The following is a 57671-nucleotide window of genomic DNA, read 5'->3' on the forward strand; positions in this document are numbered from 1 at the left end:
CGCTTCATGCGCGCCGGGGCCTTCTCTTTTTCACACGAACAGGAGGTGCGAACCAACGTTCAGCGACCCCGGCCTTGGGGCCGAGGACCCGGGGCCGCCCACTTTAGGGGGACACGCGATCAGGCGCTGACCGGATGACACAGATGACTCTACCCCTCCACTCGACCTATCCGCAAAGGTCCGTCACAAGTCATTGCCTAATCATTCGTGACAGGTATCCGAATGACGTTAGAATGGACTCGTACATCAGTCGAATATGACAGGAGAGGCCAGAGATGACCGTCGTCGACGAGCCGAAGGCCGCGCCTCCCGCTGCGCATGCTGCGAGTAGGTCCGGTGGACCGAGCACCGACCAGAACGGCAGCGACCGCAGGGAGCGGGTCTTTACCCGCCTGTCCTCGGACGAAAAGCAGCGGGCTGAGTACTGGGCACAGCGGCGCGGCTATCCCTCCGCCAACGAGTATTACGCCGAGGCGATCGCCGAGAAGATCCGGCGCGAGAATCTCGACTTCGACATCCCTGATCTGCTCACCGCGCGCATCAACCAGGTCGTTGATGAGCTCAAGGCGCTTTCGACGAACAATGCCAACCTCGAGCGGGTTGTGACCATGGGCTTCGATTCCTTGCTGGGGCTGACCAGGGGCGACAACTATCTGCTGGACGAAGAGAACGGGGAGTTGACGTGAGCCAGGGGCTGAACGAGATCATGCCGTCCACCGACGAGCTGATGGACGTCGACACGTCCTTCCTCGACGCGTATCGGACCGGTGGGAACGAGGGTTTGAAGCGGGCCCAGGAACGGGCACAGCAGCCTGAGCCGGAGCAGGACACGCCGGAGAAAGCTGAGGCCCCGCAGCAGAGCACCGAAGACCTCGACCGGGACTCCAGTGCCGGCCAACGGGGAGGCTCGGGAGCAGGCAGCGCCACTCCCCCGGCCCAGAGCGACGCCGTCGCCGTGGACCCAGCGGTGACGCCGCACGCGCACGACGACGCAGACGATGAAGCACACCAAGCAGTCCTGCCGGTGTCGCGGCCTGAAGATGCCACCCTCCTCCCGCCCGTCCCGCTCCAGCACACCGACCATCAGGAGGCCGTGCAGTCTGCGGCGGCCAGGGGCGGCTCCGGCGGAGGGGACGAGGGCAACGAGTCGTTGCCGCAGACCGGCTTCCGGCTCGACGGCGTGAAGAGCCAGCCTGCCGTCCGGGCCCTGCCCGAGGCCATCGTCGGCGCGCTTCGCGAGCAGCTGCGCTCAGCGGCCGTCCGTGAGCTCGGTGTCGGCGACACGGCAGCCCGCGAGTTCGCCGAGCGGTTGAGCCAGGCAAGCCTGGTCACGTCCTTCCTGCTGTCTCAGCTCGACCTCGGACTGGCGACCGATGCCGCCACCCGGCGCGCGGCGCAGCTGTTCCGCTCCCGCGATCCGCTGCTGGGCAGCATCGCGGCGCGCATGGAGGCCCTGGAGCGGCGGGGCCGTGAGCAGTCCCAGGGCCTGGCTGGCCTGCGCGAGCAGCTGGGCGAGGTGAAGGAGACCAGCGCGGCGATCGAGCAGGCCGTCGCGTACTCGATCGCGGACCGCACGAGCAACTTCCTGCGCGGCTCGCACGACGTCCACGAGGCTCCGATCACGCACAAGGACGCGGTCTTCGTGCGGGACCGGGTGCGGGAGGCGACGAAGAAGCAGGCGAAGCTCGAGGGCGAGCGGGAAGGGCGGCCGATCCGGTGAGCACGACCAGGAATCGTGACCGCGGATCAGTTCCACGGCGCACGGCGTTCAGAGCTGGTTGACGAGCCGGCCTTCCTTCATGTCGTCGCGCAGCTGCGACAGCATGTACCAGTGCGGGCCCTTGGGCTTGAGCGAGATGTAGTGCTGGTGCTGTTTGCCGTCCTGCTCCCAGTCCAGGACCATCTCCGGGCGGCGCAGCAGGCCCTGGTACTCGTCGACGTCAGCGCGGATCTCTACGCGCACGCGCTCATCCCCCGGCGGCACCAGCAGCACTGCGACGTCACCTTCGTAGCTCAGTGCGACCTCCCGGGCAAGGAGCCGGCGCACTTCGGCAGTGCAGATCTCCCCGCGAGCGACGTCGAAGACGTTCTTGCCGTGCGTGGCACTCTCCCAGGCATCGAGGCACTCGATCAGCATCGAGCACCCCTGGGCGATACGGATGACGTCAGCCTCGTCCGGCGGCCAACTGCCCTCCTGCATGTCGATGAGCATGCTGCTGAAGTCCTGTGGTGTGCGCAGAAATGCGTGGTCGAGGGCCATGGGATTCGTGCTCCTGGGTCGGGCGTGAGCGGGTGACGACTCAATAGACGTTACCCCTATCCGGGGTCGCCGTGAATGATCCTGGGGCTCTCTGATCGGCATGCCGGCGCGGGTCATGGTGCTTATCATCGACTCGCAATTTGACTCGCCCAGACTCGCCATTCGACTCATTCAGTCGATAGACTTGTGACTGATTTATGAGTCGACTGGTTTATGAGTCATCGACGAAAGGGAGTCATGATGGTTGTCGGGATCCTCACCGAGAAGCCGAGCGCGGCGCGGCACTTCGCCGCAGCCCTCGGCGGTATGAACGGTACGTACAACGGGGAGCAGTTCGTCATCGCCCACGCCCGGGGGCACCTGTACGAGTTCGCCGATCCGCACCGGATGGTCGCGGACCCGGACGTGGCTGAGAAGTACCGGACCTGGGACCTGGGCAACCTGCCGTGGGACCCGCAGCAGCTCGACTGGAGCCTGGAGGTGATCAAGGACGCGGGGTCGGTCGCCCAGGACGTGAAGCGCACGCTGGGCAAGTGCGACGAGATCGTGATCGCCACCGACGTCGACCCCACGGGCGAGGGCGGCATGATCGCGGTCAACGCCTTCCTCGAGCTGGGGCTCAAGCCGGGCAAGTGGTCGCGCATGTACTTCACCGACGAGGCCCCGGCGTCGCTGCAGAAGGCGTTCGCCAGCCGCCGGGCGATCCCCTCGCTGCTGGACTTCGACGAGTACAAGAAGGCGCGCTACCGCTCGCAGTTCGACCTGCTCTCGATGCAGTTCACGCGCATCGCCACGAACATGGCGCGCCAGTCCGGGCAGGACACGGTGCTGCGCCAGGGCCGGCTGAAGTCGGCGATGGTCAAGCTCGTCGGCGACCAGCTCAAGGCGTACAACGACTACGTCAAGAAGCCGTTCTTCCAGAACCGGTTCCGCGACGAGAACGATGTGATGTACACGAACCCGGAGGAGCTGCGGTTCGACCGGAAGGACCAGGTGCCGAACCAGTACGGCCCCTCCCCCGTCGTGCTCGACGGCAAGGCGACGAAGCAGACTGCGCCGCCGAAGCTGCTGGACCTGGCCGCGCTGTCCTCGCTTCTGGTCGGCAAGGGGATCAAGGCCCAGCTGGTGCTCTCGACCTATCAGAAGATGTACGAGGCCCAGGTCGTCAGCTACCCGCGCACTGAGGACAAGACGATCACCCCCGAGCAGTTCAACGGGCTCGCGCCGCTGGTGGACAAGATCGCCGGGGTCGTGGGCGTGGACGTGAAGCTCCTGACGCACCGCCAGCCGCGGACGACGCACGTGAAGCCGCAGGGCGCGCACGGTGCGAACCGGCCGGGCCCGAAGGTGCCCGTCTCTCTCGACGACGTCGAACAGCGCTTCGGCAAGGCTGGCCGCCTGATCTACGAGACGCTGGGCAAGAACTACCTGGCGATGATCGCCGAGGACTACGTCTACGAGCAGCAGAAGGGCCACGTCAAGGACTACCCGGACTTCGTGGGCATCGCCAACGTCCCGCTGTCGGCGGGCTGGAAGGCGGTATTCGACCCGGATGCCGGCGACGACACGGCCGAGGGCGACGAGAACGAGTCTGCCAAGGGCCTGGGCACCAATGCCGAGCCGTTCGTCTTCGAAGGTGCGAACAAGCGCCCGGAGCACCCGAGCATGAAGTGGCTGATGAAGCAGCTGGAGAAGCGCGACGTGGGCACCGGTGCCACCCGGACTTCGACGTATTCCGAGGTGACGTCGACGAAGACCAAGTATCCGCTGCTGCTGGAAAAGGGCCGCAAGCTCACCCTCGCCGAAGCCGGGGACATGAGCTGGCGACTGCTGCCGGACACCCGGATCGGCGAACTGGCGCTGACCGAGAAGGTCTATGCCGACATGAAGGAGATTGCCGCAGGCACGGGCCCCAGCGCAGAGGAGCGCCTGGCGGTCGTGGCCGACTGGGTGCGCGAGGACATCGCGACCATGCAGAAGAACGCTGCGACGATGCGCTCCGAACTGGGGCTCAAGGAAGAGGCGGTCACCCGGAAGGAACGGGTGCAGGGCACCTGGTCCACGACAGGCAAGGATGTTGTGTTCGCGCGTGAGTGGGGCGGCCACCGCTTCACCGACGACGAGGTCGCCCGGCTGCTGGCCGGGGAGACGATCGAGTTTTCGGCGACGAGCACCACGGGCAAGGCCTACGAGGTCTTCGGCGAGCTTGGCGAGGGTACTTTCAAGGGCCGGAAGTTCGTTGGGTTCCAGAAGCTCGGTTTCGGCCGGCGCGACGCCAGCGGCAACGCGCTGCCGCCGGCCTCCTGGTGCCACTACACCTTTACGCCCGAGGAGATCGACCGCCTCATGGCCGGCGAGGGCGTCGAGTCCAGCGACTTCGTCTCGAAGAAGGGCAACCGCTTCCAGTGCAAGGTCTTCTTCCGTGAGGAGAAGAAGGGTGAGGGCAAGAAGATCGTGCCCGACTTCGAGGCCTCCCTGGATGCCCCGCCGAAGAGCTGGTGCGGGGTCGCTTTTACTGACGACCAGCTCGCGGCGCTGGCCGCGGGCAAGACGATCAAGGGTACGGGCTTCACCTCGAGCAAGGGAAAGAAGTTTGACGCCGAGCTTCAGTGGAAGAACGAGGGCGGCAAGAAGAAGCTTGTCCCCTCCTTCGGTTGAGGTAGCGCGGACTCGCTCCTGAATGATCATTCGAATGTCATTTCGATAGGCTGCGAGTCCACGTACATCAGCACGCCACGGCATCGCCCGACGGCTTCGGATCACACGTCCAAGTCGCCGGGCGGTGCCATTCTTTCGTCAGTCGCGCTCGATCCGATAGGTCTATCTAATGTAGAGTAGTCATGTATCCCTCATCTATGAGGGAATTCGGACAGACGCAGACTAATCAGTGGTGGCAGCAGGGAGAGATTCATGGCGAAGATGTCGTACAAGGTGCCGACGAGCCTCAACAGGTCGTTCCTCGACCACGAGATCACGCTCAGCAAGGGCGGCTGGGCGGCCAAGCCCTCCCCGATCAAGCAGCTGTTCTTCTTCGGCGGGGGTGCGCTGGCGCTGCTGTGGGCGGTAACGCAGACCTTCGTGGCGAGCTCGGGTCCGGTGTTCATCACGCTCTTCGTCATCTGGGGCCTGGCATTGGTCGTCTACTTCGGCGGCATGACCAAGACCAAGGAGCTGCGGGCGATGAATGTCCCCGCCCTGCTGGCTTACGTCCCGTCGCGGGCGCGCAACGTCTTCACCCGCCGCAGCTCGGACCCGAGCGACTTCTACTCGATTGTCGGCATCGACGGCATCGAGGATGACGGACGGATCCGCTTCTCCGACGGCGGCGAGGGTCAGGTCTACCTGGTCGTCGGCTCAGCGTCGTACCTGCTCTTCGACGAGGACCGCATCGGCATCCTGGATCGGGTCGATGCCTTCTGGCGCAAGATCGACACGAACTGCGAGTGGGCCTTCATCACGACGAAGGAACCGCAGCGGATCTACCACCAGGTGGCCTCGCTCGAGCACCGCAACCACGCCCTCGAAGTCCGCGACCCCGACCTGATCGAGCTGCAGAACGAGCAGTACGACATCCTCACGCAGCACGTCGGCGGCAAGTTCACCTCGATCCACCAGTACCTGTTGCTCAAGGGTAAGAGCGCTGACGCTCTGCGCCGTGGACACATGGTGCTGCAGGCCGAGGTCGAGGGGTCCTCGCTGATGATCAAGGAGGCTACGGTCCTCGACCGCGAGGAGACCGAACCGATGCTGCGGGTCTTCTACCAGGGCATCGACGACGAACTGCACTCTCTCAAGGCCTCACTGAACTGATCGGGCCGAGCTGGACGAACAAAGGAAGGACGAAGGGTGACATGGCGCTGATGACGAAGGCCCGCGCACAGCTGGGCATCCCGGGGAAGAAGCCCCGGAGCGGGGACTCGACGGCTGTGCCGGGCGTGGACGAAGTGGAGGCCGCTATCGACGGCGATCCTGCCACTGGCGGGACGGCGGAGCCGGCGGTGGACGCCGACCCTGCCGAGGCGGTCGAGGCGAAGAAGAACTGGTGGCAGCGCCGCCAGGAGATGAAGAAGCTGGAGGGGCGGTTCGACTCGTATCCGCACCTGCTGGCGCTCAAGCCTCGGGAGAAGTACGTTTTCCGCTCCGACTACTTCGAGGTCGACGGTTCCGTGGCGTGCGTGCTCGCGTTCTTCCACGACGACGCCGCGCACGACAACTTCGCCGCGTTCTGGGGCATCGACCGGATCCCGGACGGGCTCGACGAGCGCGTCACCGCGGTGGTCCTGGAACAGGTGCGCCGGATGGACGAGAAGTGGGTGGATTCGTTCACCAAACAGTCCGAGAAGCTCGACAACCTCGACAAGAACGAGCAGGAGGAGACGGGCACGACTTCCTCCAAGCGCAAGGCCGCGAAGATCTCCTCTGACCTGGAGGTCACCATCGGCGAGATCCAGGACGGCGCGAGCTACCTGTCGGTGCACAACCGGCTGTTCCTCAAGGCTCCGGACCTGAAGACGCTGGACGACTCGGTCGACCGCGTTACGCGCCTGTACATCGACCGCTTCGGCACGCTGAAGGCCGCGGCCTACGCCGGCGAGCAGCGCCAGGAGCTCGCCGGCCTGTTCAAGAACAACGAGAAGAAGCGCGGCAAGGGCGTCCATTTCACCTCGACCGAACTCGCGGGCTCTTACTCGCTGGTGACCAACGGCCTGAACGACCGGGGCGGGGAGTACGTCGGTTACATGGTCGGCGACGTCAACAACTCGGCCGTACTTATGGACGTCAACCGGTATGAGCACCACGTCGTCGTGGCCGACGCGACCCTGAGCGAGTATCTGGACCGCCAGCGTGTGTCGAACATGTGGTGCTCGAAGATCTCGCAGGCCTGCATGCTCGGCAACGGCTCGGTGGTCCACCTCGTGCTGGACGGGGCGGACCTGGACAAGCTCGGCCCGGACTTCGAGCGGCTGACCTCACGCGTGGACCTGAACCGCGGTGACGTCAACCCCTTCGAGCTGTTCGGGGACGAGGACGACGAACTGACGGTCTTCGCCGCTCAGATGGAGAAGCTCAAGTTGATGTTCGAGCAGCTCTACGAGACCACGGACGGGGCAATCGGCTCGATCATCCGCTCCGCGCTGGAGGACACGGCGACAGACTTCTATGTCGAGCAGGGCATGTGGCGGCACAACGCCAAGGATCAGCGGCACCGCCTGCGCGTGGTCAACATCCCGCACCAGCAGGTGCCGCGGCTGCAGATGTTCGTCTCGTACCTCGCCACCGCGCACAAGGCCCTGCTGAACTCGAGCAAGACCGACCCCGACCAGCTGCGCGCATACAACGTACTGCGCGGCATCGCGAACACGATGCTCAGCACGAACGGGGACCTGTTCAACAACCACACGGCATCGGCCGTGGACGGGGTTCGGGATGCCCGGCGCGTGGTCTACGACTTCTCGCGGCTCATGCGCCGTGGCAAGGGCGTGGCCATGGCCCAGCTGGTCAACATCGTTGGCTTCGCGGTCGGCAAGCTCGGGCTCGGGGACACCGTGGTGATCCATGGCACCGAGCAGATCGATGACCGCGTCAAAAAGTACCTGCGCGACCAGTTCGACCACATGCACGAGCGCGGCGGCCGCGTGGTCTACAGCTACAACGACGTCGACAAGATGCTCGTGGACTCGGACTTCAATAAGTTCGACGCCGCGGACTATACGCTCTTCGGGCCGATGCGCGACCGCACGGTGGCGGAGTACCAGAAGCAGCTGCACCAGCAGATCCCGCCGGACCTCGCCCAGCTCATCACGACCAAGGGCGAGAACCTCACGTACCTGCGCCGGGACGTATCGAATGTCGTCTTCCACCTCGACCTCGCGCTGGGGATCAACCCCTTCCGCGAGGCCCAGCGCAGGCAGGTTCGCCTGGAGGCCGCCAAGGCCGACGAGGCGGCCCGGATGAACCAGCTGATGAAGGACAAGCCGGCCCCCGGCGCGAGGCTCACCAGCGCCCGCCAGAGCGTCGAATCCGAGGAGGACCGCCCGGAGGCCCAGGTGGGGCGGGCCGAGCGCAGGAAGGCCATGAAGAAGGCCGGGACGGCCCCGCGGAAGCTGGGCAAGTCATGACGGCCATCACAGAGACCACAGACAGGAAGGGAAAGATGAACGGGACCATCACGCTCGCGGCGCGGGCCCGGGCCGCGGCGACTGCCCGGGGCGGGCTGGTGCGCGTCCTGGCCCTGTCGCTGCTCGTGGCACTGGTTGTGCCGCTGCTGATGACGGTGTTCGCCCCGTCGGCGCACGCTGCCGACGACGAGGACCGCGACAATTACTCGCTGTACCAGCTGGCGTCGAACGCCTCGACGTACTTCAGCCAGGAGAACTCCCCCGAGGGCAAGGACAAGCCCGAAGAGCGGATGAACGAGGACTGGCGGGCGATCACCGCCGCCCCGGCGACGGGCGGCGACATGCTCGGCTACGCCGACTCCGAGTTCAGCCTCTTCAACGTGGTCGGCTGGCTCTTCGCCGAGGCGACGGGCTCCACGCAGACCATCGGGTACGACACGCTGAATGCGACGGCCACTGGCAGCGGCAAGAACGTGTACTCCGGCATGGTGGACTACGCCCACTTCGGTGCGGCGAATGCCGACCTTGGCCTGGACACGATGTCCTCGGGCATCGGTGGACAGATTCTGTCGCTCATCGGCGGCGGCGCGATCTGGCTCCTTTACGCGATGGCCCTGGCCGTGGGCACGCTGTTCTATCTCATCATCCAGCTGCTGAAGGTGCTGAACCCGTTCATGTGGTTCTACCAGGCGGTTGCCGGCGTCGCGGACTCCGGCGGCAATACCAACAGCGCGCACCAGCAGGACCTCGCTGACGGGATGACCGGTGGCGACGCCGGCGGTGGTGCCCTGGCCGGCCTGCAGCACTGGATCGCCAGCTGGTACGGCCTGCTGCAGTCCATCGCCTGGGAGGCGCTGGTCCCGCTCTTCATTGGGTTCCTGATCATCGGCCTTGTCCTTTTCAAGAAGATGGACCGCGGCTCGGCGATCAAGAAGCTCGTCGTGCGCGTCGTCTTCATCGGCGTGGGCCTTCCGCTGCTGGGTTCGATGTACACCGGCGTCATGGACAAGTTCGATGACTCGCTGCTGGGCCAGCACGCCGGCCCGACCCGCGTGGTGCTCTCCACGTACGTGGACTTCGAGGCCTGGATGATGAACGACCGCCTCGGCGTTCCCGATGAGGCCGTTATCGCCTGGGACAACGGCCAGGCCAGCAACAACGCGATGATGTCGGTGCGCACGACGGCATTGGCCATCAACAAGCAGGCGCACGGTTCGACCTTCCGCGACATCAGCGTGGGTCCCGGTGCGACCAATGCCGAGACGGCCTGGAAGAACAGCCTGGTCGGCATGGAGGGCAGCCCGGCGGGTGACTTTAATGCCGTGGGTGAGACCTTTGGCATGCTCAACAACTACATCTCGGGCCAGATCACGTCGGCGTCGGACTTCGAGTCGGGCATCAAGAGCGCGATCACCAACCTGCCGGTCAGCAGCGACGTGAAGAAGGAGTGGTTCATCGACAAGAAGTCCTACGGTGACAGCGATAACTTCGGCGGGCACGGCGAGTCGGACTACACCCCGACCAACCATCCGGTGCTGGCGGTCAGCGGCAAGGGCCTGACCTCCTCGACCCCGGGCGGGAACACGACGAGCTTCTCGACCCAGGGCACCAAGCACGGCTGCGGATTCTCGGTCTGGGCGGATGACGCCCCGGTCTCCTGCAACATGTCGGCGCTGTCGGCGTACAACTACCTGAACACCGGCTTCGGCCCCGACTCGATGACGATGTACAGCTCGAACAACGTCACCAGCGGCCTGACCCGCGAGGACCACATGGCGGTCAGCCAGGTCGGCACGGGCCCGGCGAAGTTCATGTACTGGCAGAACGCGGGGGTCGTCCTGGGCAGCATGGTCCTGCTCGGCTTCTGGTACGCCATCGGCATGCTGGTGGGCGCGGTCAAGCGCACCTTCAGCCTCGTGGCCGCGGTGCCGTTCGCCACGCTGGGTGCGATCGCCGCGATCAGCAAGGTGATCGTCTACTCGGTCGCGCTGATCCTCGAGGTGCTGGTGACGCTGTTCATCTACCAGTTCGTCTCGGAGCTGCTGATCTCCATCCCGGACATCATCTCCGGACCGGTGTCGTCCTGGATGTCCCAGGACGGCCTGTGGGGATCCGGCATGCTCGGCGGGATCATCGTGGTCATTCTGACCCTGATTTCCTCCCTGCTGATCATCGGCATCACCTTCGCGCTCCTGCGGGTGCGCAAGGTCGTGCTGCAGGCGATGGACGAGGTGTTCACCAAGCTGGTGGACAAGTTCCTCGAGACCAACACCGCGCCGAAGCCGGACAAGAGCGGCATGCTCCCCGCGCTGGCTGCGGGAGCCGGGGCCGGAGCGGGCATGGCCATGGGCAACAAGCTCGCCTCCGGCGTCGGCGGCAAGCTCGGCGGCAGCGGGGCTATGAAGCCCGGCGGCACCCCCGGTGGCGGCAAGGGCTCGTCGACCAACGCCGGCGGCCTGAACGGCGACCAGAAGTCGCTTGCTGGCGGGAAGGGCGCACTGGCGCTGGCCGCTGGTCCGAACGAGGGTCCGGAGGCCGGCCCCGACGGCGGCAGCCCCGCCGGTCCCGGTCCGATTCCCGGCGGTGGTGGCGACAGCGGCGGTCGCGGCCCGTCCGCCGGTGGCCCCGAGGGCCCCGGCGACAAGGGCGGTCCTCTTCAGCTCACGGGCGGCAAGGCGGGGAGCTCCCGCTCCGACAAGGAGACTGCTCAAACCTTGGGCAGCAAGGGTGGCCTGTCGAACCTCGGCTACAGCACCGGCCCGGGTGCCTCCTCGCGGGGCGGCCAGACCACCGGCGGCCAGACGAGCTTCGGGGTCGGCGGCGCGCAGGATGCGCCTCGTACCGGGCAGCCGGGCCAGGGGCAGGGGCAGGGCCAGAAGCAGAACAGGCTCGCGGGCGGCACCGAGAACGGTGCGCCCACCAGCGGTGGCCGCAAGGCGGTCGCCGGCCAGTCGGCACCGACGCAGTTCGGCACCAGACAGCAGGCGGCTCCGGCCTCCTCGGGCCAGGGCCCGCGCTTCACCGCTGGTACCGGCGGGCCCGCGCAGGTGAACTCCGTCGTCGCAGCGGTCCCGGACATTCCGGGTACCCGGGCGACGCGGGCCGCCGAAGGCCAGCAGCCGCAGGCCAACGCGGGTTCCGGTTCCCGCGCTGTGCAGGCAGGACCGGGGATGCCGCAGGCCAACGGCAGCCAGCGTCGCAGCCCGCAGGCTCCGGTCCAGGCTCCGACCGGCCAGGGCAGTGCACACCGGGCTCCGGCCCAGCCCCGCACCGGCGTTCCGGCGCAGGTGCAGGGCCAGACCGGTCAGCGCCCCCAGGCTCCGGCTTCTGCACCGGCCCAGCCCCGTGTGGGTGGCCGGGTCAGTGGCGGCGCTCAGGGCAGCCAGGGTGTCCAGCCGACTCCGCGCAGCGGACGTCGTTCAGCACCGACGGCTCCGGCTCAGGCTCCGAAGGTTTCGGCTCCCACCCCGGCTCCGAAGGCCCCGGCCCCGACGCCGTCGCAGCCGGCTCCGACCCAGCCGCGGCGGACGGCGGATCCGGCTTCGAAGCGCACGGACGGTCCCGTGTCGCAGAGGAAGCCGGCTGAGGACCAGACGAACTGATCGATGGTGATGAGGGCGGCGCACTCCGATAAGGGGTGCGCCGCCCTTTGCCTGTCATGGAGGAAGGATGGAACGGATGAATCTGCGAGGCAAGGCGCGCGATGAGTTCCCGCGGGGCTGGTGGCACTCGCGGCGCTGGTGGCTCGAGGGAGCGCGCGAGCTTGCGGTGAACTGTGTGGTCGCGTTGGCTGCTGTGTTCTTCGTGGGCGAGGTGCTGCGGCTGGTCCGCGATCGCGACAGCCCCGCAGATCTGGCGCGCCGGCGCATACCGACGGAGGGATGGGTGGCCGGCCTCCTGCTGGGGTGCATGGCTTTGGGCAGTTCAACGGCCCTGGTGACCGTGGCAGTACAGACGGGCTCCTCTGAACGGGGACTGGTCCAGATGGCGGTCCTCATCGCCATCGTGTGGTAGCTGGCCAACGTGGTCGTGTCAGTAACCGCGCTTGCGGTGCTGGCCAGGTCGCGGGTCCGGCACAGTGACACTTGGGCCGAGATCGATTTCATCGAGACACACGCGCCGAAGTACGGGCGGCCCCCGGAGACGATCGAGGAGCACCGGGCGCTGCACCTGAAGGGCGGACCGCTGTAGGGCCCACACGGGATTGCCGGCCAGTCAGACACAGGAAGACCCCGTGGACGCGATGTCCACGGGGTCTTCTTTTCCTGTCGGGCGGCAGTCGTACTGCAGCACCGGCCTCAGTCCCTCCTGGGACCCTTGTCGAAGATCCGCGAGATGCGGTCGATTCCCTCAGCGCCGAAGATGTCCGAGACAGTGCCGGAGGTCCCGCTGCGGGGCAGCTCCGAGCGGAGGGTGAGCTTGGCGTACCCTCTGGTCGGCCGGGACTCGATGACGTAGACGATCTCGTGCGAGACGAAGGTCGCAGTGTCCGAGTCCGGTTTCTTGTGGTGTGTGAGCACCCGGAAGCCGGCCCGGGTGCCGATGTAGTCGAAGAAGCGTGTGAGTTTCTCCTCCTCCAGCTGCCGCCGCTCCCCCGCGTTGCGGCCGGAGACTTCGATCAGCTGGACGTGCGTGCAGTCCACATCGTCCGTCGGCCGGCGGATATCGTCGAAGTCCCAGGTGGCTCGCGCCGCGCGCAGCTGATCGTCGCTGGGGTACGCCACCCGCTCCTTGTAGTACCTGATCGGTCCGATGCGCGTCATGCCCGACCTCCTGCATCCTGTCCGGCACGCGGGTTCATCCCGGCAGAGAAAAGGCAGAGCCCCGCGGACGCGTGGTCCACGGAGCTCCGGTGCTGCAGGTCGATCAGGGCAGTCAAGAGGTCAGCCTCCTCAGCCGCAGTACTTGGTCTTGACGGCTTTGCCCTGCTCGCTGTCAACGGGGACGAGCACGACGTCGTTGACGCCGTTGGAGAAGACGAACTCCATGGTCGACTTGTCCTTGCCGAAGCTGATCGTGCCGGTCTCGGTGGTGCTGCGGCCAGCCTCCGTCCAGTCCACGGAGGACTTGGACTCGTTGATCTTGCCGGTGCCACGGACGGTGTAGGCGTCCTTGAGCTCGCCCTTGGCGGCGGCCGCCTTCGGGTCGTCGAGGACGGAATTGATGGAGCGGCAGGCGAGGTCCTGGCGGCTGGCGGTGTCGAAGTAGGTGATCTGGTCACCGTCCACAACGACGATGTCGCCGTTCTGCCCTTCCGAGGTGGCGAAGTATCGTCCGTCGCCGCCGGAGCTGCTGCAGCCGCTGAGCACGAGCGCGCCGCAGGCCAGGGCCACAGCGGTCGCGGCCAGCTTCGTCCGCGTCACGTGTGCGGTCCTGGTGATGTTCATGGTCTTCTCGTCCTTCTGGTCGGTCCTGTCGTCCTGGCTCTGTGTCCAGGCAATGAGTATTCGGAAGGTTCAGCGTCTCGGCTCCACAGTTCAGAACTGTTTCCCCGAGCCCCCGTTCCGAGGCCGCGCCCGGGAGCCGAAGCTGGACCATCCACGCCCGTTTGGACGGACGATCTGCTCAGCCGGGGCTGAGCAGGATTTCCACTCGTATACCTGTTTTCTCTACCAGTATGGCAGACCACGTACCACGTGTACCACCTTGCACATGTCAGTCAGGAGATGACAGGGACAACTCCAGACACAGAGCGCAGCACGCCGATCCCTGCGCGGAGAACGCCTGCAGGACCCCGGCGTCGTGTCCGGTGTGCCACTCGGGCCCATCAGGTCCGGGGGTCACACCGCACGCCGGAAGGAGGTGCCCGGAAGCGGAGTAGAGGTGATGGACAGTACGGGAAGCAGAGGCAGCTGGCATGTCCCCATTGTCTGACACTGCCCCGTTTTGTGCCGAGCCGGCAGCGGACGGGATCAGTCCGTTCCGGGCGTTGTCGGAGCCTTTCGTAGCTTGGTGTGCAGGGGATCTGTGCAGGGGATCGAAAACGGGACCAAACGATTCCCGGGAGTGATGGTGGCGACCGAAGCCGCCATCTTCATAGGGCGTCTATTCGAATATATGTTCTAAGGTTGTGTTATGCCCCCCGAAGAGTTCGCCGCTGCACTGCAGACGCAGTATGCGCGGCGGGCCGGCCCGATCGGACTGACAGTGGAAGAGCTCGACTTCGAACACTTTCCGGTCAGGAACGGGTATCCCGGAATCCCCGTCAAGGCATGGATCCGATTCCCGAACTGCGCCGAACTGGTGGACGGCGAGGTCTTCGCCTGGACGGCGAAAGCGATCGAAGTGACGCGGAAGGACGGGCCGGTGACGTACCGGACCTGGGTGTGGAGTTCGGCGGTGACCCGCCGGGAAGAAATGATGAACAGGAACCTTGGAGAGCGGACCCGTGGCAGCAACAGCAGCAAATAACAAACCTCTGGATGCTCCGGTGGAGGTCCGCTTCACCGCGAAGGGCGTTCCCCTGGCTGTCAGATATGACGGCAGGATCTGGGCCGTGGCCGCCGAACCGGTGCACTGGTTCACCCGCGCCGACTGGTGGAACACCGCCAAGCGGGCACCGGTTGGCTGCGGTGACCTGATCAGCGTCGAACAGTGGCAGGTCCAGGTCCGGCTGACGTCCACTTCGGCGCTGCGAACCTTCGAGCTGCGCCGCGATCCCCTGTCCGAGCAGTGGCTGCTGGCCGGGATCAGCGACACCGGGGCTGCCGCAGCCTGAGCCTGCTCCATCTCGTCGACTCATCCCCGAGTGTGACGATTCGACTCCTATCCCATTCCATTTGATTGATCCTCTGACTCATTAGTTGATAGATTGCCGATAGGCATTCAAGGCACAGCTATCTGAGGCAGGCAGACATGGCAGGACAGGTCACCACCGCTGAACGCGGTGTGGCTTCGTCTGCATCTGCCTCCCCGCGCAGGCCGGTGCAGATCTCGGCGGCAGCTGCAGCCGCGATCGCCGTCCGCCCGATCCCGGTGGAGGCCATCCAGGCCGGAGCCGCCGTGGCCGCCTCGGTCGCCATCCGGCGGGCGGAAGCAGCTGGGGCCGTCAAGCCCGCACGCTTGGGTCGCCGTCGGGCCGCCTAGGGTGTGCCGCCTAAGGCGGTCAGCCAGATGTAAATCACTCCGAGCACTGCTGCGCGGCGGGATGGAACATGTACAGCCCGTGCCAACACTGTGGGTTCCAAAGTCAGAAAGACCATAATGAATTCGTGAATTCAGTACATGTGGTCGAAGACTTCTTTGGGCTGGCGCTTGACTCTGCACAGTTTTCGATACCACCAAAGATGCCCTTGGATCACCTGGTGGAATTGGCGGAGCGTCTGGTAGCGGAAGTGCGGGCGCTGGAACCACAGATAGAAGGTGATGCCCCGCACGTGCTGGCAGGCACCTACGCAAACGACAACGTAATTCTCGGTGGTGGTCGCGATTTGCCAAGTACGTCGATTGTGGACCTTAAGGTTCAGATGCTGCTATGTGATCAGTCAGTAGTTCCAGACCTCTTACTTGATTGGGGACTCGATTTGATCCAGGCGTACGAGCACTGGAATATCTTGGGCGCTGACCTGTTGACAGCTCAGAGCGACCTTCAGGCCGCGGTTGACCTAATCCGTCCTATTGCGTCCGCGATTCGCAAAGGCTTCGTACTCACGGTCCCAACTGCTCGGCACCAGACCGTCATCCGCACCCGCCTAGGTCCTGAGGGCCCTATGCGAGAACACTATCCGTCAGCGGTTGCTGATTTCGGAGATGCGACTTATCTCGCTCTCGATCCTGTCACCCGCCACCTGCTAACGACTGAGCTTGGGGTAAGTGAGTTCCAGCTGAAAGGGGTATATACCAACAGTGACCTACTGAAATCAGTTGAGGACGGTACGTACCTCTGGGTGGACCCTCTCTGGGTCAAGCCTTTGATGGCCGCCTACGGAACCGACTCGCAGAAACAACTGGCCGAGTCATGTCACTTCCTTGCCTTCTGCTCACTGTTCGGGACGCAACCGATGACAAGCCGTGCTGCGACAGCGCGTCATTTCCGTATGGCGACGTCATTGGCGGCCCGGGACGAAACAGGGTCAACGGACAACGCCCAGAGCGAGGCTGCGGGACACGTGGCACGGCCCGACCCAGCTCTCGCGCTTGTTCTTCCTGCTCTGGGAAATCTGACATTTCAACAGTTGATCAAGCTGAGGGAAGATGACGACGTTTGGGCGGATATGCGGACGGCGCTTACCCACGCTTCTGCGGTCGCCGGAGAACTACATGCGGGCGGAATGGGCTACCTCCGCTTCCTGCAGTCAGTCAAAGAGCGCGTCGACGACGTTGTCCGCCCCGTTTCAGACAGACTTCAGCAGGATTTGAAGCACGAAAAGTGGAAGTCAGTGGTTACCAGCTGGTACGGTGCCGGGCTCGTCCAGCTGGCAATTCACGGTATCGCCATGGTCCTTCCACCGGTTGCTCTGACAGGTGGGTTCGCAGGCAGAGCAGCTAAGGACGCCATCTCACATTCACGCGCCGGCCACATCGAGAACCTCGAAACGGCCTCGACTCTTATGCTCAGCCTATTACCGGACAATGACGACTAGAACCGAGCCCTCAGTAGCTGGTTCATGGCATTAGAGACACGCTCCAGTCCGCGGGAGTCAGCTCCAGGACTGGCGTGAGCCCTTGACCCCGTGTTTGTTGCGGCGGTGGCTGGGCAGCCCGGGCAAAGGGAATTCTTCGCCGCATTCAGGACACGGCACCGGCTGCGGGTGCGCGTAGTTCATGTGGTGGCGAAGGTTGTTACGGTAGCGGAACGTCCGGGGTTCCTCGCACTTGGGGCACTGATAGCTGCCGTTCGAGGGCATGAGCGAGTACCCGCCCCCGCGGCGCGGCTCCTGGTCGTCCGCTTCGCCGAGATACCAGAAGCTGATCCGGCTCAGGTTCGTGCCCTGGGAACCGAACATCCCCTTGACCGACCCGCGCTTTCCGTCGTCGGCGTGGACCACGACTTTGCGGAGGAAGGCCCTGATGATGGATTTCTGCTCTGTCTCCGGGAGCCCGAGGAACTCGGCCCCGCTGATGTCGGGGATCGCCCTCGGCCGCCCCTCGGTCTTCTCTGAGATCCGCATCTCGATCTGACCTTTGAGGGCTTCCTCCTCACCGATGCGGTTCAGCAGTGCCGACATCGCACTGGCCGGCGCGGTGTTGATCTGGGCCCGCAGGATGAAAATGGAGTCCCCCAGGGCGTCAGCCTGTTCGTGGAGCTCGGACAACTCCGAGCTCATGGTCCCCGCCGCGGCCTGGTTCAGCCTCTCGGCCTGCAGCTCCATCACCTCGGGGCTGTCGAGCGATCCGGCGACGACGTCGCGGATGAAGCGCTCCAGGGCTTCCCTGTTGATTGCAACGCCGGGGCAGTCAGCGCCGCGCATCCGTCCGTTGCACACGTACGTCCCCGACTCGCCCATCGACCTGTTGCTGGTCATCTTGGTGCCGCAGCCGGCGCAGTAGACGAGGCCGACCAGGGGAAGGCCTCCGGCGCGGGCCCGGGTCCGTTTGAGTGGCTGGGGCTTCATCAGCAGGCGCAGGGTTTCCCACTCGGTCTCCGTGCAGACCGCCTCATGACTTTTGACCGGACGCCCGTCCTTGTCGATGACGATCTTGCGCGTGTCGCGAAAGTCCGGGCCTTGGCCGGCGCTGCGTCCATCGGCCTTGGCCGTGAGGGAGTTGTACCCGGCCAGGAGAGGATGGCGCAGCAGTGAGGCGACGGCACGGTATTGGAACGGCCGGCCCTCGCGGTTGGTCAGGCCCTGCTGGTTGAGCTCCCGGACGATCTCGGCGACGGAGAGTCCGTCGAGCCGCCATTCGACGATGCGGCGGACGGTCTTGCTCTCCTCCGGGTGCAGCTTCAGCGTCTTCACGCCGTCGGCGTTGCGCTGCTCGGGCCGCATCCAGCCGTACGGCGCAGGGCCGTTCCATCCGCCTTTCTGGCGGATGTTCTCGGCGGTGCGCTTCAGCCGCTTGCTTGTGGTCGCCGCCTCGGTCTCGGCCAGGCCGCCGAGGACGGAGATCAGCAGGATGGTGTCGGGCGATCGCGGGGCGAACACGCGATCATGGGTGTAGATCGTGACGTTGTGACGGTTGCAGGTGTCGACGATGCGGGCGGTGTCCATCAACCGCCGTGCCAGGCGGTCAAGGTCCCGGACGTATAGCGCCTTGACGTCGCCTTCGGCGAGGACCCCTTCGAGGCGGTCGCGCTCGGGGCGATGCCGGTCGCGGTAGGCACTGACGACTTCTTCGAAGATGTCCTGCTTGGCGACTGTGTGGTGATGCTTTCGGCTTTCCGCCATGATCCAGGCGCGCTGGTCGACGAGCGACGCGTTGCCCTCGGTGGGGTCTTTGGATCTGCGGATATAGGCAACGGCTCGCACCCGTCAAGCATACATTTTTAAGGGTGGTGACCCCTTTGGTCTATGTATCGCCGTCATGATGGGCTCTTGCCAGTGCTCCATGTGGGTTGGACTCGTCCGCTGGCCAAAATATCGCGAGGCGTAGAACCTGCGCCACGGAACATGGATGGCATCCTTGCCACTAACTATCAGCAAGTTTCATCGTTCCTTTGCAAGTCGGGTACCCGGTGCAGCCGAAGAACCGGCCGTAGCGACCTTTGCGTTCCCTCATCGTGTGTTTCCTGCATTTCGGGCAGACCACCGGGGTAATGTCATCGCCTGTCGCGGATCGGATCTTGACGACACGATCCCTGACCAGCTCGAGGAGGAACGCTGATTCCCTACCAGCGCGCGTGACCAGGAGCGCTGAGCGCTTGGCACGGGTCAGTGCGACATAGAACAGGCGTCGTTCTTCTGCGTGCGGGTAGGAGTCGGGGGCGGCCATGGCCAGTTGCAGGAGAGCATCATCCTCGACAATGCTGGGGAATCCGTTCCTCTCAAGGCCGAGCACAACGACGTAGTCTGCCTCCTTTCCTTTCGAGGCGTGCACGGTGTTGAATTCGATGGTCAGGTTGGCGTATCTGGCTTCCAGCGCCGAGGTGACATCCTCCCGGGACCGGGAGTACCGGCCGAGCAGCAGCACAGTGGCTGGCTCAGAGAGCTCTGAGTCAAGGGTTGTCAGGTGCTGCCGAACGGCCGATCCATAGTGGCTGCGCTCACGTACACTGACGGCGCATACTGTCTCGTCAGTCTCCGGCGCTGAAGATCGGACGTCCTTGGAAATTTGATTGGGGTTTTTCATCACGAACCCACCGGCGACATCGCACAGGGACTGCGGAGACCGGAAGGTGCGGTCCAGCCAGATAGTGGACGCTGTCCCGAACCAATTGTCGAAGCGGGTCATCACACTGAGGTCTGAGCCCGCGAACCTGTTGATCGACTGCCAGTCGTCGCCGACCGCGTACAGGTAGTTTCCAGGAGCCCTCATCAGCGCCCTCACCAGCGCCGCACGGGCAGCGCTGGTGTCCTGCATCTCGTCGACCATGACGAGGCGGTAAGGGCTCACCCACCGGCCCGACTCTACGTGATCGGTGGCGAGATTCAGCATGTCCTCGAAATCGATCTGGCCCGCAGCGCGGAGCTGGCTGTCCCATTCGGCGAGGATGACGGCGTACAGGCGAGTGAAGAGTCTGGCCCGCAAAGTCCGGCCGGCCCGCTCCGCCAGCAGGTCAGGGGTGAGTCGGTTGCCCTTCGCGTGTGACATGAAGGACCGTATCAGCGCCAGCATCGCCTGGTCGCTGATCGGTGGCTCCCCTGCTGCTTCCCGGTAAGGGTCTTCCTTTAGCTGGATTCCGTGCCGGCGCAGTTCCTGCTCGAGGTGCTCGAACCCGGACCCGTCCCGGATGGTCGCCGACGTTGTCTCGATCAGTCGAGTGCCGTAGCGGACGTGAGTGTGACGCCGCCACTGCAAACTCTCGGCATACCCATCAAAGTGTGGCGGCGGGGTGCCGTCGGGACCGAGTGCCCAGTGCTCATGCCACACGTCGACGTCCGGGTAGTAGAAATCAGGCTGGTACTGCCGGTGGTGTGCGTCCGCGACGTCGTACGCGTAGGGACGTTCGTATTGGTAGCGGACGCCGTTCAGGAAGAGCCAGTTTGCGATCATCACCTCTTCCTGGCTCTTGACGATCTCCCCTGCGAGAGTACCGAAGCCGCTGGTACCTGTGTTCCTGTCCGACTTCTCAGGATCGGCTTCATCTCCGAGATCCGGAAGCTGCCGGCCGAAAACGAGCCGGAAGAGGTCCCAGTCCCGCCGGAAGGCCTGGTCCTGGTCGCGGAGGACATCCACGATCCTCGCGAGCCGCCCGATCCCGTTGTCCGTGGTCAGGTCGTCGGGAAGGGACGGCTTGCGGTCCGTGGCCTCGCCGATGATACGCAGCCCGAAGGCATGGAATGTGCTCGACGCCACGCCGGCCCCATCATTGCCGAGGCGGGAGACGAGACGGCCCGAGAGTTCGCCGGCTGCCTTTTTGTTGAAAGCAAGGGCAAGAATCTCGGTCGGCTCTGCGATGCCGCGCTGGATCGCGTAACCGGCGCGCGCCACCATCGTCGAGGTCTTCCCTGAGCCCGCGGCCGCGATAACGCGGACCCGGTTGTCGAAGCAGACCGTCGCCCTCGTCTGCTCGTCTGTCAGCGGGGACTTCTCAACCGTGCGGAAGAAGTCCGCCAACTCGTTCTTCTCCGACTCGAGGAACTCCTCGTTCCGCTGGACAGCCCACCCGGGTAAGTAAGTGGTGCGGCAAGCGTCGACGGCGGCACGCTGCTCCTCGCGCTGGCCTGCGGGAAACCCCCGAAGTCGCGGATCAGTGTCGGCAGCAAGCCAGACAGCGACGTCCGGTCGGGAGTGCTCGAGCGCACCGATGGTGTCATGGTCCGCCCATCGGGGTCGTTCCATCACTTCCCGGACCTGGGACCACCAAAGGCGGGCTGCCTCGCCCTGTTCCTCAGCCTTTGAGAGCATTGCGGCGAGATGCCGTCGCTCGTCGAGTTCGGAGTGATACGCAGCGGCGACCTCCCGCAATGCACGACGAGATAGCCCGTTGAGCACTGTTTCTGTCCGATGAACGAGAGTGATGACGAGCCGCCTTGAGCCCACATCAGCCTGGAGATCGAGGATGTCGAGAACTTCGGCATCAATCTCTCGGGGGATTCCGCGAACCTGTAGACGGCCCTCGCCTATCGACAGCCCCCAAGACCCCGCATCCCTGAACGCTCGGGCCCACCAGCCTGGCTTCCATTCCGTCATGCTCCCCCTGAACATGTTCAATAACCTGCTACTTGCCCTTTTTCTACGGTATCAGCGCGGAATTCTGTGTCGTCGGGTGCGTTTACCGGGTTCGTCCGGCGTTCGCAGCCTACCGGTAACACGACCAAATCGATGGACTGGAGTGGGCTGTGCTCGATGAGATGTATCGCCGGCTCCCTCGACATGTCATCAGTCCGCGTTCGCCTTTCCCAAACAGCTGGCCGGAAGCGACTGCCCGGTGTTTATGGATGCCGAGCCTCATAACCTGGTATGAGCCGTGCTGTCAGGCGAAAGTGACCACGTCGCCGGGCCACTGGCGTAAGTCCGCGGGCCAAGGGCTTGGGACCAAGTAGTTTGGAACCGTGAATGAGACAGATGCGGCAGAAATGACTCCACCCGCTGCCGAGACCGTGACGGCGATCTATGAGCTACCCGTTCCGATTTGGGTCTCCTGTGCAGCCCTGGGCGGGACATACCCCTCCGGGTACGGCACTGTTCAGTTTGACGTGGCTATGCCGCAGGACCGGGCCCCTGTAGGCGGTCCCCCTGTGATCGACGGCGTTGCGGTCCCTGAGTCCTTCGATGGGGATCTGGTCGCGTGGACGACAGAGTACGCAGCGTGGATTCCTAAAGAGTTTCAGCCAGCGACTGCCTTGCGCCGAATAGTCATCACCGCTGTCAAGGCTCCCACCGATACAGCCAGATCGTGGCGGGGTCCTGACCAGCAGCTGGGAGAGTGCATCAAATTCTGGTTTGATCATGTGCGCTCTTGGGCCGAGATTTTCACCGGACAGGATCTCGACCCCGATCATAGGGTCTACGATGCCGAAACGCTCGGGACCGGGCTGACCTTTATTGCGCCACTGCACGAAGGTGACCTCGGGGTTCGACTCACCACGCGTCACATACAGCCGGTCACGGCGGCTCAATGGCAAGGGATCCTCGCCGCTGTCCGTGCCGGTAAGGAGCCGCCCCTGGAGAACCTCCTTATTCGTGACGCGAATGCGGCGTTCGCACGCGGATCGTATCGGCGCGCAATCATCGACGCCGCTACGGCACTTGAGCTTACTCTTGTCCGGATTTTGGACGAGAGGGTTGGGGAGCTTCCAGAGAGACAGCGGGCCCGCCTGGAAGGTGCAACACTGGGCCGTTACATCAACATCGCAGAAGTTTCCGGGTTTGAGTTCGACGTGACTTTCGAAAACCTGAGACGCCTTAATGTCGCCCGTAATGACGCTGTCCACCGGGCACAGGCACCTGACTACTTCGAGACCGTCAGCTTGCTTGAAGTGGCCGGAGATTTCCTTGGAACCTCCGTCCGCATCAAGGCCGGATGAGGCCCATACAGAGCGTGGACTTTATCGTTGGCTCTGGATCGGTGGCCTCGCGTCGTTTTCGCGCTGGTGACCGCAGCGGGCGCGTCGACTGTGCGGCAACTTCATGCTTGCCGCACATGAAGCTTCCCGGCAGGACGATCAGGGTTGCAGGTTGAGCGCACCTGGTCCAAACCCCCGCGCAGGAACGAACTGTTTTGGGAATTCTTCCCGTGTCCTGTACGTTGCAGGATCGGTTATCCCCATCAACAGAGAAGAGATGCACTTTCGTGGCAACCGATTACGATGAACTGCGCACCGACGTCAAGGAATCCCAGGAAAACTCCCTGGAGGCCCTGAAGTCTGCCAAAGCCCCGGATGCGAAATCCGTGGTTCAGGAGCTCGACGAGGCGGACGCGCTTGACGGGCTGACTCCCGGCGGGGAGTTCATTGCCGAGGAGCTCGTCGTCCAGGTCATTCCGCAGGCGGATGACGAGTTCACCTGCTGGTCCTGTTTCCTGGTCCGGCACCGCTCGCAGAAGGCGAGCCAGAAGGACGGCCATGCCTACTGCGTCGAATGTGAAGGCTGAGCGGTTTTGGCCAGCTGTCCCGGAGCATATCTGGGACAGCATCCGCGAAGAATTCACCCTGCCTACAGCGGCAGACCTGGAGAAGCATTTCCAATCCCTCGGCGACTCGGACGCCATGCGCCGTGCAGTCCGGGTGTTTATCGACGAAGACACATTCTGCCCGGGCTTCCAACTCACAGCCGGCTCTTTGACGAACGGGTGCTTCACCTCTTTGACCAGGCGATGAGCCTGAAGATTCCTCACAACGTGTTCGCCGCCTGGATGGTCAGCCCACTGCCGGCAGAATCCCGTTCCCGGCCGGTGGACGTACTGGGCAGCATGACGCTGCTTCAGAGCTCCTTGGTCGCCTTTGGCGACAGGTACGGCCAGCCGAGAGGCGCAACTAACGGCTTGGCTCTGCCGTGTCCGAAGTCAGATGGCTTCGTGGAGGGGCATGGCTAAATGGCTGTGACTTGTACCCGACCTAGCGGCCATCCTGTCCGCCGTTCAGAATCTGATGGACCTCGCGAAAAGCTTCGAAACGGCGGTTGGAACGGGCTTCCCGAACTGTCGGATCAGAGTCTCTGCGACCTGGAATGTTGGCACTGATCTCAAGCAGGCTTGAATCGCGAGGCTAACGACTCACGCACCGCCGCTACATCAGCGTCGCCCGCTGGCTCTTCTACAAGTAGTTTTGCTAGCCGTTTCGGCCACAGTACATGAACGCCATGGGTCGAGAATGCGCCTCCTATCAAGGGCCAGTCTGCTTCAATGAAGCACAGCGCGCCCGTGACGGGAACATTGCCGACGAGGTCTCGCACGACGTCGACCTGTTTGAGCACCCCATCGACCAGTTTCGTGCAATCCCGTCGGCCGACGAGGAGTTTCTCGACGCGGGGGCGAAGGATGCCGCCCTCGATCTTCAGTTCAGGCCGTCCCTTGTACCGTTTGGCGTCAATGACCCAGATTCCACCGCGAGTGATGGCGATGTGGTCGATGTTGGCTTTCGAGCCGGGAATGCGTCGGTCGTGAAGGACGGCCAGGCCATCGGCGGCCAGGGCATCCAGCCGAGCGCCGAGGCGTTCCTCGCCAATCGCGCCTCGATCCCAGGACCTGGTGCTTTGGCGTTCGTCAGAGAGGACGACGGCGATGGCGCCGAATGGCCCCCACTTCTCGCGGAGCTTTTCCTCGTCTTTCGCTTTGCGACGCTCATACTCGCGTCGGGCTGACGAGCCAGCGATTCCGGACTCAGTGGACAACGAGTTATCACCAACTCGTTCCAGGCGGGGGGTTGTTTCCGGGGTCTCGGTGGCACACTCCAAGCATCGGACGGTCTTCGTGTCGCCTTCATAGATCGCTTCTGTCCCGGCCGGAAGAGATGCACCGCACAGCCGACACGCTCCGGCGTAACGGAGCCTCATCTTCTTCATGGGGACACAGGGTGGAGCATCGACAGGGACCCAATCTGCTTGTAGATCACGGCGGTTAGACCGTAGATGTGCTTGGCATGGCTCAATCCTCGCCGACGGCATGTCAATTCCCTGCAAGCCGTCCCAGGAGTTGAGTGAAAATCTCGACCGCCGGCCTTCCGGCGAGCTGTGATGACCTCGGGCCAACGCCGGACGGTCACTATGTCGTCTGCTGGCTGTCTGTAGCCGGGAATTCACGGAGTGTGGCTGCTATGGCTCTGACTGCCGCCGGGTCTTCCGTCCAGTGCCGGGCCGTACGTGTACAGGCGTGGAAGCTTTTCACTTTCGATGCTTTGGCGGCCTCAGTTAGTTCTGCCCACGCTGCCCGCAGTTCCGCTTGGAGCTCGAGTGACATGGGCGCGCTCGGGACAGGTGCCGCCGCCACGACTGGACTTATCGGTGCCGCGGTTGCACCTTTTCGCCGAAAAAGACTTCTGAGACCCATTTCCGTGTTCCCCCATTTCCCCTCTGCCCAGAGTATCAATGTCCCCTCAATGTGTCCCGGACTCCGAACCCGGCCGGCCAACCTGCTCGGCTGAAGCAGCTCCCCTAATTCAGGGTGCTGGAGGTCGTCAAGGATACTGAATGAGTGACTGACCGGCCTGCAATCTACCTGTTCCCGTATCTTCGTCTGCGCGAGGAAGTGAATGTCGGGCCATGGGTGCTGCAACCGCTTGACCCAAAAAAACTTGCTAAGCCCTTTGACGGCTTTGGTCGGACACTGAAGGCACTTCTTTCCCGGTTTCGCGATGATGCCGGCCAGCGATTGACGACTGCAACGCTCGTTCAACGTACAGAACCAGAACTTGATCCTGGTGAGGCACGCGAATACGAACGAAACGCACTGCAAGCCGCAGTGTTGTTCGCGGTGACGGACGCCAACACCGGCCACGGAAACGAAATCCTCTGGGAAGCACCCGCATTAAACCTTGCCACTGCTGAAGTGGCGACGTTCTTTGTGGGTGAACGCACCGCGCTCGAGAACGGAACCTTTGGGCGCACCCGGGGCGGCACTTTGAATCGAAGAACCACTGGCGGCGGCACCGTGCATGATGACTTTGTCGTTGTGCCAGCCCCGGAGGGGCTGGTGACGATTCCGGATCTCACACTCGACAGCCGACTTCTGGACGCCGTGTACCGCGTCTCGATGGAAGCCCTGTCAGATGACTCTGCCAAGACCAAGCGCGAGGTCTGGGCGGCACTCCATTGGCACGGTCGCGCGTGGGAGAACTCGCCGCTTCACAGCATGCCGGATATCCTCGTGCAGCTGAAGACGGCCATTGAGGCCCTCTCAGGTAAAACCGGAACGGCGAGCGGCATCAGCGCTCTTGAAGAGATCTACCGTTCAGTCACTGGAACGATCGGTGCCGATGAGTTCCTATGGCGGGAGTCATCCCCGTGTTTTTCGCGTGAATACAATGGGAAAACCAGCATGTATAGTTCTTTCGGCCACTGGTATTGGTGCCTGGCAGATACCCGCAACGCCATCGTTCACGACACAGAATCACCTGTCATGGAGCACGAGGCTGCTGGATCACCATTCCAGGGAAACCTTTTTCGTGTCGCCGAACGGGTAGCGCGCGAACTCATCAAGATCCGCCTCGCTCAGTTTGGCTATCCGGAAGCAGCCCTTAGCCCGTCGAGTCGAAAGCATCTTCGCATCGCACAGAGCCTCGGCCTTCAAATAGGCACGATCTCTCCAGCCCAGAAGTAGGGGTGGAAAGTGACCGCAGTATCCTCAATAGGGTGCCTCAATGCTCACCTGCAGTCTGCGTCTCGGGGCCGAATGCCAGAGCCTCGTCCCGCAGACCATCCAAGATTTCGATGTTGCGCAAAACGATGTCGGCCTCGTAGTTGAAGGCAGCTCCCAGCCGCCCCATCCGCTCCATTACCTCCTCGTCGGTCAACTGTTCCAGCCACGCCACAAGCTGTCCCCTATCCGGTGAACCGTCGTTCCTGCTGATCAAGTCAGCCAGATCTATCCGTGCTGACGCCGCTCCGAGACGCAGTTGATAGCGATCCACGGCGGTTGTCCTTGACCCCATGGACATCGCTTCACGCTCATCTTCGTGACCGACAGTGATCTCGTAGCGGGCCGGAAGCGGGGGCTCGGGCGGTTCCGTACCGGTGATGAGGCGTGGCACCGCCTGCGTGCGGACCCACCCGGAGATCTCATCAAGCTCCTTGATCAGCACTGGCCACCGGTCCGTGCCCGGGCGGTTGATCCCCACGGTCGGGAACAGGGTGACAGGGACTTTGCTGCCCATGGGAGTCTCTGCGATGATGTCGCCAATGCGCAGCGGCTCCTCCGGCAGCGGGGAGTAATCACGCAGCGAGCGAGGCTTCTGGTCATCCCTGATCATGACCGCCAGCCTGACAGCCGTGATCGCCGGTGTCCTGTGCTTCGCATGGTTCGTGTGAAGCACGAGCCGCGCCAACGGGTGGAGGTCCGCCTGTACATGCCGGTGGAAGGGCTGCAAGGCTTCAATCCGACGAGCCAGCTCGCCGCCGGCGCGTAGCGATGGGGGACCGTTCCGGGCGCGTTTTTTCGTCCACTCGGCAAATTTTTCATGAGTATCCGAGGCCGGCATCTCGACAAGTTTGGCGGCTTTCTCATCGAGGGGTGCACCATCCAGGAATTCAACTTCGGCGAACAATGTGTGCTCGAGTGCGGCCCGGAAAGCCACCAAAGCGTCAGCCACGAGCAGAGGCACCTTGCGCGGGATCGGGGCCACCTTTTCCACAATGGTTTGGCTGATCCGGTCCCTGGGTACCTCCGCCAGTTGGATTACACCGTTTGGTTGGGTCTGGTAGTCGAAAAGCAGATCTGCGACTTGTCCGATGAGCTCGTCGGCGTGCGCGAGAGTCGCGGCGACCCCGAGGTGGCGCTCAGGGAGCCAGGAATACATGTGACCGGTCATGAAGACACTCTAAGAGTGAACCCGGACGGACAACGCAACACGCCGCAGGGTCGCTCGAGGTCTCGCCCATTGGGTGCAATGACGGATCCTCCCTCTGCCGGGTTCGCCTACTCGTTCGTTTGACCCCTTATTCCAGTCGATGTTCCATGGACGCTGCTGTAGCGTGGCGTGCTGAAGGCCTGCCGGTCCCCCATCGGTGGGCCTTCTTTCCCTCGCTGCGGGGCACGATGGGCAAATTCTTGGCCGAAGTCGCTAGGAGTTTGACGCGGCAACCGCTGGATATCAGTCCGCAAGAGTACGCAGCTTGGCGGCGCTGAATTCCTCGTCAGAGAGTGCACCCTTCGCATGGAGTTCTGCAAGGAGAGCCAGTTCTGCCGCCAAGGACCTTCTGCCCCGCATGTTGCCAAGCAACATCCGATGCCCGCCCGTACGGGCCTGGGCTGCCGCTGGTTCCCGTGTCTGCCGTCGTGATGAACCTTTGATGGCAAATGCGATGAGTAGGGTTATCGCGAGGACGCCTAGCGCGATTCCCAAGGGGGCTCGGAACGGCTCCGTTGCGTTTGCCACGACGGCAATAACCACCGCAGCAACCGCACACGTCCCAGCTATCCGGAGCCACCCACGACTGAGGCTGAACGCGAATATGTATTGGCCTGGTTCGGCCGGTACTGCATGTTGGTTCATCTGCCGAGGATAGCCCTACGAATACTCATAGAACATCCCCTGATGTGAACGCGATGAACTGTCGATCGCTGAACTCGGCATGGCGTCCTTGGTCCGTTTCCCGTTCCCATCGGGGGTGTAGTCCTTGCGACCCTTCCCAAAATACGAAGTCAAGATCGCGTCGTTGTGGATTCAAGCGTTATCGGGGTTGTCGAGTTGCTTGCGCAGCCGCCGGACTTCAGCCTCGGCCGCGGCGAGTCGAGCCTCGATCTTCTCCCGATCGAGGTTCGTCGACGGGCGCGGTGCCGACCTCGTCCTCGTTACGAGCCAGCCGATCCGCTGATAGCCAGTGATCCGCCGCACCTGCGTACACGTGAAGCAGTCCCTCTCGGGCTCGGGGCGCGGCCAGCGCAGATCGATCATCTTCCGGATGTGGTCTCGCTCGAAACCCTTTTCAGGCCATCCGGGGTTATCCGCTGCCGCCCAGCTTTCCTCGAAATCACGGCGGATTTCCACGATGCGCTCCTCGGACACCAGCTTAGGCCCGTCCTCGGGCTTCCAATCCACATCAGTGCAGACTTGCTCATAGTGCCCGCAGGAGAGCTTGACCCGCCAGAACGCCGACGGGTGTGGCTTGGGTTTCCGGATCTTCGCCCAGTCCTCGGCGTCCATCCAGTCGTATTCCGGCTCCACAGGGTCCGCCGGGAACTCCGTGACCTTGCGATCGACCCACTCGACGATGTCCCGATACGGCTTCTGAGCAGGTTCGTGTTTGGTCGAGCACCAGTACTCGCCGGCGGGAAACCGGCCTCGGGTGAAACGGTCGAGGTAGCGGCGATCGTCCGGATACCTATCCTCGCCGTGCGTGTAGACCTCGTGCGTACATCCGCACTCCAACTGGACGCGCCAGCGAAACATGTTCTTGGCTTCCGGGACGAAGAGCGGCCAGAATACCGGATCGTACTGCTGCCGCAACTGGGCGACACCCTCCTCGAACTCCCGGAGGGCCTGCTTCTGGGGCCGTGCCCGCCCCGGTACCCGCGTCAGCAGTCTCCCAGGCTCAGGAGTATGGTCATCGGGAACAGTGTCAGTCTCGGCCGCGCTCATTCTTTGATCCTCGCCCAGAGCACCGGACAAATCGAGGGAACGCGCGGGGCACCACTGCGAAAACGTAGCTTTGAACAAAAGCAAGGTTCTGCGCAGTTCCAGCTGATGATTTCTCGTTCGGTTAACTTGTTGGCACCAATCTGCTTAGGAGACAGCAGCCGGGGGTGGACGGATAATGAGCGGCTATGGAACCAAAAGCTGATGTTTCACGTAGTCCCAGCCCAGGTCAAGAGTGGGCCTACAGGCTACGTGACGATGCACCGTCTGAGCGGGTGCATATCGTGGCGGTGCACCGGGAGGGTCGAAGATTCCGGGTCGTCATCCGTCACACGCACGGCCATCCACCGGGCAGGGAAGAGAACGTCCCTCGCTCGCGGCTCAAGGTGCCGTGGGAAGACGTAGTCCCGTACGACGCTTCGATGGATGGCTGGAGGCGGCTCAAGGCCGAGTCCATCGACGAACATGAGGCGTCGGCCCTGTGGGCGGCCCTTGAGCTGCTTGTACCTTCTGAGGTCGCCGAGCTGTCCGTCGCTTCAAGCGACGACTCGTTGACGGTCCACGACCACGTTGCCCTCGAAACGCTCACCGGACAGACCGTGGCTGCATTCCAGTCCCGATTTTCCTGGCTGGTTCAGGACGGCGAGGTGTTCCTGTCGCCGCGTGCGGCGCTGGCTGTCTTGGAGCTGGCCTGTCGCAGAAACCCGGCCCCGGTCCTGGACCTGGTCATGGCCGAGGAAGCAGTGGCTCGAGAAAAATCCAAGCGGGGCGGAACAATTGAAAACTGGGAAACCCGGGAACCGGTAAGCACTTCAGCCGAGTTTGAATACGACCATTACCTGCGCTGCCAAAGACCCGTTCATGAGATCCTCCGCCAATGGTGCGGTTATGGCTCGGTGACGGCCCATGAACGGCTCCTGGCTGCAGAAGCGGAAGTCAATCGCCTCGACGTGCTCCTGACCTGGGCGGTGGACCACATCCGCAGGACGGACAAGAGTGCCGCAGAAATGATCGAGAGGGAGCACGAGGAGGACCGCATCACCCCTTACTCCATCCGCCCGGTTCCCCAACGTCCGCTGAAACCGCACGAAATGCCGCGGATAGAAGTACCCACCCGCCGCGGCTGGTACCGCTGACACCTACCCACCGGCTCAAGACCTCAGGTCCAACGCCTCCAGCCTGACGATCAGCCCATCGGGACCTCCATCACTTGACTAGCTCTGACACACCTCCCCGGAGGTCCTACAACATCGGACATGCAGCCGTGCTACGCGGAGGAGCATGACGCTGATCGTCGCCTAGCTCGACGGCAGGCCGAGCCTATCGAAGAACGCCCTGTTCCGCTCTGTGGCCGCATTGACGAGACCGTCGAAGCTGATGACTTCGACGTAGGCCTTGTAGGGCTCGATGTAGCCGAAGTACCCGAGCCCGTCATGTGTTTTGGTCAGGGTCGACAGCTTGCACATGCGCTCCATCGTCGGCGTCAGGTCGGCGATGACATAGCAGAAAGCCGGCGGCTCCTGCGGGCTCGACGGGATCGGTCGCCCAGTTGCAGTCGCCGCCTTGCCCTCACGGACGCGCGCGACGTAGTCGAGGCACTGTGCGATGGGGTTCTTATCCTCCGCCGTCGCATCATTGCGCATGGGACGCTTGAGCTCGACGACGACGATCGACTGCAGCGGCAGCTTCTGCCCTTCGGACGCCAGCACGGGCAAGTCCGGCTCGAGCACGCGGGTTGCCAGAATGTCTGGTCTGTTCGTCGAGGCATCGTCCGTGACGGGCATATTCTTGAACGTCTTGTCGGACGCGAGGTAGTCGTGGAAGACGAGCCGCTCGTCGAGGATCCACAGGTTTGACGCGTCGACCCCGACCTCGTTCGACTCCTGCCGCATCGGGAAGAGCAGCTCATGGATACGGTCCTCGCGGGCGTACTTGCCGTTGCCGTCCGACTCGATGAGTTTCGCGAGGATGTCGAGGGTGGTTCGTCGTCGGGCGACGTAGTTCGCCAGGTCAGACTGGTTGAAATCCTTCACTGTCACGAGGTACTTGGCGAGGCGCTCGTCGTAATCTTCGGGCTTGTCGCCGCTCGAATCCGCGAATACGGCCTGGCCCTCTGCCAGTAAATCGGTTTCGATCCTCTGGGCATGCTTGTGCAGCTCCATTTCGAGGTCGGTGTCCTTCATCGACGGGTCCACGACGATCCCGGCTGATTCGATGCGCTTCATGAGCGGGCGGTACTTCGGCCCCTTGGTGCTCACGTATTGGTGGATCCGTTCCTTGCTCGCGACCCGCGCAGATGCCAGCGGCTCGGTCAGCGCCCTCGAGACCTCCTGCAGGACGCCTGTGCGGATGTCGTCGAGCGTCGGCTCGTCGATCAGGGCGTCGCCCGCCATGCGCTCCGGCAGGTCGAAGTCCGTGCGGTCGGCCCTGACGTGGTCGTTGAGGTAGGTCGAGGACAGGTAGCAGACGTAGGTGAACTCGGTTGAGGTGCCGTCTTTCATGCGCGCGTAGAGGCCCGGCAGCTTCCCCGCGATGCTCTCGTCTTTGACGACCCGGTTCGCGGCGCACCAGTGCAGGCGCGGCGTGGCGTTGCGGGCCGAGGTCTTGAGGCGCAGGTTGAGCATCTCGAACGTCTGGCCCTTGACCTCGAACGACGCTGAAGTCTCGGAGTGCCCGAGCTCTTCGACAAAGTCCTTGAGCGAGAACGTCTCATCGTCGTCAGACACGAACACGTCGGGAGCGCCGCCGTCGCGGAGGAAGTACCAGATACAGTGCTCGAAGATTTCGCGCGCGATGGCCTCAACCGTCTTCGCCGCGCTCTGCTGGTACGGCTTCTTGAAGCCTTCCAGACACACAGAGCTGCCGGCATCGGTCAGTCCGTCGGGCGCGTCGTCGCGCACGACGTCCTGACTGACCGAGAACCTGAACTGACGTCCCGCAAGGGTCCCACCCTCGTAGTAGGCGCTGCGCACCTCGACGCGATCGAACGCCACCAGCCAGAGCAGCCGGCCCACGCCGCGGCAACCCATACCGGCCTTGTAGTCGCTGTCGAGCGTCTCGAAGGACGTCATGTTGTCGGGCGTGAACCCGATGCCGTTGTCCTCGACGCTGAAGCCGGTGATGATCTTGAGCGGTGCGCGGCCAGGAGAACCCGCGCTAAGGTCAAACGCCCCCTGCCGCTCCCGGTGAATCCGGACGGTGAGACGCCCTCGGCCAGCGGCATCGTCGGGGAACCGCGCGTCGATCGCCTGGATGCCGTTGACGACCGCCTCGTGCAGCGGGAGCAGCGCATGGGTTTTCGGCAGTGTCGTGTTCCGCACCCGCCCTGCCAGCGACGTCTTCAGCGCCATGGTACCTCCTCCATTCGTTCGATGTTAGGGACATTAGCCGCGACCACTGACGTTGAAACTGATCATGCCCCGGTCTAGTCTGACTCAACCACTCGGCCGGCAAAACATGAATGTCAATGGGAAGAGCAGTCGAGCACGGCCGTGTCCGGATCCCCAACGTGACGGTCGCGCGCCCTTGGATCACCATATGCTCATCGGCCTCCGCTTACGCTCAAGCTAGCGATTTTGCTGGCAAACCGGGCAAAAGTGGCTGGAGCGGTTCATGAACTTTTCGCGTACGATCGGCGTTTCGCGCATCGCTTGCAGGGGTGCCCAGCGAGCCCATAGACACTTAGACTTCGGGAAAACCAAACCCAACTTCCCACCGAAATTCCTGTCATTACAGGGAACACATCACGCGACTACTTAAGGACCCGAAGAATGCGAAAAACACTGCGATCTGCAGTGCTGCAATCCTTGCATTTTCAGGCAAAACAGTGCGACCACCACATGAACAACGGTTAGGACTTTCCGTCTGTGTAGGGGCACGTACCTGCCAGCCCCACCAGTACGTCCCATGCTTTCCCAGCAGTGGAGCGTCCTCGGTGAGAAGCACGGCACGCTCTATGAACTTGTGCGGTAGTTGGGCTTCCCCTCATCCCAACGCTGGATGCCTACGTTCGCACTACTGCATATTTACTCCGAAGGAACTGCCGCGCTGACGCACCTACCTCTGGATGGTCCCCAAAACAGCCTGCCCCGACGCCCGCACCGCCGCGCTTCAGCGACTCACGGGCGTCAACGACTAACGTCGGCCGCCGGACCCTGGACCCAGCGGGTCCCTTCGGCGGCAGCGCATTGTTTGAGATCGGTATTCTTTTCTTGCACCGCCGCCCCCTGAAGGCAGCTCCACCCACTGTCCCCCAACACCAGCCCCGAGGAAACGGATAATGCCGGCAGTTACTTTTCGCAGCTTCATGACCGAAGACGAGGATTCCGTGGTGGAGCTCTGGAGTATTTGTGGCCTTGTCCGCCCCTGGAACGACCCTCGAAAAGATATAGAGCGGAAGCTCCGGGTACAGCCCGAGCTTTTCGTAGTGGCACATGACGGCCACCGTGTGGTTGGGACGGCCATGTCAGGCTACGACGGCCATCGAGGCTGGATCCACTACTTTGCTGTCCACCCCGAAGAGCAAGGGCGCGGGCTGGGCCGCGGCCTTGTCCAGGATGTCGAACGGCGGCTCGGTGCCTTGGGTTGTCCCAAGATCCATCTCAACGTCCGCAGTACGAATGCAGCCGCGGCCGATTTTTGGCGCGCCGTCGGGTTCGAAACCAGCGACTCGCTAACGTTCGCAAGGCGCCTCATCACAGACTGATCCTCTCAGGATGCCTGGCGCGCTGTTCCCGTTACCCTCGGCTGAGTGAGCCGCGAACGATGCCTCCATATGTATCCATAGGCGGATGAGGCTGGGCCTGCGCTTTGAACCTTGAGTGACTCCCCATCGTCCGGCCTCAAATGACAGGCCCGCCCGCCTACGTACCGGGGCGGGCGGGCTGTATTTTCGGAAACCGGTGCGGATGTGCAGCCTAATGCACCGCAGCCGCGGCGGGGGCATCGGCTTCGACAGCGGTTCGGGAGGGCAGCGTAGCTGCGGCAAGTATTCCTGCAGCCACCAGCACCCCAGCCGCGACGACAAGCGCGCTGCCGTATCCGGTGACCAGTTGGGCTTCCCCGCTCAGGGCCGCATGCCTGTTGCTTACGGTTGCAGCGATCCCTGCCAGAACTGCCAGTCCGAGGGCGACCCCGATCTGTTGTGCGGAGTTCAGCAGGGCGGAGGCAATTCCGGCCTCCTGTTCCTTGGTCTGGTAGACCGCAGCCTGGGTCAGTGCGATGATGCTGAGGCCGGACCCCAGCGCGAGGACCAACATGGCCGGAGCCAGGTGCAGCCAGTAGTTGGTGTCTGCCTCGATGAAGGAGAACCAGAAGGCTGCCCCGGCGCTGAGGAGTGCTCCGGCCGCTGCGATGATGCGCGGGGCAATCTTCAAAAGCAGCTTGGGCGCGAGGCCTGCCCCGAGCACCAGGCCGGCCGCGAACGGCAGCCAGCTGGCACCGGTCTGAAGGGGGCTGTAGTGCTGAACCTGCTGGAGATAAAGGGTGACCACGTAAAAGCCCCCCATGGGGCCGATGGCCATCAGCAGCATGGACGCATAAGCGCCGGCGCGGCCGCGGTCCCGGAACAGGCCCAGAGGGAGCAAAGGTGTCCGGCTGCGCGCCTGCGTAGCGACAAAGGACACGAGCAGCAGCGCAGCGGCGCAGAGAAGTCCAAGCCCGATGGTGTCGGCGAAGCCGTCCTCACTGAACCGTGTAATGGCGTACGCCAGGGCGACCATGCCGCCGGTTCCCAGCACCGCGCCCCTGACGTCGAGGCTCCCCACGTGCCGCCCTGCGCTCACAAGGGTCCGGCTGCCCAGCAGCACGAGAATGCCAATGGGTACATTGATGAAAAAGACCCACCGCCAGCCGAGGGTATCGGTCAGGACACCGCCAAGGAGCAGCCCCACGACGATGCCAAGAGCGGACATGGCGCCGTACAGCGAAAGAGCCGCATCACGGGTCTTACGTTCTGAGAACGTAGTGGCGATCAGGGCCAACGCGTTGGGAGAAACCAGCGCTGCTCCCAGTCCCTGAATCGCGCGGGCAGCGATGAGTGGCGCGCTGTTGGGGCTGAGGCCACCCGCCAAGGATCCCACAACAAAGAGAGCGAGGCCCGCCTGCAGGGCGCGTCGGCGGCCATAGAGGTCACCAAGCCGACCACCCAGGAGCAGCAGAGCGCCAAATGCAAGAATATAGGCGTTCACAATCCAGGGCAGATGCACGGCGCTCACCCCGAGTACCTGCTGGATGCTTGGCAGTGCGATGTTCACGATGGAGTCGTCGAGCACGAGCATCAGTTGCGCTGTCGCGATCACCAGCAGCGGCACCAATCCGCGCTGCTGACTTTCTTTTTCGGTCATAACATTTTCCTCTACAAATTGGCGGGCAGCGGGTGCCCGCAGAAAGCAGGAATACCCAGGGAGGGGTATTGGGTCCTTGACTGGCGGCACCGCCTGAAAGGCCGCCGAAGCGCCAGCATCCCCCCATTGCTGGATCAGTCCTTGGTTAATGGCCTGCCAGCCGTTCAGGCGTCTGAGGATCGCGTGAAGTTCACGGTTTAGCTGCCGACGACCGTGTAGCCGGCGGAAACGACCGCCTGACGGACAGCAGCCCGGGCTGGTTTGCCGGCTATAAGCAAGCGGGAGCGGCCGCCGGGAACGAGCTCAACGGCCGCAGACTCCACGCCCTCAAGGGCTGAGGCAGCCTTCTCGACAGTCTGGGCACAGTGCCCGCATGTCAGGCCCTCGAGGGTGAACGCGGTGGCACCCGCCAAGTGAGGTGACGACAAGGATTTCGGAGAGCAGCAGCTGCGTCCGACGCTTGACACGGCGAGAGGCAGCTGAGCGCGGTTTTCAGATTCAAACATGCCAGTTTCCATTCGTCGACGAAGCATCAATGGGCGCTGGGGTTGACGGCTGTGGGGGCTGATGCGAGGCATTCGCCGGGACATACCATGTCACTGACAACATGAACAATATACCCCCTAGGGGTATATAGGTGAAAAGTGAATGCTGGCCGGTGCCGGCGCCGGTCCGAGCTAAAGCAAGCAGGTGCGCGGTCAACGTCCACCGCGATCGGCAGCTGCACCTTGCCATCGTCCTCCGCATACACAAAGGAAAACCTCGGCTGGCTCGGCATTTTAGTTACTCCGGTGGCGCGTTAGACCTGGGCTCAATGGCGCAGGCACGTTTTCCCAGCGCGCCGGGATGACGAAGCGCCCGGCTGGATTTGCCAGCCGGGCGCTTACCCATTCTTTAGTCACCGAAACCAACTCCCCCTGCTTCGGGCCGCAGGGCCCGTTACCGGTCCAGTCGGATGTCAGTGTCAGCGCACTTTCTTGACGGGGAGGATCGTTAGCGCCCCCAGCAGGGCAGTCCCGGCCGCTACGGCGAGCAGGAGGTCATAACGGCCACCACCCATCGTCACCAGGGCTGCTGAGACTGCCGGAGCGAGTGTCTGCGGACCCGTCATGGCGATATTGAATACGCCGAGGTCCTTCGCCGTGTCCTCAGGATTCGGGAGGACATCGATGACGAGGGCGAGGTCAACGGCGATATAGATGCCGAACCCGATGCCGATGACCAGTTCAGCCCAGTAGAACGCGCTCGTTGAGTTGGCCAGAGTCAACATCCAGGTACCGATGCCGAAGATTATGGCCGAAGTCCAGATGAAGACTTTTCGCCGCCCGATCCGGTCGGAGATCCATCCGGCAATCTGGCCGGCGGTGACGAGGGCAACGGTGTAGATGAGGACACCCATAGCCAGCGCGCCGGCCGCATCTTGCTTGGAGAGACCCAGATTCTGCTGAAGGTACAGCAACCGGAACGTGACGAACATGAACATTGCCAGGACGACGAGGAAGCGGGACATCCAGGCGAAGGCGAAGTCGGGGTTCTGGCGAGGGTTGACCCAGAAGGTCTTAAGTGCGGTCCGCACCCCGCCTTCAGGGGCTGGGCGGCGCTGTATGGGCTGGTCCGGCAGCACGAAAGCAAAGACAAGCACCAGCACCAGTGAGAGGACACCGGGGACCAGGAAGAGTAGAAGCATGTTCTGCCCGAAAAGGCTTGCCGAGTAGGCTGCGCCGAGTGAGGCCGCCTGGGAGGCAATGCCGATCATGCCGCTGACTTTGCCGCGCTGCCACTGGGGTACCTGATCTGCCAGGGTCGCCGTATGTGCGGCAACCGCCGCATTGCCAAGGGCCTGCGCGAAGAACCAGCCGATGCCCAGAATTACAGCATTCGGGGCCAGGGCAATAATGGCCAGGCACGCCAGGAGTCCCAGCGCACCGGCAACCAACCACGGCCGGCGGCGGCCGAATCGACCGACTGTACGGTCACTGAGCCGGCCAAAAATGGGGTCGAAGAGAAGGGCGGCGAACGCGCCCATCGAGATCACGGTGCCGAGTGTGGCGGCAACCTCCGGCGCGGGAACCAAGGACTGCACCTTGAGTGTCATGCCCGCGACGATGGGCATAAAGAGGGCAATCATTAGTCCCAGCCGAGCGAGCACCATCGTTGCGATAACACTAGCTTTTGCCTTCTCGACGGGAAGGGGGGCGGCGGACCAGGCCTTAGGCGCTTCGGGTCCTGCAGCAGAATCAGACACAACCATGGGTCTCAATGCTTTCTGTGGAAAGGGGCAGCCGGGCCAGAGCGGCCCGATGTGATAGGAACCACAATAGCGCACACCGACCGAGTACACGGTCGGGTTATCGAATCGTTACACTCCGTACTTGGAAGCCTGTTTTTGGTTGGGTCCAGCGACCGACCGAGTACACGGTCCGTTGTGGTAGGCTGTGATTCAACGCACAGGCAGAAACGCGCTGCCCTTCCCCGAGCAGCTACTCTGACGAAGGAGTCCTCCTATGACCGTTCATGCCGCTGAATTCCCGCACCGGGCCGTGCCCGGCCTGGGGAAGATTCACACGGCCCTGATAGACGACGCGATCCGGTCCCTTGACCTGGCAGGCAAAGTCCGGCTTTTGTCGGGGGCAAAGATGTTCAGCTTGTGGGGCGAAGAATCCATTGGCCTGAGCGAGATTGTTATGTCCGATGGCCCGACCGGTGTGCGCGGGGAAGAAGTCGTCGGTGGCCGCGAGAGCTGCCTGCTGCCCAACGCCACGCTGCTGGCGCAAACTTGGAGCTCTGCGGTGCTTGAAGAAGTAGGGGCGCTCCTGGCAGAGGAAGCCGCGGATCAGCAGACCCATATCGTCCTGGGTCCAACGATCAACCTCCACCGCACTCCCTTGGGCGGACGCCTCTTCGAATGTTTCAGCGAGGACCCGTACCTGACGGGAGTTCTCGCAGCCGCCTATGTCCGCTCGCTGCAGAGCAGGGGAATCGGTGCGTCCCCGAAGCATTTCCTTGCCAATGAATCCGAAACACAGCGCACTACCGTTGACTGTGTTGTTGACGAACAGACCTTGCGCGAGCTGTACCTGCTGCCGTTTGAAATTGTGGAGCAGGATGCGCAGCCGTGGACCGTCATGGCCTCTTACAACAGCGTCAACGGCGTCACCGCAACGGAGCACGCGGAGCTGCTCAATGGCATCCTGAAGCAGGAGTGGGGTTTTGACGGGCTCGTCATGTCGGACTGGTTTGCCACGAAGCGGGCAGCGGAGAGCGCAGACGCCGGTCTCGACCTGGTGATGCCCGGCCCCGACACGGTCTGGAGCACGTCCCTGGAGAAAGCCGTGCGTTCCGGAGAGGTACTGGAAGAGACCGTTGATGAGCATGTCCGCCGGCTGCTGACCCTTGCTGCCCGCGTGGGAGCTTTCGGGGAACAGCGCACCTGGCCCACTGACGTCCCGCGCCCGGACAGTAACGTGCGCCGTGAACAGCTGCTTAGGATCTCGGCCCAGGGCATGACCGTGCTCAAGAACGACAACGCCACGCTCCCGCTCACCAAGGGAGCCGGAACCGTGGCCGTCATCGGGCGCCACGCCACTGACACTGTCGCCCAGGGCGGCGGCTCCGCCCGGGTCCGCCCGCCGCACATTGTCAGCATCGCAGAAGGCCTCGCCTCCGCGCTCGGACCCGGGGTGACGAACGTGGACGGAGTGGAAACCCGGACAAGGATGGTGGCAGCGCCGGCCTCGATTGTGCGCGATCCCGAAACAGGCACCCCGGGCATGCGGGTCCGGGCCCTCGACGCGCAGGGCAACGTTACGGAGTCCCGGCACTTCGACGTGGCTGAACTCGAGGTGGCCGAGGATGGCTGGCTGGCCAGTGCAGCCCGGATCGAGCTGTCGGCCGACGTAACGTTGCCCTCGCCGGCCCGGATGCGCGTCGGCGTCATCGGCCCCGGACAGTGGACCGTAACTGCACCCGGCCACCACGAGTCATTTACCGTCACTCCTCACGATGGCCCGGGCGGCGGCCTTCACCGGCCCAAGAGCCACGTCTCAGTGGTTCCCCTGGAATCCGGGGCACGGATTACCGCCACCACGGGGCCGCACTTCGAGATGAGGATCATCGGGCTCGTAGTCACGGCCGCCGCCCGTCCGGCCGCAGCCGCAATCCGCGAGGCTGTCGAAGCGGCAGCAGCTACTGACACCGCCATCGTCGTCGTCGGCAACACCCAGGAACAGGAGACTGAGGGGCAGGACAAAAAGACGCTGGCCCTTCCCGGTGAGCAGGACGCCCTGGTCGCGGCCGTCGCCGCCGTCGCTCCCCGCACCGTCGTTGTCGTTAACGCTGCCACACCGGTGCTGATGCCCTGGCTCAACAATGTCGACGCCGTGCTCTTCGCCGGGCTTCCGGGCCAGGAAGCCGGAGACGCCGTCGCTGCAGCACTGACGGGTGAGATCGAACCGGCGGGGCGCCTCGTCACGACCTTCCCGGCCCGCGACGGAGAAGGGCCGGCCTGGGTGACGGCACCCGATGCGGGGCGTCTTGAGTATGCGGAAGGGCCGCGCGTTGGCTATCGGGGCTGGCACCAGTCAGGAGCCGAACCGTTGTTCTGGTTCGGCCACGGCCTCGGCTACACCACCTGGGATTACACCTCCGCCCAGATCACCGAGCGCGACAGGGCAGGAGTCAAGGCGGTAACTGTCGCCCTGACCAACACTGGTCTGCACTCCGGCAATGAGACTGTGCAGGTCTACCATCTGCCCACCGACGACGGCCAGCCTGCACGCCTCATCGGATGGGCGCAGGTTTCCCTCGACGCCGGACAGAGCGGTACCGTTCAAGTTCAGTGTGATCTGCGAACCCAGCGGATTTGGAATGTGAAAGAACGCAGGTGGCTGCCGCTCTCCGGCGGTTCACTGGTCATTGCACGCGGCCTCGGCGATCCCCGAATCACGGTTCCGCTCGAGAACGGACAGGAGTCCTAAAGGCATGTCTTACCCACCCGGCTACCGCATCGAACGCGAACGAAACCGTACAGAAAAGGCCGGTGACGTCGCCCGCGCCAAGGCCATACAGGCGGCAATCGAGCTGTTCTCCACCAGCGGTTACAACAAGTCCTCCATCGCCGAGGTTGCCGTGCGGACCGGACTGTCCCAGTCGGGCCTGCTCCACCACTTCCCCAACAAGACAGCCTTGCTTGCTGCCGTACTCGAGCAGCGGGAAAAGGAAGACAGCGAATTCCTCTTCGGAGAAGGAGCTGCGCCCATGGGATGGGCCGCATTCGACTCGCTCGTGGCCCTGGTCGCACGAAACTCCACGCGTCCGGAGTGGATCGGTCTGTTCGTACGGATCTCGGCAGAAGCCACGGAAGCCAATCACCCCGCCAACCAATGGATCCTTGATCACTACCGCAGCACCCGGGAATGGCTCAGCCAGGCAATCGAGGTCGGCAAGAAATCAGGCGAAATCCTCCCGGATGCCCCCGCGGAGGCAATCGTCCGCAACACTATCGCCGTGCTTGACGGACTCCAGCAGCAATGGGTGGCTGAGCCGCACACCATGTCCATGGTCGCAGAGCTCCGCATTTACCTCGACCAGCTCCGCTCAACCTGGGGAACCGCCCGGCGATAACCCCGAAACACCTTCCAGATCCATTGCCCAGCCGGCAGCCCGCCAGTACGCCCGGCTGACTTTGGTCCCTTCTTGACCATCCCGAAAGGCGTGCTCCCTTGCCCGCTCTCCCCCAGCACCTGTACGACTTCGTCTCCCGGCCCAACCCGGCAGTCATGGCAACTGTCGCCCCCGATGGACGCCCAGTCACCGTCCAGATCGTTTACCTGACCGAAGACGCCGGGCATATCCTCCTGAGCATTGCCTCGGGCAATTCCCGCGGCGGCCGGCTCCAGCACCTCCGCGAGGACCCCCGAGTGTCACTCACCGTCCTGAAGAACGACGACTGGACAGAGGCTGTCAGCGTTCTTGGAACTGCCGTTGAATTCTTCGATGATACGAACCTGGAGATCATCGATGCCATGACCGTGCACTATTTTGGCGCGCCCTACGCGATCCGCAACCCCCGCACGGCAGTGAGGGTCCGCATCGACGAATGGACCGAACACTCCAACGCGATGTTTCAGGTAAACAAAGCCGGCGAAGGCGAAGCCGTTGGCTGAGCTCCAGCGCTTCCCCAAAGCGGTTTTCAGCCAGGGAGATGAACCTGATGCCCGTTTCAGCCTCGCCAATGAACGCACCTTCCTGGCATGGATTCGTACCGCACTGGCTTTGCTCGCCGGCGGGGTCGCTCTCGAGGCGCTGGGCCTCGGCATCCATCCCGGGTACAGGCTTGCTGCGTCCGTCCTGCTGATCCTCGCCGGGATCATGTCAGCCTTCCAGGCCTGGAGCGGGTGGACGAGGACAGAACGGGCGCTGCGGAGGAGTTCTCCTCTTCCCTCGGCGCCGTTCTCGCTCCCCCTCACTGTTCTGCTGGTATCGGTTGCCGTCCTGGTATTGGTCGGAATCGTACTGAAGTGAGTGCGCTCTTCGATCCCGGGCTCCAGCCGGAGCGCACTGGCCTCGCCTGGCAGCGAACCTGCCTTGCCTTCCTGGCAGGCTCGCTTCTCGCTATGAAGGTCCTTCCGCCCATCCTCGGGCCCTGGTCGCTGCTGCTGGGTGTGGGAGGGGTCCTGGAAGCAGTCCTCTTACTGTTCGCGGTCCGGTGGCGATACCTCCGGCACTATGAAACCCTCACAACTCCGGACCGGCCACCTGTCCGGGCCGCCGACGGTCGCCTTCCGGCCGCTCTGGGCGCATCGACCGTCGTTGCAGGGATCATCTCGCTCGCCTTGGTCCTGACTATTCGGACTTGAGAACGTCGTCGGATATCGCGGTCTGACTAGGGAAGATGCGCCGCCCACTGTGCTCAGGGTCGGGGTGGTACAGCTTTCGTACTTGTCCGGCCCACAGGGCGGGTCGCTGAATTGAAGCAAGGTGTCACCGCCGATGCCTTATCCGACGAAGGAGTAGAGGAAGAATTATGACTGCAAACCTCTCACGCATGCAGAAGGCCAATTTTGTCGACGAGGACAAGTACGAACTCATTACTATCGGGAGAATCACGAAGAGGATGGTGACCCTTGATGGGGCCAGCGCCCTTCTCGTTCGTTTCCCGGTGGGGGCGTCAGTAACGGAGGACGCGGTCAAGACCGGAATTCTCGACACCGATATGTGTCCCATGCCGCATGTGGCCTACATACTGGAAGGCAGTTTAGGCGTGCGTCAGCGTACCGGTTCCGAGGAGGAATTCTCTGCCGGAGACCTCATGATGCTGCCCCCGGAGCATGAAGCATGGACGGTCGGGGACGAGGACTGCGTCTTTGTCGAATTCATGCGCGGGACCAGTGACGTCTACGACTACTGGCCGGAGCACTGAGACGGCCGCCACTCGATGTGATGGGCTGGCACGGTGAGCACAGGAAGTGACGCTCATCATCGCCGCGCCTCCGGTTGGGCACGTTGCAGCGCCTAACCGGAGGCGTGGCAGGCGGCAGACACTGAACGGCATCCGTCCAGGGCCGAACCCTTCCTGGTGAGGGCGCCCTGGATTCAGCGTCTGAATGCTCGATGGCATGTCCCAAAGCGAGCAAGACCCGGCGGACCTGCTGCGTAGTGGCCCAGGCACTGCAGCCCGCTCGTATCCTTTCAGGCAGCACGGCTATGACGTCGCGGAGTGTTGCCGGCAGCTTAGCTGCCTAGCTTTGCCGCCGGCGGTCTGCTTCTTCCACCAGTTCCGTAATCCATGGCCGATGTCCGCGCCGAAACTGCATCCACTCAGGCAGGCCCCGAATGGATGGGCCGGACTTATCGATGTCAATGGTGATCCGGTCACCGCCAACAGGTGCGTTAGTGATGTGCAGATCCCCGTAGGCTTTCGGGAGCACAGGGTCCATCCACAGTCCCCGACGGGAGACGTGAACGTCGTACCGCATCAGGTTGGTCACCAGAAGGATCGGGGCGGTTGCTGCCCAAGCCTGGGGTGAGCACGCCGTTGGATACGGTACGGGTTCGGCGAACTGGTCACGGCTGAAGCCGCAGAAGAGTTCGGGCAAGCGCCCGCCTGACCATTCGGCGGCTTCCAATATTGCAGTAGTAACGCGCTGTGCTTCCGCCACGAAGCCATACCGCAACAGACCGGCAGCGATGATCGCATTGTCGTGCGGCCATACCGAGCCATTGTGATAGCTGGCGGGGTTGTAGGCACCCATGTTGCTGGCCAAGGTCCTTACACCCCAGCCGCTGAACATCTCCGGTGACATAAGCCGCTCGGCAACCTGCGGAGCCTTGTCCTCGTCAACGAGGCCATAGACCAGACAGTGGCCCATGTTGGAAGCACACGCGTCCACCTGCCGTTTCCTGCCGTCGAGGGCGATTGCGTAATATCCCCGGTCCGGCATCCAGAACTGCTCGTTAAACTTCCGCTTCAGCTCCGCCGCCAGATCGGTGAGCTCATCTCCACGTGCGGTGTCCCCGGCGTCGTATGCCATCCATGCGCGCGCCGTATATGCGGCATAGACGTAGGCCTGGACCTCACAGAGCGCGATTGGGGGCTCGGCAAGCGTTCCATCGGCAAAATTGATTCCGTCCCAGGAGTCTTTCCAGCCCTGGTTTATTAGGCCCTGGTCGTTGAGGCGTTCATACTCAACAAAACCGTCGCCATCCTTGTCCCCGTAATGACGTATCCATTCCAGGGCCCGGTCCGCGTGAGGCAGCAAGTCGGCGATAATATCCGCTCCGAATCCCCACCGGCTGACGGCTCCAAGCACGTCCACAAACAGCGGCGTCGCGTCGACACTTCCGTAGTACGCCGATTTGCCTCCAAGGGCCAACCCGCTATTGACGCTAAACCTTACTTCATGCAAAATCTTGCCGGGTTCCTCCTCTGTCAGCGGGTCCACTACGCTTCCTTGCCGGTCCGCCAGGGTCTGCAGCGTACCGAGGGCCAGTGAGGGATCCACCGGTAACGCCATCTCGGAGGCCCACAGGGAATCACGGCCGAAGAGCGTCATGAACCATGGTGCGCCCGCAGCAACCACAACACGCTCGGGATGGCTCGAGTCCTCGATCCTGAGGGCGCCCAGATCATCGTAGCTCCGCCGTAAAGTCCGCTCGATGGATCGATTGCCCATGCGAACGACCGGTATCTTGGCAACCCACTCCTTCCGGCGACGGTCACTCGGAGACAATCCCTCCCCATCAGGGTGGACAAGCACGGCGCTCCGGCCGGAGGCTTCGAGCTCAGGTGTGACGCTGACGACTGCACTCCAGTGGCCGTGCGGCGGGACGGTTATCACGTAGGTGACCCCCTCCGGCTTCATCTCTGCTCCTGCAGCCTGAATGGTCACCCGTTTTCGCACGCCTTGCCATTTGCCGGCGATGGTCAGTTGGTCTCCGCCGATGTGGCGTGATGTGTCCCACGTACGCTGGATACGCGCTTCCTTCACCTCGAAAAGGTCCGCGAAATCCGCTTCCGCCTCGAGGGAAACCACGCATTCGATCGGCTCCCTCGAGTAGTTGCGAACGGTGATTCGCTCTTGGATGCCGGCTCCAACTTCCCGCAGCCGCTCTACGATAAGCGGGCTGTCAGCATACCCGTCGGACCGGTTAACACGGCCTGCAAACAGTGCCCGGAAGGGCTCCTGCGTCTCTGCCGCCAGAGACTCAAGCGCGTGGCTGTCGATTGTCAGGTTCCAGCGGGACAGAAAGCGGGTGTCCTGAACGAACAGGCCATGAGGATGCCCGGGATAGATGTCCCCACTGGGCAAGGAAATACAGAACGAGGTTTCCTCCACCAGGGTGACGGTCCCTGCCCCCAGAGGGCCTGCAGCCGTATCAGCATTCCATCCAGCCATCCGGGTTCCTCCAAGAAAGCAGCGCCGGCACAACGCGGTCTCCTGGTCATTCCGGGCGACAGCGCCGGTGTTTAAATGACCCTACTCTCCCCTGGCTGAGTGGTGTAGTCCTTGTTTGGCGTCCTTCAGTTGCATCCGAAAAGAGGGGAACAGCAGTGGGGCACTGACATCAGGAAGCTGCCCGGGGAGCGAACCAACCCGAGAAGCCCGCAGCCCACTCGTCCGGGCCAACAAATCCAATGGAGCCCAGCTGCCGTGCGTCTTCACAGCGGCGAAGACCCCACCAGAGATCGTAGAGGACCCGCGGGGCGACATGGATCTGAAGATCCGGGATACGTTCTGAGCGGCCGATACTCGAGATCGTCCTGCTGTTCTCTCTGCAGATCCAACCTTGAAAGGGAGCTCCCCGGACATTGTCGAACTCAAACGCCAAAACCATCGACTTCCGGGGCAGGGAATCCGCCAGAAGGCTGCGGCCCATATGTTCGAGCAGTGTGCCAAGCCCTGCCCGCAGGTCATTCTCAAAGGGTGCCTGCCACTGGCTTGCCCAGAGGCCGAGCGACTCCAAGGTCTGCCGCAGCCCGTAGCCGACCGGCGTCAGTCTGTAGCGCCGTGAGCCGCGGGGACCGGTTTCATCGTTGCGAATGACAAGCTCGAGTTGGACCAGCCGCTTGAGCCGCTGGGAGAGCAGCGTCCGGGAGAGATCAGGCAGCGCCCGGGACATATCATTGAAGCCCCTTTCACCGCCGAGCAGTTCACGCACGATCAACAGGGACCAGCGATCGCCCAGCAGCCGCAGCCCTTGCGATATGGACCAGTAGTCGGCGCCCAGGCTTCCTGCTGCGTTTGCCAGTTCGTCGTGTTCCCGGGTGAATTGCTCTGCAATGGTCGTCATCGTCCCTGGGCTCCAAGCGGTCGGTGAGTTGTGCTGCCGCCATTCTTCCTGACTCATTGGGGGGTTGTGTGTGCGCCGCGCACATAACTCAATCCCACGTAGTCATGGCCGGCCTTTACTCGCTCCGCCTTTAAACGCAGAATCGAAGGTTGGCAGCTAAGCGTCCAACCTTCGATTCTGGGGTCCGGTTGCTAGAGCCGGATGTCGGCAGACTCTCCGGGCTTCAGGGCGATGAGGAGGTCGTTAAGACCAGCGTCAGCGAAAAGCTTGCTGATCTGGTCTGCATTTTGACTGAAATGTTCCCATGAGTCTTCGTGCACAGGAACGACCTTCTTGACCCCCATGATCTTGGCCGCTTCGAGGGCGCGGTCATTGCTGAGGGTGATGTACGCGCCGTCTGCAATCACGTCGAATTTGGCACCGCCAACGAAGAGTACGGCGATATCAATGGCTGGAAAACGGTCCGCAATTTCGCGCACAATGTCCAGTTCGGAGTTGTCGCCGCTGATGTATACGGTCGGCATGCCCTCGGCCTCGAGGACGAATCCAATAACGGGCCCGAGCGCGTCCCACACGCGCTCCGGGCCATGATGCGCCGGCACTGCCGTGATCTTCATCTGCCGTCCATCGGGAAGTGCAACGGTATGAGTCTCGTAGTCGCTGATCCCGAGGACATTGGGGCCGAAATTCTCCGCGGCCTCTGTCGTTGTGAGGGCAAGTGGCACCATTGTCAGGAAACCCCGGCCCGCTACGTCCAGATTGTCGATGTGCTCGTGGGAGGCGAGAGCCAGGTCAACCTGGCCAAGTTCCTCGGGGGTGGCGCTGGGGCCGAGCTTCTTGGTGACGGGCCCGGCGATCGGGTGGTGGTAGACCTGGGGAGAATCGAAGGTAGGGTCAGTGATCATCCGGTAGCCGGCGATCTCCAGGAGCAGAGTGGGCCCTCCAATGAGGGTTACTTTGACGTCGTCCATGATTTTCAGTCCTTATCGGGGCAGGGCGGCTAGGGTTTCAGCTCTTGCTTATCATTTGAGCGGTGATGTCTTCCGCCCCGTGCAGGACGTAGACGAGCTTGCCCTCACCGTCGAAAGCCGGAGCGTTCAGAGGCTGGAACCAGCGGGGCTCGAAAATCCCGTCTGAGTTCTCGATGTCGTAGCGAACAGGCGGAAGAATGTCGATCTTGCCCGTCTCCACGACACGCTCGATGGAGCTGCGCAGTATCTCTGTGCCTTTGGCGTCGGGGTTGTCCGGGTTGTCCGGAAACGCATCAAGAATGTCCTTACCGACGATTCCCTCACGGCTCTTTCCCGTAGATGCAAGGAACGAGTCAGTGGCGGCGACGATCGTTCTGTCGGGGGTCACGATGATGTATTGGCTCGGAAGACTTTCGAAGATTTTCTGAAAGTCGGGGTTACGTGCATCTGAGGATGACACTTCGACTCCTTTCCCTGATGAGCGACTTTTTCGCGTCTCGTAATGCCATTGCAGCAGGTGGGGCCGTCCTCCACTAGTGCAAGACTTGGACCGGAACTGCCCATAGCCTTCCCGGCCTGGGCAGCTGCTGCGGTTTGTCTTAGGCAACCTAGAGTCCGAAGGCGGTTCCGTGGCCGTGTTCAAACACGAGGTTGGTCTGCGTGCCTGCGACGGCGGGATTCGATGACAGATGGTCCAGTACGAATTGACGGATGTGCTCGGTGTTCTTGGCCGTGATGTGGATCAGGAAATCGTCTGCACCTCCAAGTACGAAGAATTGTTTGATTTCGGGCAGGTCCCGCAACTCGTTCCCGAAGGCGTTCATCAGATGCCGGGCGCCAGGCCTAAGCCGCACGCTAACCAAGGCCTGCAGGGGCAGGCCCATCGCTTCGGGGGCGACTTCGACGGTGAACCGCTTGATCACCCCCGACTCTTTGAGCGCCTTGAGGCGGGCGAGACATGTTGACGGCGCAAGCCCGAGAGCTTCCGATAACGACTGATTGGTGCGCCTTGAATTATTGGACAGCAGGCCCAGAAGCTTCTGGTCGACTTCGTCCAAAGTCACCTGTTGCAGTTTCTGCGGGTCCGACACCTTGTAACGCTCCTCACAACGCAGAGATTGACTGGTTACATCCATTCTGCCGCAGATCCTGCGGCGAAAGCCCAACTTTCTGCACTTTCTGTCATTCTTTTGCCCACAAGCTTTAATCCCATCAGAAGGCATGAAACATGATCATCTCCGTCCCCAAGGAAATCAAGAACAACGAGTTCCGCGTCGCCATTACGGCCGCCGGCGTGCACGAATTCAAAGCAAACGGCCACGACGTGCTCGTGGAAACCGGCGCCGGCGCTGGTTCCGGCATCAGCGATCAGGAGTACGCACTCGCCGGAGCCGAGATCGTTCAGACTGCAGACGAGGCCTGGGCCCGGGCCGATATGGTGATGAAGGTCAAGGAACCCGTCGCATCCGAATACCGCCACTTCCGCGAAGGCCTGCTCCTCTTCACCTACCTTCACCTCGCGGCGGAGCCCGCACTGACACAGGCGCTTGTCGACTCCGGTGTCACGGCTATCGCCTACGAAACCGTCCAGGAAGGCCGGGCCCTGCCGCTGCTCGCACCGATGTCCGAGGTGGCGGGGCGGCTGTCCGTCCAGGTCGGTGCGACCTCGCTGATGGCGCCGGCCGGCGGCAAGGGTGTGCTGCTTGGCGGCGTTCCCGGCGTCCGTCCCGCCAAGGTTGTGGTCCTTGGTGCAGGCGTCGCCGGCACCAACGCCGCGGCTATGGCGCTGGGCCTGGGCGCCGACGTCACCATCCTGGACATCAACATCAACCGGCTGCGTGAGCTGGACGCCCAGTACCAGGGGCGCCTGAAGACCGTTGCGTCCAACTCGTATGAGATCGAAAAGTCAGTAATCGACGCAGATCTCGTCATCGGCTCCGTCCTGATCCCCGGCGCCAAGGCCCCCAAGCTGGTGACCAACGAACTCGTGGCCCGGATGAAGCCCGGCTCGGTGCTCGTGGACATTGCCGTGGACCAGGGCGGCTGCTTCGAAGACACCCGACCCACCACGCACCAGGAACCCACTTACAAGGTCCACGACACCATCTTCTACTGCGTGGCCAACATGCCCGGCGCCGTTCCGAACACGTCGACGTACGCGTTGACCAACGTTACGCTCCGTTATGCGCTGGCCTTGGCCAACCACGGCGTCAAGGGCGCTTTCGACCGGCTCCCCGCTTTGGCTGGCGGTCTGAACGTGGCGGCAGGAAGGGTCACTCACAAGTCTGTCAGTGATGCCCACGGGCACGCCCTCGCCGACTGGCAGGACCTCGTAACTGTTTAGTAGGACAATCGGCCGTGTCTGCCCGATGGAGGGCAGACACGGCCCGCTTCACAGGGAGGGCACTTCGCATGGCATTTCACCTGCAACCCAAATGGCAGCCGCTGATTGGCCAGCTGGTCATCGATAAACTTCATGATGAGGAGATCCGCCGTGGAGTTGTCGATGCAGTCACCGATGATGATCAAATCCTGTGGCTCGACGGTGACGGCGCCGAGCCCCGCCGCCTTTTTCATCGGTCAGACGGTTTCAACGTGTGGATCGACTACAAGTGGGAAACGGATAGGCCCAGCCTTAGCGCTGGCTTCCAGCCTGCGGCTGCACCATGAGGGGCGGCCAGCCCAGCACGCCTGAACGCGTACATCATCAGGAACGGGTTCATAGTGACTATGAAGTGGCAGGGGCCATCATCCGGCTCCGTTCCCAGCGAGTCCATGGCGAACCCTCAGGTGTTCTTGTCACCTGGCACAGCCCCTGGTCATACACCCTTGAGCTCTGCCACCAGATTCCTCCCGGACTCGTCTACGAGTGCCTCGCCCCCTGAGCAATTGAACATCCCAGTCCAATTCAGAACCGGTCTCACTGCTCGCGCCCCTCAGCGCCCCTCCCCGCAGATTCCTCTCACCGGGTGACCGCGGCGCCGGTTGACCGTGGCGCCGTCAATGCCCCTCCGGCAGACTCTCGATATCAAAAGACGGGTCGTCTCCGGGGTCCACGGTCCACATGGATGGGCACCAGGCACACGGCCGATACGAACACTGTGCCCGCAGTACATGTCGATCATCTGAACCGGCGCGAAGATGGTCGAGTATGAACAGCCGGTAAGCCACTCCCGTTCCTGGTGTGCGGGAGCGGGAGCACCACCGGCCGTGTGCAACCTGGCAACGATGAAGGAACCTGATGTCCGAACTTACTGTTGAAAGAGCAGATCTCGGCATGGCCTGGGCGGTGAAAGACAGCTTTGTCCGGTATGTGCAGTCCATGCGCGATGGCCGCATACTCCTGCGCGAGGGTGCCGCCGTGACCAATACCCGACAGTTCTATTTCCCGTTCAGAAGCCTGGACCTGTCCGACGGGGAGAATTTTGTGCTCCAGTTCGGCGGGGAGGTCCGATTCCTCGCCCATCATGGACTCATGTCGGTCTCCATCAGTTGCCCGAAGATCGAAGTCGGGCCCGACGGGGCATACCTGTCCATCGAGCAGGGAGATGAAACCGTGCACCTTGCCGAACTCAGGCTGCCGTCGGTGTCGGTGGAAGACGGCGTCAGCACGTGGGCGGATATCCAGGTGGCACTGACCGGCCCGGGCGCAGCTGTCTTCGCAGACAGCTACTCAGCCGGAGAAATGATGGCACCGCTGACCATGAGAGCGCCATCGCTCGTGAAAATACCGTAAAGGCCGTTCCGGAAGAAACCTGTGGGCACGCTTTGGGTGCCAGAATTACGCCTGAAAAGACGGTGCCTTCCCCGGATCCCATTTACCCGGTGCACTCAAGCGCTGTGGCGGCCGCGAACGACGTGCCGCAGGCTGACTTGCAACCCCGGCAGGAATCGAAGCGCCGGCTGGTCCGTTACCCGTCCATGCTGCGCCCACGGCGTCGCCGCAGATGTTGGTTACTGCGAAGCCACTGTTGCGGTTGTTCGGATCAGGTGGGCGAAGCGTCGCGCCATTGCTTCGGTATGCTCCCTCACGATCCGGTCCTGATTCTCGAACGCCTGCATTCCACTGCTTGCCCGCTCCATGGACACCTTGTCATTCTCGTTAACCAGAGACAACCACCGGCGGTAGACCGCCGGTGACAGTTCCGGGTGAAACTGAACGCCCCAGGACACCTCGCCTACCCGAAAAGCCTGATGCGGATACTGCGCCGTCATCCCAAGCCAGACAGCCGAAGGTGGTAGTTGGTCGATCATGTCCCCGTGCATGGCCCCGGCGAAGAAAGGGCCCGGCAAACCGGCCATCAGGGGATCATCCGCAGCCTCGGCCCGTAACGCTACCTCTACGACTCCCGCCTCCAGGCCCTGGTCACCCCTGGTCACGGTTCCCCCGAACGTCTGCGCCATCAGCTGCGCTCCGAGGCAGATCCCGAGCGTGGGCTTCCCCTGGCTGGCCGCGGCTGTCATAAGGCGCCGGATGTCGGCAAGCCAGTCATAGACATGGTCGTCCAAGGAGCTCATGTCCCCGCCCAGAACCACCAGGGCGTCCGCCTGGAATAATTCCGGGATCTCCTCGTCCTTGAAAGGCTGGACCGTTCTCGTGCTTATCCCCTCGTCGTGCAGCCACGTGCCGAGGCGGTCGATCGGACAGTAGGGATCTGGCTGGATGACGAGGGCCTGCAGTGTGCCGGCGTCTCGGGGCAGATCAGTCTGGAAGGTCATGTTCGAATTCCTTGTCGGGCGGTCGGGGTTACTAATACCTCAACGTAGCGAACAGCATCGCCGTGACCGCAGTGCCAATTGCACATTGAGATCCAAATGTGTGTGCTTGCCCGGCGCCTGGCGTTCTTGCTCCGGCGGCGGTTGCTGTCACTGAAGAACAGCGCGGTGGCCTTCCCTCATTGACAGTCGCGCAGCAATACCGGTGGGAAGCCAGTCCCCTGCTTCTTCGAATGAATGACCGATGAGCTGCTCCACGCGCTGGAGGCGTTGCCGCAGTGTGTTGCGGTGGATGTGCAGTTTCGACACGGTATCGGCAATGGATCCTTTATTGGATAGGAGCATGGCGACCGTTTCGGCCAGCTGGGTTCCATTTTCCGCGTCGTAGTGCATGAGGGACCTGAGTTCAGCGAGCACGTCCCTGATCTCTTCAGACATCCCTTCTCCAACAAGGGGCAGTTCCTGCAGATGTTCTATTTCGCTGAACGAGGTGACCCGTCGCCCGGACGTCCTGGCTACCAATTCTGTCCACGCCAGTGCGGTCTCGGCGTCTGAAAGTGCAGGCTGCAGAGAGGCGACGTCGCGCGCCAGTGGTCCGATGCCGGCGAAAGCTGAGACGCCGCGGTGTTCGTCGAGCTCAGAAAGAGTTGTCTCCAGCTTCGTCTTGATCTCTTCTCCTGAACCGGAGGGAGTATCGATAAAGAGCAGGCTAAGGGGTCCCTCAGTGAAGACCAGGGAGCGGGAGCCCGCCAGTTCCTGGAGGTAGGGGGCGATGCGCCGGGACACAGCATCAGAGTCGAATTTCAGCCGTTTCACCCGCACCAGGACAGGCAGAGTTCGGCCCTTGGACCAGCCTGACTCTTCAAGAATGCGGGCGAATGTACTCGTTCCGACGCTTCGCAGCAGGCGTGAAGCGTGGGATGAACCTACCGATTCCAGTTCTACTGCCTCAAATAGGGCGGCCAGCTGAGAGCAAATGGCGCTAAGCCGGTCAAGTTCCCTGTTGGAATAGCGGCGCGGGCGGTAGCAGGTCACGATGCCCCGGGTGCTCGTCAGACCGAAGGAGACAGATATCCGCTCGTGCCCCGCGAAGTTGGATTCAATGAATTCGGACGTTGCTGTCCGTGAATGAGTGGTTCGGACAATGCTTCCGCTTCGCTCGCCCTTGTCCATTGCAATGGCGGTCGGCGGCGACGTGGCTGGGCCACGGCCGAAATATTCGATGACGCAACCGTCGGAGCCCATGTGCTTGAGAATCGACTGCGCGGCCACTTGAGCGCATTGGAGAACCGAAGTGGCGGAGTTGATCGGGAAATCGACGAGGAAATGCGCTGCTGCGGACTGACGCCGCAAGTCCTCAACAGTCTCAGCCTGCAGCAGGCCGCTGGCAAGCAGCATGCCCACCTCGTCAGCAATCAGCTTTGACTCCCAGGTGAAGGTTTCCTCGGCATAGGACCAGAGGCTGAACACGCCCAGGAGCGTCCCGGTCGGAGCCACGATCGGGACTACCAGCATCGAATTGAAATCTTCTTCCTGCAGTTCGCTGATGCTGACGAACCGCGGATCCTGCTGAATATTTTTGTTAAGGACAACTGACTGCCGGGTAAGCCCTACCCAGCCGGTTACCCCCTCGCCGAGGCGAAGGGTAACCCTTCCAACTTGCTGGCTTTGCACGCCAGCCGTGCCTGCACGCATGACCAGGACCTGTTCCTGTTCATCCCACAGGTAGACGAAAACCCCTGCTGAGTTTGTTGCCCTGGCTACCAGATCCACTGCCCGTTGAGCAAGGGCGAACGGATCGGGTCCTTCCATCATTAGCTGCGTGAGCTCGGACAGGGTATCTGCCCGGAGCTCTGCTACTTGGAGTTTCTGGCGATAGTCAGCGGGCAGGACCTCATTCGGTTGCGAGGCCGCGGGCTCAGCAGGGGTATTCACCATTTCAGCTTAGAAGGCTCATGCCCATGGCGGCCCGACTGAACTGCCTTGGCGCGTTGACGCCGATCCAGGCAGCCTCTTCCTCCGCCGATCCGACCCGATATAGGGCGGCGTTGCGTTCCTCCGCAGCATACACCTGTACTAGCTCGCCTGCCGGCGGAAGCATGCCGTGCACCTGGACCTTTCGACCGAACTGCTCCGTCCACCCGTACGGGGCCTGTTCCAGCTCGGTGGATTGGAAGCCGGCAAAGTACTCAGCCAAGGCTGCGCCATGCCGTTGGGCCTGGGTCCAACTCTCGAACCGCCGATAGCTTCCGTCGTCGGCACGGCGGGCCGAAACATCTCCGATAGCGAAGATCCCGTCAGCGATTTCGCCGGTGGTCAGTAAGGCCTTCCCGTCCGCAGTGCAACGGACTCCGTTGGAGAGGTCGAGCCCGCTGTAGGTCAGCCATTCCGTGTTGGGCCGGGCGCCGACAGCGCTGATGACCAGGTCAGCCTGCAGGTCAAGGCCGCTGACGCTGACTGTCCAGTGGGCATCCGCCTTCTGAATGGATTCCACCGCAACTCCAAAGTGAGTCACAACACCGGCCTGGTGCATCCAGGCCTTCGCCTCTTCCCCCAAATGTCCCGAAAAGAAGCGCTGCATGGGTTGCGGAGCCAAATCCACTACCGTGACGGCAAGCCCGCGTTGGGCCAGCGTGGACGCCAGTTCCGCACCGATGGTTCCGGCGCCGATGATGATGGCACTGGCAGCCCCTGCATCCACGGCGGTGCGCAGGGCAAGGGCGTCCTGGGCAGTTCTTAGGCTGAGAACGCCCGTCGGCTCATTCGGCAACCGGATTGAGCCAGCTCCTGTTGCGATGACGACCGCGTCAGCCGCTACCTCTCCGAGCTTGTCCAGCAGGATCGTCCGCTTGTCGGTGAGCAGCCCGATCGCCTTTGCGTTGAGGACCGGCGTAGCCTCCGGCCACCACTCGGCAGCCTCTACCGGACCAGTGCCAAGAAGAAACTGCTTGGACAGCGGAGGCCGGTCGTATGGCGCGTTCGGATCTGAATCTATGACGATGAATTCGCCTGCAAAACCCAGCTCGCGACTGCGTTCGATCAGCATCGCCGATGCAACCGAAGCACCAACAATCGCTACCCGCTCCGGCAGATGTGTCACGACGCCGAAACCTCTGAGGCCTTCTCGCCGGCCTCGCTCGTTTCCCGTTCCAGGATTGCCCGTTCAGGGCAGTTCCGGATGGCCTTACGGACGTTGGGCTCGTCACCGCTGTTTTCACGGCCGGGAATGACGTGGGCGTAGCCTTCCTCGTCAATCTCGAACGTTTCAGGGGCCAGAGCCCAGCACCGGGCGTGGCCTTGGCAACGCCCTCCGTCAACCCAAAGTTCTCCCATAGTGATCAAGCTCCAATCTTGAGGGTCAGCGGGCCGACGCCGTGCCACGGTTCGTCGTCATTCGCCCGTTCAAAGTGAGGGACAGCCTTCAGGAATTCCTCCATGGCGATAACCATTTCGGCGCGGCCAAGGTTCGATCCAAGGCACCGGTGGATACCTCCGCCGAAGGCAAGGTGGCGGTTGTCTTCACGGTCAATCTTGATTTCGTTCGGTTCTTCGTAGACCTCCGGGTCACGGTTGCCCGCACCGAAGACCAGCACGACGCGTTCTCCGGCCTTGATCTCCTGGCCCCGGACAACAGTGTCGGCCTTGGCCGTGCGGGCCATGGCCTGGACAGGAGAAAGCGTCCGCAGGAACTCCTCGGCAGCTGTGGGGATCAGGTCCGGGTTCTCACGCAACTGCTGCTGGGCCTGCTGGTTGCCGGCAAGGTACCAAAGGGCAGAACGGATCGCCCAGGCAGTCGTGTCCAGCCCGGCCAGGAAGAGCAGGTAGCAGTACGACAGCAGCTCCTCGCGCGTGAGCTTCCGGCCCTTCACTTCCGCTTTCAAAAGCTGGGTGATCAGATCATTGCTGGCCTCGGCCTCCGGTCCGGCTTTTTCCCGTTCGTCCAGAAGGCGGTCGAAGTAATCGTTCAGCTCGCGTCCGGCCGCGTATGCCGTTTCCGGATGCGCGGTCCGCTCATAGATGATCTCGTCGATCCACCGGTCGAAAATGGGCCAGTCCTGCTCCGGATATCCGGCCAGCCGGCTGAAGATGATCGTCGGCATCGGGCGGGCAAGTTTCGCCGACACATCAACGACGTCGCCTGCCGCAAGAACCTCCTGGCACAGCTGCCTTGCAGTCTCCCGCATGCCCGGCCCCAGCTTTGAAACGTTCATGGGAGTGAACATCGGAAGCAGGATTTTGCGGAAATCAGCGTGGGTCGGCGGATCGATGTCAATAGGAATCAGGGGGACATCCGTGCCGAACGCCGGAAGGAGCATCGAAGGTCCGACAGCGAAAGTGTCCGGGTCCTGCTCCGCATTGAAGATGTCTTCGCTCTTGGTGATGTACCAAAAGCCGCCGTACTTGTCGCTGTGACCGACAGGACCATTGGCGAGCATGTCCTGGTAATCGTCGAAGATGTTGTCGAGGGCCCGTCCGTGGAAGTCAAAGTCTGACTTGTTGTGGCTGAGCCCGCGCTCGGTTTCTGTGCTCATGAGAATTGCTCCTGAAGTAGTTGCTCTGACTGTGCGTGCGCCGCGGCCTTCTCCACGAGATCCACGAAGAGAGCCTTCTGGGCTTCGTCATAATCGACCATGTGTTCGGGATGCCACTGCACTCCGATCAGGCTGGCATCATCGGCTTCGATTGCTTCGATGACATCACCCTCCCGTCCCACGACACGAAGGCCCTTTCCGAGCCTACCCAGGCCCTGGTGGTGATAGCTGTTCACCGGGATGCTCAGGCTTTTGGCGATGCGGGCAAGTTCGGAATCGGGTTCCAGTTGCACCCTGTGCCATGGTTCGTGTGACGGGTTGTCCTGCCAGTGGCCCCGGTCCGGGCTGACCTCCTGAACGAGGGTTCCACCGCGAATCACATTGATAAGCTGCATCCCCCGGCAGGTCGCCAGGATGGGTATGCCACGGAGCATGGCCTCGTTGTAAAGCTCGATTTCGAAGTCGTCTCGGATGTCGCATACGTCGTAGACCGTGTCGATCGGGTCCTCGCCGTACAGCCGGGGACTGATATCGCCTCCACCGGTGAGGATGAGCCCGTCGAAGCCGTCAAGCGCCCCATCGGGAATTGTTGCCGAAGAGGGAAGAATGGCAGGGCGTCCTCCCGCGGTCAGCACACCATTGGCATAGGCCATGTTCTGGACTGTC

Annotated in this window: 50 protein-coding genes and 1 pseudogene (1 of these 51 running past the window's edge); 26 read left to right on the forward strand and 25 right to left on the reverse strand. The window is 62.8% G+C overall.

Annotation, left to right across the window (positions count from 1 at the left end; translation table 11 throughout):
* Nucleotides 1-275 precede the first annotated feature (275 nt).
* Both ACFUTU_RS06910 and ACFUTU_RS06915 read left to right on the forward strand, forming a co-directional pair.
* Nucleotides 276-686, forward strand: a complete 411-nt coding sequence (locus tag ACFUTU_RS06910; RefSeq protein ID WP_377962458.1) for a hypothetical protein — start codon at nt 276-278, stop codon at nt 684-686.
* Entirely contained in the window at nt 683-1720 is a 1038-nt protein-coding gene (locus ACFUTU_RS06915; RefSeq protein WP_377962461.1) for a hypothetical protein, read from the forward strand. Before ACFUTU_RS06910 ends, ACFUTU_RS06915 begins: the two co-directional genes overlap by 4 nt.
* A gap of 48 nt (nt 1721-1768) precedes the next feature.
* Here the strand turns inward: ACFUTU_RS06915 and ACFUTU_RS06920 are convergent, their stop codons facing one another.
* Nucleotides 1769-2260: a hypothetical protein gene (locus tag ACFUTU_RS06920; RefSeq protein ID WP_377962463.1), complete on the reverse strand. Its 492-nt coding sequence runs from the start codon at nt 2258-2260 to the stop codon at nt 1769-1771.
* 237 nt (nt 2261-2497) lie between these two features.
* On the opposite strand from ACFUTU_RS06920, the gene ACFUTU_RS06925 reads away from it, so the two are divergent.
* The 6 genes from ACFUTU_RS06925 to ACFUTU_RS06950 all read left to right on the forward strand — a co-directional run bounded on the left by ACFUTU_RS06925 (nt 2498) and on the right by ACFUTU_RS06950 (nt 12570).
* Nucleotides 2498-4918: a type IA DNA topoisomerase gene (locus ACFUTU_RS06925; protein ID WP_377962466.1), complete on the forward strand. Its 2421-nt coding sequence runs from the start codon at nt 2498-2500 to the stop codon at nt 4916-4918.
* Between the two features lie 252 nt (nt 4919-5170).
* Entirely contained in the window at nt 5171-6070 is a 900-nt protein-coding gene (locus ACFUTU_RS06930) for a hypothetical protein (protein WP_377962469.1), read from the forward strand.
* 41 nt (nt 6071-6111) lie between these two features.
* On the forward strand, nt 6112-8379 hold the full coding sequence (locus ACFUTU_RS06935) for a hypothetical protein (RefSeq protein WP_377962472.1): 2268 nt from the start codon (nt 6112-6114) through the stop codon (nt 8377-8379).
* Complete coding sequence (locus tag ACFUTU_RS06940) at nt 8376-11981, forward strand: hypothetical protein (protein WP_377962475.1); 3606 nt, start codon at nt 8376-8378, stop codon at nt 11979-11981. Before ACFUTU_RS06935 ends, ACFUTU_RS06940 begins: the two co-directional genes overlap by 4 nt.
* A gap of 76 nt (nt 11982-12057) precedes the next feature.
* Nucleotides 12058-12393, forward strand: coding sequence for a hypothetical protein (locus ACFUTU_RS06945; protein ID WP_377962478.1), 336 nt, complete (start codon nt 12058-12060; stop codon nt 12391-12393).
* A gap of 9 nt (nt 12394-12402) precedes the next feature.
* Nucleotides 12403-12570 (forward strand): hypothetical protein, encoded by a 168-nt coding sequence (locus ACFUTU_RS06950; protein WP_377962481.1) that lies wholly within the window; start codon nt 12403-12405, stop codon nt 12568-12570.
* A 107-nt stretch (nt 12571-12677) separates the two neighbouring features.
* Here ACFUTU_RS06950 and ACFUTU_RS06955 read toward each other — a convergent pair whose 3' ends face one another.
* Complete coding sequence (locus ACFUTU_RS06955; protein WP_377962484.1) at nt 12678-13142, reverse strand: hypothetical protein; 465 nt, start codon at nt 13140-13142, stop codon at nt 12678-12680.
* Nucleotides 13143-13271: 129 nt separating this feature from the next.
* Complete coding sequence (locus ACFUTU_RS06960) at nt 13272-13766, reverse strand: hypothetical protein (protein WP_377962487.1); 495 nt, start codon at nt 13764-13766, stop codon at nt 13272-13274.
* Nucleotides 13767-14454: 688 nt separating this feature from the next.
* Here ACFUTU_RS06960 and ACFUTU_RS06965 point away from each other — a divergent pair.
* From ACFUTU_RS06965 to ACFUTU_RS06980, 4 genes are all read left to right on the forward strand, one after another.
* Nucleotides 14455-14790 carry a hypothetical protein gene (locus ACFUTU_RS06965; protein ID WP_377962489.1) on the forward strand — a complete coding sequence of 112 codons (336 nt, stop codon included), beginning with the start codon at nt 14455-14457 and terminating at the stop codon, nt 14788-14790.
* Nucleotides 14768-15097, forward strand: coding sequence for a hypothetical protein (locus ACFUTU_RS06970; protein WP_377962492.1), 330 nt, complete (start codon nt 14768-14770; stop codon nt 15095-15097). Before ACFUTU_RS06965 ends, ACFUTU_RS06970 begins: the two co-directional genes overlap by 23 nt.
* A gap of 137 nt (nt 15098-15234) precedes the next feature.
* Entirely contained in the window at nt 15235-15465 is a 231-nt protein-coding gene (locus ACFUTU_RS06975; protein WP_377962495.1) for a hypothetical protein, read from the forward strand.
* Between the two features lie 125 nt (nt 15466-15590).
* On the forward strand, nt 15591-16961 hold the full coding sequence (locus tag ACFUTU_RS06980; RefSeq protein WP_377962497.1) for a hypothetical protein: 1371 nt from the start codon (nt 15591-15593) through the stop codon (nt 16959-16961).
* 57 nt (nt 16962-17018) lie between these two features.
* Here the strand turns inward: ACFUTU_RS06980 and ACFUTU_RS06985 are convergent, their stop codons facing one another.
* Nucleotides 17019-18788 carry a recombinase family protein gene (locus ACFUTU_RS06985; RefSeq protein ID WP_377962500.1) on the reverse strand — a complete coding sequence of 590 codons (1770 nt, stop codon included), beginning with the start codon at nt 18786-18788 and terminating at the stop codon, nt 17019-17021.
* Nucleotides 18789-18948: 160 nt separating this feature from the next.
* Nucleotides 18949-21612, reverse strand: a complete 2664-nt coding sequence (locus ACFUTU_RS06990; protein WP_377962503.1) for a UvrD-helicase domain-containing protein — start codon at nt 21610-21612, stop codon at nt 18949-18951.
* A 362-nt stretch (nt 21613-21974) separates the two neighbouring features.
* Here ACFUTU_RS06990 and ACFUTU_RS06995 point away from each other — a divergent pair, with 362 nt between their 5' ends.
* Both ACFUTU_RS06995 and ACFUTU_RS07000 read left to right on the forward strand, forming a co-directional pair.
* Complete coding sequence (locus ACFUTU_RS06995; RefSeq protein WP_377962506.1) at nt 21975-22949, forward strand: hypothetical protein; 975 nt, start codon at nt 21975-21977, stop codon at nt 22947-22949.
* Nucleotides 22950-23215: 266 nt separating this feature from the next.
* Nucleotides 23216-23515 carry a DUF4193 domain-containing protein gene (locus ACFUTU_RS07000; protein ID WP_377962509.1) on the forward strand — a complete coding sequence of 100 codons (300 nt, stop codon included), beginning with the start codon at nt 23216-23218 and terminating at the stop codon, nt 23513-23515.
* Between the two features lie 590 nt (nt 23516-24105).
* On the opposite strand, the gene ACFUTU_RS07005 is transcribed toward ACFUTU_RS07000, so the two are convergent.
* The gene (locus tag ACFUTU_RS07005) at nt 24106-25026 is read right to left on the reverse strand and encodes a nuclease-related domain-containing protein (RefSeq protein ID WP_377962512.1); all 921 of its coding nucleotides are present in this window, start codon (nt 25024-25026) and stop codon (nt 24106-24108) included.
* Between the two features lie 526 nt (nt 25027-25552).
* Here ACFUTU_RS07005 and ACFUTU_RS07010 point away from each other — a divergent pair.
* Entirely contained in the window at nt 25553-26677 is a 1125-nt protein-coding gene (locus ACFUTU_RS07010; protein ID WP_377962515.1) for a hypothetical protein, read from the forward strand.
* Nucleotides 26678-26714: 37 nt separating this feature from the next.
* On the opposite strand, the gene ACFUTU_RS07015 is transcribed toward ACFUTU_RS07010, so the two are convergent.
* The 3 genes from ACFUTU_RS07015 to ACFUTU_RS07025 form a co-directional block, all read right to left on the reverse strand.
* A complete protein-coding gene (locus tag ACFUTU_RS07015) occupies nt 26715-27884 on the reverse strand; it encodes a hypothetical protein (RefSeq protein WP_377962518.1) in 1170 nt (389 codons plus the stop codon).
* Nucleotides 27885-28166: 282 nt separating this feature from the next.
* Nucleotides 28167-28568 (reverse strand): SHOCT domain-containing protein, encoded by a 402-nt coding sequence (locus ACFUTU_RS07020; RefSeq protein ID WP_377962521.1) that lies wholly within the window; start codon nt 28566-28568, stop codon nt 28167-28169.
* A 171-nt stretch (nt 28569-28739) separates the two neighbouring features.
* Nucleotides 28740-29654: a hypothetical protein gene (locus ACFUTU_RS07025; protein WP_377962524.1), complete on the reverse strand. Its 915-nt coding sequence runs from the start codon at nt 29652-29654 to the stop codon at nt 28740-28742.
* Nucleotides 29655-29839: 185 nt separating this feature from the next.
* Here ACFUTU_RS07025 and ACFUTU_RS07030 point away from each other — a divergent pair, with 185 nt between their 5' ends.
* Nucleotides 29840-30787 carry a hypothetical protein gene (locus ACFUTU_RS07030; RefSeq protein ID WP_377962527.1) on the forward strand — a complete coding sequence of 316 codons (948 nt, stop codon included), beginning with the start codon at nt 29840-29842 and terminating at the stop codon, nt 30785-30787.
* A 162-nt stretch (nt 30788-30949) separates the two neighbouring features.
* Here ACFUTU_RS07030 and ACFUTU_RS07035 read toward each other — a convergent pair whose 3' ends face one another.
* Together ACFUTU_RS07035 and ACFUTU_RS07040 are read right to left on the reverse strand one after the other, a co-directional pair.
* Nucleotides 30950-33001: an ATP-binding protein gene (locus ACFUTU_RS07035; protein WP_377962530.1), complete on the reverse strand. Its 2052-nt coding sequence runs from the start codon at nt 32999-33001 to the stop codon at nt 30950-30952.
* 216 nt (nt 33002-33217) lie between these two features.
* Nucleotides 33218-33363, reverse strand: a pseudogene (locus ACFUTU_RS07040) (zinc finger domain-containing protein); the annotation flags it as partial.
* A 594-nt stretch (nt 33364-33957) separates the two neighbouring features.
* Between ACFUTU_RS07040 and ACFUTU_RS07045 the strand changes: the two are divergent.
* On the forward strand, nt 33958-34356 hold the full coding sequence (locus ACFUTU_RS07045; RefSeq protein WP_377962753.1) for a GNAT family acetyltransferase: 399 nt from the start codon (nt 33958-33960) through the stop codon (nt 34354-34356).
* A gap of 211 nt (nt 34357-34567) precedes the next feature.
* Here ACFUTU_RS07045 and ACFUTU_RS07050 read toward each other — a convergent pair whose 3' ends face one another.
* The 3 genes from ACFUTU_RS07050 to ACFUTU_RS07060 form a co-directional block, all read right to left on the reverse strand.
* The gene (locus tag ACFUTU_RS07050; RefSeq protein ID WP_377962533.1) at nt 34568-35995 is read right to left on the reverse strand and encodes an MFS transporter; all 1428 of its coding nucleotides are present in this window, start codon (nt 35993-35995) and stop codon (nt 34568-34570) included.
* Between the two features lie 197 nt (nt 35996-36192).
* Nucleotides 36193-36585 carry a heavy-metal-associated domain-containing protein gene (locus ACFUTU_RS07055; protein ID WP_377962536.1) on the reverse strand — a complete coding sequence of 131 codons (393 nt, stop codon included), beginning with the start codon at nt 36583-36585 and terminating at the stop codon, nt 36193-36195.
* A gap of 374 nt (nt 36586-36959) precedes the next feature.
* Nucleotides 36960-38108 carry an MFS transporter gene (locus tag ACFUTU_RS07060; protein WP_377962539.1) on the reverse strand — a complete coding sequence of 383 codons (1149 nt, stop codon included), beginning with the start codon at nt 38106-38108 and terminating at the stop codon, nt 36960-36962.
* A gap of 391 nt (nt 38109-38499) precedes the next feature.
* Between ACFUTU_RS07060 and ACFUTU_RS07065 the strand changes: the two genes are divergently transcribed.
* The 6 genes from ACFUTU_RS07065 to ACFUTU_RS07090 all read left to right on the forward strand — a co-directional run bounded on the left by ACFUTU_RS07065 (nt 38500) and on the right by ACFUTU_RS07090 (nt 43415).
* On the forward strand, nt 38500-40971 hold the full coding sequence (locus ACFUTU_RS07065; RefSeq protein WP_377962543.1) for a glycoside hydrolase family 3 C-terminal domain-containing protein: 2472 nt from the start codon (nt 38500-38502) through the stop codon (nt 40969-40971).
* Between the two features lie 4 nt (nt 40972-40975).
* The gene (locus ACFUTU_RS07070; RefSeq protein ID WP_377962546.1) at nt 40976-41617 is read left to right on the forward strand and encodes a TetR/AcrR family transcriptional regulator; all 642 of its coding nucleotides are present in this window, start codon (nt 40976-40978) and stop codon (nt 41615-41617) included.
* A 98-nt stretch (nt 41618-41715) separates the two neighbouring features.
* The gene (locus tag ACFUTU_RS07075) at nt 41716-42159 is read left to right on the forward strand and encodes a pyridoxamine 5'-phosphate oxidase family protein (protein WP_377962549.1); all 444 of its coding nucleotides are present in this window, start codon (nt 41716-41718) and stop codon (nt 42157-42159) included.
* The gene (locus ACFUTU_RS07080) at nt 42152-42517 is read left to right on the forward strand and encodes a YidH family protein (protein WP_377962552.1); all 366 of its coding nucleotides are present in this window, start codon (nt 42152-42154) and stop codon (nt 42515-42517) included. Before ACFUTU_RS07075 ends, ACFUTU_RS07080 begins: the two co-directional genes overlap by 8 nt.
* A complete protein-coding gene (locus ACFUTU_RS07085; protein WP_377962555.1) occupies nt 42514-42852 on the forward strand; it encodes a DUF202 domain-containing protein in 339 nt (112 codons plus the stop codon). The genes ACFUTU_RS07080 and ACFUTU_RS07085 overlap by 4 nt, the downstream gene beginning before the upstream one ends.
* A gap of 167 nt (nt 42853-43019) precedes the next feature.
* Nucleotides 43020-43415, forward strand: a complete 396-nt coding sequence (locus tag ACFUTU_RS07090) for a hypothetical protein (protein WP_377962557.1) — start codon at nt 43020-43022, stop codon at nt 43413-43415.
* A 319-nt stretch (nt 43416-43734) separates the two neighbouring features.
* Here ACFUTU_RS07090 and ACFUTU_RS07095 read toward each other — a convergent pair whose 3' ends face one another.
* From ACFUTU_RS07095 to ACFUTU_RS07115, 5 genes are all read right to left on the reverse strand, one after another.
* On the reverse strand, nt 43735-45891 hold the full coding sequence (locus tag ACFUTU_RS07095; protein WP_377962560.1) for a glycogen debranching N-terminal domain-containing protein: 2157 nt from the start codon (nt 45889-45891) through the stop codon (nt 43735-43737).
* Nucleotides 45892-46060: 169 nt separating this feature from the next.
* The gene (locus ACFUTU_RS07100) at nt 46061-46786 is read right to left on the reverse strand and encodes a winged helix-turn-helix transcriptional regulator (protein ID WP_377962563.1); all 726 of its coding nucleotides are present in this window, start codon (nt 46784-46786) and stop codon (nt 46061-46063) included.
* A 191-nt stretch (nt 46787-46977) separates the two neighbouring features.
* Entirely contained in the window at nt 46978-47757 is a 780-nt protein-coding gene (locus ACFUTU_RS07105) for an MBL fold metallo-hydrolase (protein WP_377962566.1), read from the reverse strand.
* A gap of 37 nt (nt 47758-47794) precedes the next feature.
* On the reverse strand, nt 47795-48217 hold the full coding sequence (locus tag ACFUTU_RS07110) for a PAS domain S-box protein (RefSeq protein WP_377962569.1): 423 nt from the start codon (nt 48215-48217) through the stop codon (nt 47795-47797).
* A gap of 148 nt (nt 48218-48365) precedes the next feature.
* A complete protein-coding gene (locus tag ACFUTU_RS07115) occupies nt 48366-48893 on the reverse strand; it encodes an Lrp/AsnC family transcriptional regulator (RefSeq protein ID WP_377962572.1) in 528 nt (175 codons plus the stop codon).
* A 92-nt stretch (nt 48894-48985) separates the two neighbouring features.
* Between ACFUTU_RS07115 and ald the strand changes: the two genes are divergently transcribed.
* The 3 genes from ald (at nt 48986) to ACFUTU_RS07130 (ending at nt 51493) form a co-directional block, all read left to right on the forward strand.
* Nucleotides 48986-50101: an alanine dehydrogenase gene (ald, locus tag ACFUTU_RS07120; RefSeq protein ID WP_377962575.1), complete on the forward strand. Its 1116-nt coding sequence runs from the start codon at nt 48986-48988 to the stop codon at nt 50099-50101.
* Nucleotides 50102-50169: 68 nt separating this feature from the next.
* Nucleotides 50170-50427 (forward strand): hypothetical protein, encoded by a 258-nt coding sequence (locus ACFUTU_RS07125; RefSeq protein ID WP_377962578.1) that lies wholly within the window; start codon nt 50170-50172, stop codon nt 50425-50427.
* A 571-nt stretch (nt 50428-50998) separates the two neighbouring features.
* On the forward strand, nt 50999-51493 hold the full coding sequence (locus ACFUTU_RS07130; protein WP_377962581.1) for an HtaA domain-containing protein: 495 nt from the start codon (nt 50999-51001) through the stop codon (nt 51491-51493).
* A 218-nt stretch (nt 51494-51711) separates the two neighbouring features.
* Here ACFUTU_RS07130 and ACFUTU_RS07135 read toward each other — a convergent pair whose 3' ends face one another.
* The 6 genes from ACFUTU_RS07135 to ACFUTU_RS07160 form a co-directional block, all read right to left on the reverse strand.
* Nucleotides 51712-52476, reverse strand: coding sequence for a type 1 glutamine amidotransferase (locus tag ACFUTU_RS07135; RefSeq protein WP_377962584.1), 765 nt, complete (start codon nt 52474-52476; stop codon nt 51712-51714).
* 147 nt (nt 52477-52623) lie between these two features.
* Entirely contained in the window at nt 52624-54411 is a 1788-nt protein-coding gene (locus tag ACFUTU_RS07140; RefSeq protein WP_377962587.1) for a helix-turn-helix domain-containing protein, read from the reverse strand.
* Nucleotide 54412: 1 nt separating this feature from the next.
* Entirely contained in the window at nt 54413-55573 is a 1161-nt protein-coding gene (locus tag ACFUTU_RS07145; protein WP_377962590.1) for an NAD(P)/FAD-dependent oxidoreductase, read from the reverse strand.
* Nucleotides 55570-55806, reverse strand: a complete 237-nt coding sequence (locus ACFUTU_RS07150) for a ferredoxin (RefSeq protein ID WP_377962755.1) — start codon at nt 55804-55806, stop codon at nt 55570-55572. Before ACFUTU_RS07150 ends, ACFUTU_RS07145 begins: the two co-directional genes overlap by 4 nt.
* 5 nt (nt 55807-55811) lie before the next feature.
* A complete protein-coding gene (locus tag ACFUTU_RS07155) occupies nt 55812-57005 on the reverse strand; it encodes a cytochrome P450 (protein ID WP_377962593.1) in 1194 nt (397 codons plus the stop codon).
* A protein-coding gene (locus ACFUTU_RS07160; protein WP_377962596.1) for a gamma-glutamyl-gamma-aminobutyrate hydrolase family protein crosses the window boundary here: on the reverse strand, nt 57002-57671 show its 3' portion. 71 nt of this gene lie beyond the right edge of the window; only the last 670 of its 741 coding nucleotides appear in the window; the start codon falls outside the window, past its right edge — the gene reads right to left on this strand; its stop codon occupies nt 57002-57004. The genes ACFUTU_RS07155 and ACFUTU_RS07160 overlap by 4 nt, the downstream gene beginning before the upstream one ends.

The organism is Arthrobacter sp. NPDC057388, assembly GCF_042668165.1.
Classification (GTDB): domain Bacteria; phylum Actinomycetota; class Actinomycetes; order Actinomycetales; family Micrococcaceae; genus Arthrobacter.

Excerpts from the sequence above, each read along its gene's own strand:
- ACFUTU_RS06910 (WP_377962458.1), top strand. The coding sequence starts at position 276 with ATGACCGTCGTCGACGAGCCGAAGGCCGCGCCTCCCGCTGCGCATGCT.
- ACFUTU_RS06920 (WP_377962463.1), bottom strand. The coding sequence starts at position 2,260 with ATGGCCCTCGACCACGCATTTCTGCGCACACCACAGGACTTCAGCAGC.
- ACFUTU_RS06925 (WP_377962466.1), top strand. The coding sequence starts at position 2,498 with ATGATGGTTGTCGGGATCCTCACCGAGAAGCCGAGCGCGGCGCGGCAC.
- ACFUTU_RS06930 (WP_377962469.1), top strand. The coding sequence starts at position 5,171 with ATGGCGAAGATGTCGTACAAGGTGCCGACGAGCCTCAACAGGTCGTTC.
- ACFUTU_RS06935 (WP_377962472.1), top strand. The coding sequence starts at position 6,112 with ATGGCGCTGATGACGAAGGCCCGCGCACAGCTGGGCATCCCGGGGAAG.
- ACFUTU_RS06940 (WP_377962475.1), top strand. The coding sequence starts at position 8,376 with ATGACGGCCATCACAGAGACCACAGACAGGAAGGGAAAGATGAACGGG.
- ACFUTU_RS06945 (WP_377962478.1), top strand. The coding sequence starts at position 12,058 with ATGAATCTGCGAGGCAAGGCGCGCGATGAGTTCCCGCGGGGCTGGTGG.
- ACFUTU_RS06955 (WP_377962484.1), bottom strand. The coding sequence starts at position 13,142 with ATGACGCGCATCGGACCGATCAGGTACTACAAGGAGCGGGTGGCGTAC.
- ACFUTU_RS06960 (WP_377962487.1), bottom strand. The coding sequence starts at position 13,766 with ATGAACATCACCAGGACCGCACACGTGACGCGGACGAAGCTGGCCGCG.
- ACFUTU_RS06965 (WP_377962489.1), top strand. The coding sequence starts at position 14,455 with ATGCCCCCCGAAGAGTTCGCCGCTGCACTGCAGACGCAGTATGCGCGG.
- ACFUTU_RS06975 (WP_377962495.1), top strand. The coding sequence starts at position 15,235 with ATGGCAGGACAGGTCACCACCGCTGAACGCGGTGTGGCTTCGTCTGCA.
- ACFUTU_RS06990 (WP_377962503.1), bottom strand. The coding sequence starts at position 21,612 with ATGACGGAATGGAAGCCAGGCTGGTGGGCCCGAGCGTTCAGGGATGCG.
- ACFUTU_RS07005 (WP_377962512.1), bottom strand. The coding sequence starts at position 25,026 with ATGCCGTCGGCGAGGATTGAGCCATGCCAAGCACATCTACGGTCTAAC.
- ACFUTU_RS07015 (WP_377962518.1), bottom strand. The coding sequence starts at position 27,884 with ATGACCGGTCACATGTATTCCTGGCTCCCTGAGCGCCACCTCGGGGTC.
- ACFUTU_RS07020 (WP_377962521.1), bottom strand. The coding sequence starts at position 28,568 with ATGAACCAACATGCAGTACCGGCCGAACCAGGCCAATACATATTCGCG.
- ACFUTU_RS07025 (WP_377962524.1), bottom strand. The coding sequence starts at position 29,654 with ATGAGCGCGGCCGAGACTGACACTGTTCCCGATGACCATACTCCTGAG.
- ACFUTU_RS07030 (WP_377962527.1), top strand. The coding sequence starts at position 29,840 with ATGGAACCAAAAGCTGATGTTTCACGTAGTCCCAGCCCAGGTCAAGAG.
- ACFUTU_RS07035 (WP_377962530.1), bottom strand. The coding sequence starts at position 33,001 with ATGGCGCTGAAGACGTCGCTGGCAGGGCGGGTGCGGAACACGACACTG.
- ACFUTU_RS07045 (WP_377962753.1), top strand. The coding sequence starts at position 33,958 with ATGACCGAAGACGAGGATTCCGTGGTGGAGCTCTGGAGTATTTGTGGC.
- ACFUTU_RS07050 (WP_377962533.1), bottom strand. The coding sequence starts at position 35,995 with ATGACCGAAAAAGAAAGTCAGCAGCGCGGATTGGTGCCGCTGCTGGTG.
- ACFUTU_RS07055 (WP_377962536.1), bottom strand. The coding sequence starts at position 36,585 with ATGTCCCGGCGAATGCCTCGCATCAGCCCCCACAGCCGTCAACCCCAG.
- ACFUTU_RS07060 (WP_377962539.1), bottom strand. The coding sequence starts at position 38,108 with ATGCCCATCGTCGCGGGCATGACACTCAAGGTGCAGTCCTTGGTTCCC.
- ACFUTU_RS07065 (WP_377962543.1), top strand. The coding sequence starts at position 38,500 with ATGACCGTTCATGCCGCTGAATTCCCGCACCGGGCCGTGCCCGGCCTG.
- ACFUTU_RS07070 (WP_377962546.1), top strand. The coding sequence starts at position 40,976 with ATGTCTTACCCACCCGGCTACCGCATCGAACGCGAACGAAACCGTACA.
- ACFUTU_RS07090 (WP_377962557.1), top strand. The coding sequence starts at position 43,020 with ATGACTGCAAACCTCTCACGCATGCAGAAGGCCAATTTTGTCGACGAG.
- ACFUTU_RS07095 (WP_377962560.1), bottom strand. The coding sequence starts at position 45,891 with ATGGCTGGATGGAATGCTGATACGGCTGCAGGCCCTCTGGGGGCAGGG.
- ACFUTU_RS07100 (WP_377962563.1), bottom strand. The coding sequence starts at position 46,786 with ATGACGACCATTGCAGAGCAATTCACCCGGGAACACGACGAACTGGCA.
- ACFUTU_RS07105 (WP_377962566.1), bottom strand. The coding sequence starts at position 47,757 with ATGGACGACGTCAAAGTAACCCTCATTGGAGGGCCCACTCTGCTCCTG.
- ACFUTU_RS07115 (WP_377962572.1), bottom strand. The coding sequence starts at position 48,893 with ATGGATGTAACCAGTCAATCTCTGCGTTGTGAGGAGCGTTACAAGGTG.
- ald (WP_377962575.1), top strand. The coding sequence starts at position 48,986 with ATGATCATCTCCGTCCCCAAGGAAATCAAGAACAACGAGTTCCGCGTC.
- ACFUTU_RS07125 (WP_377962578.1), top strand. The coding sequence starts at position 50,170 with ATGGCATTTCACCTGCAACCCAAATGGCAGCCGCTGATTGGCCAGCTG.
- ACFUTU_RS07130 (WP_377962581.1), top strand. The coding sequence starts at position 50,999 with ATGTCCGAACTTACTGTTGAAAGAGCAGATCTCGGCATGGCCTGGGCG.
- ACFUTU_RS07135 (WP_377962584.1), bottom strand. The coding sequence starts at position 52,476 with ATGACCTTCCAGACTGATCTGCCCCGAGACGCCGGCACACTGCAGGCC.
- ACFUTU_RS07140 (WP_377962587.1), bottom strand. The coding sequence starts at position 54,411 with ATGGTGAATACCCCTGCTGAGCCCGCGGCCTCGCAACCGAATGAGGTC.
- ACFUTU_RS07150 (WP_377962755.1), bottom strand. The coding sequence starts at position 55,806 with ATGGGAGAACTTTGGGTTGACGGAGGGCGTTGCCAAGGCCACGCCCGG.
- ACFUTU_RS07155 (WP_377962593.1), bottom strand. The coding sequence starts at position 57,005 with ATGAGCACAGAAACCGAGCGCGGGCTCAGCCACAACAAGTCAGACTTT.